The sequence below is a fragment of the Glycomyces lechevalierae genome, from assembly GCF_027622945.1.
GTDB lineage: Bacteria > Actinomycetota > Actinomycetes > Mycobacteriales > Micromonosporaceae > Glycomyces > Glycomyces rutgersensis.
On sequence record NZ_JAPZVQ010000010.1, the window covers coordinates 24,799 to 81,675 of the forward strand.

The 56,877-nt window shown below is 71.0% G+C and carries 49 protein-coding genes and 1 riboswitch (1 of these 50 only partly in view); of the genes, 23 read left to right on the forward strand and 26 right to left on the reverse strand.

All coding sequences use genetic code 11. The features are described 5' to 3' along the window. Positions 1-148 precede the first annotated feature (148 nt). Positions 149-346 carry a YtxH domain-containing protein gene (locus O2L01_RS16185; protein WP_270123011.1) on the reverse strand — a complete coding sequence of 66 codons (198 nt, stop codon included), beginning with the start codon at positions 344-346 and terminating at the stop codon, positions 149-151. 141 nt (positions 347-487) lie between these two features. On the opposite strand from O2L01_RS16185, the gene O2L01_RS16190 reads away from it, so the two are divergent. After that, positions 488-2,344 (forward strand): FAD-dependent oxidoreductase, encoded by a 1,857-nt coding sequence (locus tag O2L01_RS16190; protein WP_270123012.1) that lies wholly within the window; start codon positions 488-490, stop codon positions 2,342-2,344. 15 nt (positions 2,345-2,359) lie between these two features. On the opposite strand, the gene O2L01_RS16195 is transcribed toward O2L01_RS16190, so the two are convergent. The 4 genes from O2L01_RS16195 to O2L01_RS16210 form a co-directional block, all read right to left on the reverse strand. Continuing rightward, positions 2,360-2,842, reverse strand: coding sequence for a hypothetical protein (locus O2L01_RS16195; RefSeq protein ID WP_270123013.1), 483 nt, complete (start codon positions 2,840-2,842; stop codon positions 2,360-2,362). 66 nt (positions 2,843-2,908) lie between these two features. After that, positions 2,909-5,257 (reverse strand): RelA/SpoT family protein, encoded by a 2,349-nt coding sequence (locus tag O2L01_RS16200; protein ID WP_270123014.1) that lies wholly within the window; start codon positions 5,255-5,257, stop codon positions 2,909-2,911. Positions 5,258-5,394: 137 nt separating this feature from the next. Then, entirely contained in the window at positions 5,395-6,315 is a 921-nt protein-coding gene (locus tag O2L01_RS16205) for a peptidylprolyl isomerase (RefSeq protein WP_270123015.1), read from the reverse strand. Between the two features lie 33 nt (positions 6,316-6,348). After that, positions 6,349-6,663 carry a hypothetical protein gene (locus O2L01_RS16210; RefSeq protein ID WP_270123016.1) on the reverse strand — a complete coding sequence of 105 codons (315 nt, stop codon included), beginning with the start codon at positions 6,661-6,663 and terminating at the stop codon, positions 6,349-6,351. Between the two features lie 163 nt (positions 6,664-6,826). Here O2L01_RS16210 and O2L01_RS16215 point away from each other — a divergent pair, with 163 nt between their 5' ends. After that, complete coding sequence (locus tag O2L01_RS16215; RefSeq protein ID WP_270123017.1) at positions 6,827-7,501, forward strand: MBL fold metallo-hydrolase; 675 nt, start codon at positions 6,827-6,829, stop codon at positions 7,499-7,501. Positions 7,502-7,568: 67 nt separating this feature from the next. Continuing rightward, positions 7,569-8,894, forward strand: coding sequence for a histidine--tRNA ligase (hisS, locus tag O2L01_RS16220; RefSeq protein ID WP_270123018.1), 1,326 nt, complete (start codon positions 7,569-7,571; stop codon positions 8,892-8,894). 90 nt (positions 8,895-8,984) lie between these two features. On the opposite strand, the gene O2L01_RS16225 is transcribed toward hisS, so the two are convergent. The 6 genes from O2L01_RS16225 to O2L01_RS16250 form a co-directional block, all read right to left on the reverse strand. Continuing rightward, positions 8,985-9,473, reverse strand: coding sequence for a hypothetical protein (locus tag O2L01_RS16225; RefSeq protein ID WP_270123019.1), 489 nt, complete (start codon positions 9,471-9,473; stop codon positions 8,985-8,987). 123 nt (positions 9,474-9,596) lie between these two features. Continuing rightward, a complete protein-coding gene (locus O2L01_RS16230) occupies positions 9,597-9,866 on the reverse strand; it encodes a hypothetical protein (RefSeq protein WP_270123020.1) in 270 nt (89 codons plus the stop codon). 121 nt (positions 9,867-9,987) lie between these two features. Further along, positions 9,988-11,181: an NAD(P)/FAD-dependent oxidoreductase gene (locus O2L01_RS16235; RefSeq protein ID WP_270123021.1), complete on the reverse strand. Its 1,194-nt coding sequence runs from the start codon at positions 11,179-11,181 to the stop codon at positions 9,988-9,990. Between the two features lie 91 nt (positions 11,182-11,272). After that, positions 11,273-12,220 carry an RNA polymerase sigma factor SigJ gene (gene sigJ / locus O2L01_RS16240; protein ID WP_270123022.1) on the reverse strand — a complete coding sequence of 316 codons (948 nt, stop codon included), beginning with the start codon at positions 12,218-12,220 and terminating at the stop codon, positions 11,273-11,275. Between the two features lie 59 nt (positions 12,221-12,279). Continuing rightward, a complete protein-coding gene (locus O2L01_RS16245) occupies positions 12,280-13,068 on the reverse strand; it encodes a hypothetical protein (protein ID WP_270123023.1) in 789 nt (262 codons plus the stop codon). Positions 13,069-13,341: 273 nt separating this feature from the next. Then, positions 13,342-14,295 (reverse strand): hypothetical protein, encoded by a 954-nt coding sequence (locus tag O2L01_RS16250; protein WP_270123024.1) that lies wholly within the window; start codon positions 14,293-14,295, stop codon positions 13,342-13,344. 359 nt (positions 14,296-14,654) lie between these two features. Here O2L01_RS16250 and gltB point away from each other — a divergent pair, with 359 nt between their 5' ends. The 6 genes from gltB to O2L01_RS16280 all read left to right on the forward strand — a co-directional run bounded on the left by gltB (position 14,655) and on the right by O2L01_RS16280 (position 26,940). Further along, positions 14,655-19,166 carry a glutamate synthase large subunit gene (gene gltB, locus O2L01_RS16255; protein ID WP_270123025.1) on the forward strand — a complete coding sequence of 1,504 codons (4,512 nt, stop codon included), beginning with the start codon at positions 14,655-14,657 and terminating at the stop codon, positions 19,164-19,166. Next, positions 19,159-20,628: a glutamate synthase subunit beta gene (locus O2L01_RS16260; protein ID WP_270123026.1), complete on the forward strand. Its 1,470-nt coding sequence runs from the start codon at positions 19,159-19,161 to the stop codon at positions 20,626-20,628. Before gltB ends, O2L01_RS16260 begins: the two co-directional genes overlap by 8 nt. A 146-nt stretch (positions 20,629-20,774) precedes the next feature. Next, positions 20,775-22,184, forward strand: coding sequence for a pyruvate kinase (gene pyk, locus O2L01_RS16265; RefSeq protein ID WP_270123027.1), 1,410 nt, complete (start codon positions 20,775-20,777; stop codon positions 22,182-22,184). Between the two features lie 4 nt (positions 22,185-22,188). Next, a complete protein-coding gene (locus O2L01_RS16270) occupies positions 22,189-23,097 on the forward strand; it encodes an acyl-CoA thioesterase (RefSeq protein ID WP_270123028.1) in 909 nt (302 codons plus the stop codon). 344 nt (positions 23,098-23,441) lie between these two features. Continuing rightward, positions 23,442-25,598 carry an acyltransferase family protein gene (locus O2L01_RS16275; protein WP_270123029.1) on the forward strand — a complete coding sequence of 719 codons (2,157 nt, stop codon included), beginning with the start codon at positions 23,442-23,444 and terminating at the stop codon, positions 25,596-25,598. Between the two features lie 163 nt (positions 25,599-25,761). Beyond that, positions 25,762-26,940, forward strand: coding sequence for a sulfotransferase family protein (locus O2L01_RS16280; RefSeq protein ID WP_270123030.1), 1,179 nt, complete (start codon positions 25,762-25,764; stop codon positions 26,938-26,940). Here O2L01_RS16280 and O2L01_RS16285 read toward each other — a convergent pair. Continuing rightward, the gene (locus O2L01_RS16285; protein ID WP_270123031.1) at positions 26,937-27,446 is read right to left on the reverse strand and encodes a GNAT family N-acetyltransferase; all 510 of its coding nucleotides are present in this window, start codon (positions 27,444-27,446) and stop codon (positions 26,937-26,939) included. The genes O2L01_RS16280 and O2L01_RS16285 overlap by 4 nt on opposite strands. A gap of 82 nt (positions 27,447-27,528) precedes the next feature. Here O2L01_RS16285 and O2L01_RS16290 point away from each other — a divergent pair, with 82 nt between their 5' ends. Continuing rightward, a complete protein-coding gene (locus O2L01_RS16290; protein WP_270123032.1) occupies positions 27,529-29,121 on the forward strand; it encodes a glycoside hydrolase family 43 protein in 1,593 nt (530 codons plus the stop codon). Between the two features lie 255 nt (positions 29,122-29,376). Continuing rightward, positions 29,377-29,601, forward strand: a complete 225-nt coding sequence (locus O2L01_RS16295; RefSeq protein ID WP_270123033.1) for a CsbD family protein — start codon at positions 29,377-29,379, stop codon at positions 29,599-29,601. A gap of 77 nt (positions 29,602-29,678) precedes the next feature. Here O2L01_RS16295 and O2L01_RS16300 read toward each other — a convergent pair whose 3' ends face one another. Together O2L01_RS16300 and O2L01_RS16305 are read right to left on the reverse strand one after the other, a co-directional pair. After that, the gene (locus O2L01_RS16300; RefSeq protein WP_270123034.1) at positions 29,679-30,740 is read right to left on the reverse strand and encodes a LacI family DNA-binding transcriptional regulator; all 1,062 of its coding nucleotides are present in this window, start codon (positions 30,738-30,740) and stop codon (positions 29,679-29,681) included. A 113-nt stretch (positions 30,741-30,853) separates the two neighbouring features. Then, a complete protein-coding gene (locus O2L01_RS16305) occupies positions 30,854-33,781 on the reverse strand; it encodes a glycoside hydrolase family 2 TIM barrel-domain containing protein (protein ID WP_270123035.1) in 2,928 nt (975 codons plus the stop codon). 20 nt (positions 33,782-33,801) lie between these two features. Between O2L01_RS16305 and O2L01_RS16310 the strand changes: the two genes are divergently transcribed. After that, positions 33,802-33,984, forward strand: coding sequence for a hypothetical protein (locus O2L01_RS16310; RefSeq protein WP_270123036.1), 183 nt, complete (start codon positions 33,802-33,804; stop codon positions 33,982-33,984). 185 nt (positions 33,985-34,169) lie between these two features. Here O2L01_RS16310 and O2L01_RS16315 read toward each other — a convergent pair whose 3' ends face one another. Next, positions 34,170-34,820 (reverse strand): hypothetical protein, encoded by a 651-nt coding sequence (locus O2L01_RS16315; protein ID WP_270123037.1) that lies wholly within the window; start codon positions 34,818-34,820, stop codon positions 34,170-34,172. Between the two features lie 216 nt (positions 34,821-35,036). Here O2L01_RS16315 and O2L01_RS16320 point away from each other — a divergent pair, with 216 nt between their 5' ends. The 4 genes from O2L01_RS16320 (at position 35,037) to O2L01_RS16335 (ending at position 38,487) form a co-directional block, all read left to right on the forward strand. Continuing rightward, complete coding sequence (locus tag O2L01_RS16320) at positions 35,037-35,981, forward strand: DMT family transporter (RefSeq protein ID WP_374727687.1); 945 nt, start codon at positions 35,037-35,039, stop codon at positions 35,979-35,981. Positions 35,982-36,063: 82 nt separating this feature from the next. Beyond that, positions 36,064-36,552: a hypothetical protein gene (locus tag O2L01_RS16325; protein ID WP_270123039.1), complete on the forward strand. Its 489-nt coding sequence runs from the start codon at positions 36,064-36,066 to the stop codon at positions 36,550-36,552. Between the two features lie 167 nt (positions 36,553-36,719). Further along, on the forward strand, positions 36,720-37,511 hold the full coding sequence (locus O2L01_RS16330; protein WP_270123040.1) for an SGNH/GDSL hydrolase family protein: 792 nt from the start codon (positions 36,720-36,722) through the stop codon (positions 37,509-37,511). Positions 37,512-37,707: 196 nt separating this feature from the next. Continuing rightward, a complete protein-coding gene (locus O2L01_RS16335) occupies positions 37,708-38,487 on the forward strand; it encodes an SGNH/GDSL hydrolase family protein (protein ID WP_270123041.1) in 780 nt (259 codons plus the stop codon). Positions 38,488-38,541: 54 nt separating this feature from the next. Here O2L01_RS16335 and O2L01_RS16340 read toward each other — a convergent pair whose 3' ends face one another. The 3 genes from O2L01_RS16340 to O2L01_RS16350 all read right to left on the reverse strand — a co-directional run bounded on the left by O2L01_RS16340 (position 38,542) and on the right by O2L01_RS16350 (position 41,658). Beyond that, positions 38,542-39,132: a hypothetical protein gene (locus tag O2L01_RS16340; protein WP_270123042.1), complete on the reverse strand. Its 591-nt coding sequence runs from the start codon at positions 39,130-39,132 to the stop codon at positions 38,542-38,544. Positions 39,133-39,187: 55 nt separating this feature from the next. Further along, complete coding sequence (locus O2L01_RS16345; RefSeq protein WP_270123043.1) at positions 39,188-39,418, reverse strand: hypothetical protein; 231 nt, start codon at positions 39,416-39,418, stop codon at positions 39,188-39,190. Positions 39,419-39,522: 104 nt separating this feature from the next. Next, a complete protein-coding gene (locus O2L01_RS16350; RefSeq protein ID WP_270123044.1) occupies positions 39,523-41,658 on the reverse strand; it encodes a RecQ family ATP-dependent DNA helicase in 2,136 nt (711 codons plus the stop codon). A gap of 56 nt (positions 41,659-41,714) precedes the next feature. Between O2L01_RS16350 and O2L01_RS16355 the strand changes: the two genes are divergently transcribed. After that, positions 41,715-42,311 carry a DUF1349 domain-containing protein gene (locus O2L01_RS16355; protein ID WP_270123045.1) on the forward strand — a complete coding sequence of 199 codons (597 nt, stop codon included), beginning with the start codon at positions 41,715-41,717 and terminating at the stop codon, positions 42,309-42,311. Positions 42,312-42,449: 138 nt separating this feature from the next. On the opposite strand, the gene O2L01_RS16360 is transcribed toward O2L01_RS16355, so the two are convergent. Beyond that, positions 42,450-42,842 (reverse strand): MGMT family protein, encoded by a 393-nt coding sequence (locus O2L01_RS16360; RefSeq protein ID WP_270123046.1) that lies wholly within the window; start codon positions 42,840-42,842, stop codon positions 42,450-42,452. A gap of 120 nt (positions 42,843-42,962) precedes the next feature. Then, positions 42,963-43,065, forward strand: a riboswitch (TPP riboswitch). Positions 43,066-43,097: 32 nt separating this feature from the next. On the opposite strand from O2L01_RS16360, the gene O2L01_RS16365 reads away from it, so the two are divergent. Genes O2L01_RS16365 through O2L01_RS16375 form a run of 3 tightly spaced genes read left to right on the forward strand, consistent with a single transcriptional unit; the run spans position 43,098 to position 45,953 of the window. Next, a complete protein-coding gene (locus O2L01_RS16365; RefSeq protein ID WP_270123047.1) occupies positions 43,098-43,712 on the forward strand; it encodes an ECF transporter S component in 615 nt (204 codons plus the stop codon). A 7-nt stretch (positions 43,713-43,719) separates the two neighbouring features. Further along, a complete protein-coding gene (locus O2L01_RS16370) occupies positions 43,720-45,159 on the forward strand; it encodes an ABC transporter ATP-binding protein (RefSeq protein WP_270123048.1) in 1,440 nt (479 codons plus the stop codon). Then, the gene (locus O2L01_RS16375) at positions 45,156-45,953 is read left to right on the forward strand and encodes an energy-coupling factor transporter transmembrane component T family protein (protein ID WP_270123049.1); all 798 of its coding nucleotides are present in this window, start codon (positions 45,156-45,158) and stop codon (positions 45,951-45,953) included. Before O2L01_RS16370 ends, O2L01_RS16375 begins: the two co-directional genes overlap by 4 nt. Positions 45,954-46,147: 194 nt before the next feature. Here O2L01_RS16375 and O2L01_RS16380 read toward each other — a convergent pair whose 3' ends face one another. The 3 genes from O2L01_RS16380 to O2L01_RS16390 all read right to left on the reverse strand — a co-directional run bounded on the left by O2L01_RS16380 (position 46,148) and on the right by O2L01_RS16390 (position 50,800). Next, entirely contained in the window at positions 46,148-46,768 is a 621-nt protein-coding gene (locus O2L01_RS16380; RefSeq protein WP_270123050.1) for an MBL fold metallo-hydrolase, read from the reverse strand. Between the two features lie 397 nt (positions 46,769-47,165). Next, the gene (locus O2L01_RS16385) at positions 47,166-48,989 is read right to left on the reverse strand and encodes an ABC transporter ATP-binding protein (protein ID WP_270123159.1); all 1,824 of its coding nucleotides are present in this window, start codon (positions 48,987-48,989) and stop codon (positions 47,166-47,168) included. Positions 48,990-48,991: 2 nt separating this feature from the next. Further along, positions 48,992-50,800: an ABC transporter ATP-binding protein gene (locus O2L01_RS16390; RefSeq protein ID WP_270123051.1), complete on the reverse strand. Its 1,809-nt coding sequence runs from the start codon at positions 50,798-50,800 to the stop codon at positions 48,992-48,994. A gap of 93 nt (positions 50,801-50,893) precedes the next feature. Here O2L01_RS16390 and O2L01_RS16395 point away from each other — a divergent pair, with 93 nt between their 5' ends. Then, positions 50,894-51,685, forward strand: a complete 792-nt coding sequence (locus O2L01_RS16395) for a TetR/AcrR family transcriptional regulator (RefSeq protein WP_270123052.1) — start codon at positions 50,894-50,896, stop codon at positions 51,683-51,685. A gap of 63 nt (positions 51,686-51,748) precedes the next feature. Next, positions 51,749-52,369 (forward strand): VOC family protein, encoded by a 621-nt coding sequence (locus O2L01_RS16400; protein WP_270123053.1) that lies wholly within the window; start codon positions 51,749-51,751, stop codon positions 52,367-52,369. Between the two features lie 46 nt (positions 52,370-52,415). Here the strand turns inward: O2L01_RS16400 and O2L01_RS16405 are convergent, their stop codons facing one another. The 3 genes from O2L01_RS16405 to O2L01_RS16415 form a co-directional block, all read right to left on the reverse strand. After that, positions 52,416-53,363, reverse strand: coding sequence for an intradiol ring-cleavage dioxygenase (locus O2L01_RS16405; RefSeq protein WP_270123054.1), 948 nt, complete (start codon positions 53,361-53,363; stop codon positions 52,416-52,418). A gap of 107 nt (positions 53,364-53,470) precedes the next feature. Continuing rightward, complete coding sequence (locus tag O2L01_RS16410; RefSeq protein WP_270123055.1) at positions 53,471-54,301, reverse strand: class I SAM-dependent methyltransferase; 831 nt, start codon at positions 54,299-54,301, stop codon at positions 53,471-53,473. 45 nt (positions 54,302-54,346) lie between these two features. Further along, complete coding sequence (locus O2L01_RS16415; RefSeq protein WP_270123056.1) at positions 54,347-55,000, reverse strand: GNAT family N-acetyltransferase; 654 nt, start codon at positions 54,998-55,000, stop codon at positions 54,347-54,349. Positions 55,001-55,168: 168 nt separating this feature from the next. Here O2L01_RS16415 and O2L01_RS16420 point away from each other — a divergent pair, with 168 nt between their 5' ends. Then, complete coding sequence (locus tag O2L01_RS16420) at positions 55,169-55,750, forward strand: DNA-3-methyladenine glycosylase I (RefSeq protein WP_374727688.1); 582 nt, start codon at positions 55,169-55,171, stop codon at positions 55,748-55,750. A 39-nt stretch (positions 55,751-55,789) separates the two neighbouring features. Here the strand turns inward: O2L01_RS16420 and O2L01_RS16425 are convergent, their stop codons facing one another. Continuing rightward, positions 55,790-56,877 carry the 3' end of a phosphodiester glycosidase family protein gene (locus O2L01_RS16425; protein WP_270123058.1) on the reverse strand. Its footprint extends 2,167 nt past the window's final position, so 1,088 of the gene's 3,255 nt are visible here — the last part of the coding sequence; the start codon falls outside the window, past its right edge — the gene reads right to left on this strand; its stop codon occupies positions 55,790-55,792.

The window sequence follows — 56,877 nt, forward strand, 5'->3', positions numbered from 1 at the left end:
CCGGGGCGGCCCCCCCCCCCCCCCCCCCCCCCCCGCCGCCCGCCCCCCCCCCCGGGGGGGCCCCCCGGGGGGGGCCCCCCCCCCGCTTCGCGCTGGTTGGCTCGTCGTGAGCCGGCGGCGCGGGGCCGCTGCGACATGTGTCGCCGAACTACCGGGCTCGGTCGCCCTTGATCTTGCCCATGGCGTCCTGCGCCATGTCCTTCGCCTTGTCGGCGTATTCGTCCACCTTATCGCCCATGGGCGATTCCTTGGCCTTGTTGACCAGATCCTCGGCCTTGTCCTTCATGCCGCTCGCGTTCTCCGAGAGCTTGTCCTTGGCCTCGTTGAACTTGTCCTGCATCCCCACGATGAACCCCTCCCTGTGAGTCGGTTTCACTATAGGGGCGGCTCCGGGACCCCGCCCGGATTTCACGTACATCCCCGGTCGAATCCCGAACGCTACCGGAGGATGACGCGGACCGGGCCGGTTGCGGCCTACGGTCGCCCCATGAACGACTTGCGAACCATCGAGCGGGCCCGCACCGCGATCGTCATCGGCGGCGGCGTGGCGGGCCCCGTGGCCGCCCTGGCCCTCCAGAAGGCCGGCATCGAGGCCACCGTGTTCGAGGCCTACAAGCCCGGCACCGGCTCCCGCGGCGGGCCGCTCGGCCTCGCCTCGAACGGCCTGAACGCCCTCGGCGTGGTCGGCGCGGACCGGGTCCTCGCGGACGCGGGCATCGCGACGCCGCGCATGATCATCCACTCCGGCTCCGGCAAGGTCCTGGGCACCGTCGAGTCCTCTGCGGGCCTGCCGACGAACACGACCCTCCCGCGCGGCCGCCTCACCGAACTCCTTCAGGCGCACGCGGAGTCGTCCGGGATCCGATTCGTCTACGGCAGGCGCTTCGTGGACGCGGTCGACACCGGCCGCAGCGTCATCGCCCAGTTCGACGACCACACCACCGCCGAGGCGGACGTGCTCATCGGCTGCGACGGCATCCGCTCCGCGGTGCGGGCCAGCCTCGACCCGGCCAGTCCGAAGCCGCGCTACACGGGCCTCATCGGTTTGGGCGGCTTCAGCACGGCCGACCCGCTCGGGGCCACCGACACCGGTGGGTCCTTCCACATGGTCTTCGGCCGCCGGGCCTTCTTCGGGCACGTCTCGGACGGCACGCGGACCGGCTGGTTCGCGAACCTGCCGTTCAAGACCTTCACCCGCGAGCAGTTGCGCGAGACGAGCTTCGACGGGTGGATCGCGTTGATGCGCAAGCTCTTCGCGGACGACAACAGTGCCGCGCTCACGATCCTCGACCACGTGACGCCCGAGACCTTCATCCCGCCGTCCCCGCTCGAGGACCTGCCGCACGTCCCGGTCTGGTCCAAGGGCCGCATCGCGCTCATCGGCGACGCCGCGCACGCCACCTCGCCCTCCTCGGGCCAGGGCGCGAGCCTCGCCGCCGAATCGGCGGTCGAGCTCGCCCGCTGCCTGCGCGATCTGCCTGTGGCCCAGGCCTTCCAGGCCTACGAGGACCGCCGCCGCGACCGCGTCGAACGCGTCATCGCCACGGCCGCCCGCACCAACCAGTCCAAGGCCGCCGGCCCGGTCGCCGCCCGCTTCCGCGACGCACTGATGCCGTTCTTCATGGAGCGCTTCACGACTCCCGAGAAGATGGCGTGGCAGTACGCCCACACCATCGACTGGGACGAGCCGGCGCGCGCCGCCCGCTCGTTATGCACCGCTTCGAGACTCCCGCGCGATCGGCCTGACCGTTCGCCGGAGTCCCGTGGCCGCTCGACGATGGCGGGCGACCCTCCAAAGTGCCACACTCCGAAGATGGACAGCCCTTCCGCGCCCGCAGCATCGGCTGCCGCCGATCCGCAACCGAGCCTCGGTTCCGGGTCGGCGGTGCCGCCCCTCGCGCCAGTTCCCCCGCAAGGACCGCCGCCTGCCAAACCCGGGAGGAGCGCACGTCTCGTTGTGGGGACCGTGGCCGGCGCAGCGCTGTTCCTCGCAGGACTCGGGGTCGGCATCGCGATCGGCGACGACCCGGGGGGCGACGACGGCAGCTCGGACCTCGAAGCCGTGAAGGAGGAGTGCGCCGCCGGTTCGTCGGACATCCGGGTCGGCGACGGCGGCGAGACCCTGACCATCGACCGGATGGGAGCGGCGGAGTCGCCCGGCGCCACCTTCACCCAGTTCGACTGCATAGTCGAAGAACTCGGCATTCCCGACTCGGTCCTTGACCGGATCGAGAACACCCGCGCGCTCGACGGTTATCAGGACGCGAGCTTCGCCGAGTACGCGGCATCGTGGACGTACCACCCCGACGACGGCCTCAACATGACCATCACCGTGGCTGGATAAGGCCGAAGTGAGCCGCTAGCGGCCGAGGGCGCGGGCGAGCTGGTCGAGGAAGACGCGTTCGCCCGCGGTGACGGCGACCTTCCTGCTGAAGAAGCCGGCCTCTTTGGTCTTGACGGATTCGGCGATGACCGTGGCGATCTGGAGGAGCCAGGCGCTGTAGGCGTCGGCGTCCGCGGCGTCGGCGCGCTCCCGCAGGAGCGCGGCGGCCGCCTCGGCCTGCTTGAGCGCCTGGGTCATCGCCTCGTCGGTGAAGGGGAGCTCGCGGTCGTCGGACTCGGGGTCGGTGCCGCGCTCACGAAGCTTGGTGGCGACGGCCTTGACGAAGGCGTTCTCGTGGCGCTGGGCGGCGCGGAACTCCTTGGCGCCGGCGGTCACTTCTTTGAGGAACGCGAGGGCGTTCTTGTGGCCGTCGGCGACGATCGCGCCCTTCATGACCACGCCGGGGGTGTCGAGGATCAGGTCGAGGTCGTCGCCGGTGAGGGCCGAAAGCTCGGTCATGTCAACGCTTTCCGTCAGATCGGTGGGTGGGATGCGCCCAACCTACCGGGCGGTGCCGAGCGGCCTTCAGGAACGCTCGGCGCCGGTGAGGCGGTACGCGTCGTAGACGCCGTCGACCTTGCGGATGACCTTGATGATGTGGTCCAGGTGCTCCGGGTTCGCCATCTCGAACGTGAAGCGCGAGAGGGCGACGCGGTCGCGGGTCGTGGTCACCGTCGCCGAGAGGATCGAGACCCGCTCGCCCGAGAGGACCTGCGTGACGTCCGCGAGCAGCCGGTGCCGGTCGAGGGCCTCGACTTGCACCGTGGCGACGAACGTGGCCTGGTCGTCCTCGTGGGACCAGTGGACCTCGAGCACGCGGTCGGGCTGCAGCTCGATGCGCTCCTCGGCGTTCTCGCAGTCCCTGCGGTGCACCGAGATCACGTGGTAGCGGGTGGCGAAGCCGATGATCGCGTCGCCCGGGATCGGGTTGCAGCAGTGGGCGAGGCGCACCGGCATCTCGCCCTCCTCCATGCCCGCCACGGTGACGGCGGCGTGGATGTCGCCGTGCGCCTCGGGCACGATCCGGGCCGGCTGGGTGGGCGCGGTGGCCTCGGCCATGTCCTCGGCGGCGCCCTCGGCCCCGCCCTGGACGTCCAGGAGCCGCTGCACGACCTGCGTGGGCGACACGTGGTGCTCGCCGAGGGCCGCGTACAGGGCCTCGACGTCCTTGAGGTTCAAGTCCTTCGCGAGCGACGTGAGGTTGTCGTGGGTGAGCATGCGCTGCAGCGGGAGCCGCCGCTTGCGCATGGCCCGCGTCAGCTCGTCCTTGCCCAGCTCGATCGCCTCTTCGCGGCGCTCGCGCTTGAAGTGCTGCTTGATCTTGGTGCGGGCGCGCGGGCTCTTGACGAAGCCGAGCCAGTCCTCGCTGGGGGAGGCGTTCTCGGAGTTCGAGGTGAAGACCTCGACGACGTCGCCGTTCGACAGCGTCGACTCCAGCGGCACGATCTTGCCGTTGACCTGCGCGCCGATGCAGCGGTTGCCGACCTCGGTGTGCACGGCGTACGCGAAGTCGACCGGGGTCGAGCCCGCCGGGAGGGCGACGACGTCGCCCTTCGGCGTGAACACGTACGCCTCCGAAGAAGCGAGGTCGAAGCGGAGCGCGTCGAGGAACTCCGACGGGTCGGCCGCCTCGCGCTGCCAGTCGAGCAGCTGGCGCAGCCACGCCATGTCGTCGATGTGCGCCGGGGGACCGGCCACGGTGGAGTTCTTGGTCTCCTTGTACTTCCAGTGCGCGGCGATGCCGTACTCGGCGGTGCGGTGCATCGCCCACGTACGGATCTGGATCTCGACGGGCTTGCCGTTCGGTCCGATCACCGTGGTGTGCAGCGACTGGTACATGTTGAACTTCGGCATCGCGATGTAGTCCTTGAAGCGCCCCGGCACCGGCTGCCAGTTCGCGTGGATCACACCGAGGGCCGCGTAGCAGTCCCGTTCGCTCTCGACGAGGATGCGCAGGCCCACCAGGTCGTAGATGTCGTTGAAGTCGCGGCCGCGCACGATCATCTTCTGGTAGATCGAGTACAGGTGCTTCGGCCGCCCGGAGACCTCGGCCTTGATGCGCGAGTTCTTCAGGTGGTCCTTGACCTGCGCGATGACCTGCTGCAGGAGCATCTCCCGCTGCGGAGAGTGCTCCGAGACCAGGCGCGCGATCTCCGAGTACCGCTTCTTGTAGAGGGTCGCGAAGGACAGGTCCTCGAGCTCCCACTTGATGGTGTTCATGCCCAGGCGGTGGGCGAGCGGGGCCAGGATCTCCAGGGTCTCGCGGGCCTTCTGCTCCTGCTTCTCGGGCGGCAGGAACGTCAGGGTGCGCATGTTGTGGAGGCGGTCGGCGAGCTTGATGACGAGCACGCGCGGGTCCTTGGCCATGGCCACGACCATCTTGCGGATCGTCTCGGCCTTCGCCGCGTCGCCGAGCTTGACCTTGTCGAGCTTGGTGACGCCGTCGACGAGCAGGGCGACCTCGCCGCCGAACTCCTCGGAGAGCTCCTCGAGCTTGTAGTCGGTGTCCTCGACCGTGTCGTGCAGGAGCGCGGCCACGAGCGTGTTCGTGTCCATGCCGAGCTCGGCCAGGATCGACGCGACCGCGAGCGGGTGCGTGATGTACGGGTCGCCGGACTTGCGGAACTGCCCGTTGTGCAGCTCCTCGGCGCGCGTGTAGGCGGACTGCAGCAGGCGCACGTCGGCGCGCGGGTGCGCGGCCCGGTGGGCGGCCACCAGCGGCTCGAGGACCTCGGGGAGCTGGGAGGACTGCCAGGGCGCGTTGAAGCGCGCCAGGCGCGCCCGCATGCGCCGCCCGGTCGGTGGCCCGATGGGGCCGCCCGAGGTCGGCGCGGCGTCAGCGGACTTGCCGGACGCGGCTCGCTCGGTCACCACGACGCCTCCTCGGTGTCAGCACGGAACGGCTTCGTCAATGTTCTACGTCAATGTTCAACAAAGCCTCGACTTCCATCCTAGCCGCGCAGGGGGGTGTGATCCGCCACCGATGCCGGGAGGCGGATCGACCCGTCGTGCTACATGCCCGGGACGGCCACTTCCATGGCGCCGGCCGCGGCCACCTGCTCGACGATGTCGAGCCCGGCGGTCACCTGGCCGAGGATGGTGTAGTCCGCGGGGAGCTGCGTGTCCTTGTACACGATGAAGAACTGGCTGCCCGTGGTGCCCGGTCCGGCGTTCGCCATCGCGATGGTCCCGGCGGGGTAGTTGCCCGCGGCCTCGACCGGCAGGTTCTCCTCGCCGTACGAGTAGCCCGGGGAGCCCTGGCCGGCCATCTCGGGGGTGCCGGCCTCGATCGCGGCGCGCGCGTCGGGGTCGCCGCACTGGAGCACCCAGATGCCCTCGGTGACCAGACGGTGGCACTGCTGGTCGTCGAAGTAGCCGTCCTTGGCGAGGTGCGTGAAGGACCCGGCGGTGCACGGGGCGCCCGCGGTGTCGATGTCGGCGGTGATCGTGCCCAGGTTGGTCGCGATCGTCATCTCCTGCGTGCCCGCGGCCGGCTCGGTCGCCGGCGGGGTCGGGCTGGTGCCGTCCGCCGAGGTGTACATGCAGTCCTCGGTCGCCGAGGCGTCCGGCGTGCTCATCTGCACGCATTCGAGGTACACGTCCTGGGCGGGCTGGCCGTCCGTGACGCCCTCGGTGGCGGTGCCCACGTTGCCCTCACCGCTCGGCTCGATGCCGTCGCAGCGGGTCGAGGCGGCCTTGGCGTCCTCCACGAGCGCGGCCATGTCGCCGTCGAGCGCGGAGCCGCCCTCGGAGTCGTCACCGCCGAACACATTGACGGCGACGATGGCGATCACCACCAGGGCGACGAGGCCGGCCACGCCGCCGACGCTCCACGCGACGGTGCGCCTGCGGGCCTCTTCCTCGGCCTTGGCGGACATGCGCTGCTGCAACTGCTGCCGGGCGGCCAGGCGCTGGGCTTGTTTCGACGCCACCGTCGATCTCCTTCGTCGCGCGTTCGGGGGTACTTACTCGGTCGTTTCGGAGGGGGTCTCGGAAGGGGCCTCGGAGGCGGTCGCGCTGGGGTCGACCGTGGCACTGGGATCGAGGGGCACGGTCTCGGTGACCTCGGCGGTGGGGGTCTCCTCGGCCGCCGGCTCCTCGTCCTTGAAGAACCCGGACTGCCACAGGTAGCCGAGGGTCAGCACCGCGGCGATCGCGAGGAGTCCGCCCAGCGCCTGCAGCTGCCGGCGGCGGCGCAGCTTGGCCGCGAGTCGCGCGTTCTTCTTCGCGTTCGCGATGCGCTGCTTGCGCTGCTCCATGTGCTTGGACTTGGCGGGCACCTGGCCTCCTACGTATGACCGGTCTCGGCGATGCCTGCGAACCGTTAAGTGCGCACACCGCCCGTTTCAGGGGTTACGAGTTCCGCAGTTTAGCCGGGACAAGTCAGACGCGTCACCGCAGGATGCCCGGTGTATCCTGACCCGGCGAAGGGAGGGGGAGCGGTTGCTCATCGAGACGCTGGTGGCGGATGCGTTCGGCACGAACTGCTATGTGCTGTCGGCCGGTCCCGGATCCGAGTGCGTGGTCGTGGACCCCGGCATCGGCATCGCGCCCCGCCTCGACGAGCTCGTGAGCGAGCGCGGCCTCAAGCCCGTCGCGGTGGTCCTCACCCACGGGCACCTCGACCACACCTTCTCCGTGACCCCGGTGTGCGGCGCGAGCGACATCCCCGCCTACATCCACACCGACGACCGGCACCTCCTCGCCGATCCCGCCAAGGGCTTCAGCGCGAACATGATGTCCCTCGTCGGCACCGGCCTCGAGTGGACCGAGCCCGACGACGTGCAGTCCCTCACCGACGGCGGCACGTTCGACCTCGCCGGGATGCGCTTCACCGTCGACCACGCCCCCGGCCACACCGCCGGCTCGGCCATGTTCCACACCGCCGACGCCGAAGGCCTCTACACGCTCACCGGCGACGTCCTCTTCCGCGGCGCGATCGGCCGCACCGACCTGCCCGGCGGCAGCGACGCGGCCATGCAGGACACCTTGCGCGACAAGGTCCTCCCGCTCGACGACGCCACCGTCGTCCTCCCCGGGCACGGCCCGAGCACCACCATCGCGGTCGAACGCGTCCGCAACCCGTACCTCAAGCGCGCCGCGCAGTCCGGCCATTAGCCGCGCCCCGCCGCGCCGCCTTTCTCTCACCGAACAACGCTGTATCGAACAACGCTAGGAGACCGCCATGTCACGACCCCAGCCGCTCTCGGGGTTCCCCGAACTGCTGCCCCGGCAGCGGATCGTCGAGCTGCAGGTCGTCGACCACCTCCGCCGCGCCTTCGAACTCCACGGCTTCGCGAACCTCCAGACCCGCGCCGTCGAGCCCATGGACCAGCTGCTGCGCAAGGGCGAGACGTCCAAGGAGGTCTACGTCCTGCGCCGCCTCCAGGCCGACGACCGCGACACCAGCGACGCCGAACTGGGCCTGCACTTCGACCTCACGGTGCCGTTCGCGCGGTACGTGCTCGAGAACGCCGGGAAGCTCAACTTCCCGTTCCGCCGCTACCAGATCCAGCCGGTCTGGCGCGGCGAGCGCCCCCAGAGCGGGCGCTACCGCGAGTTCTGGCAGGCCGACATCGACATCATCGACCAGGGCGAGCTGCCCGCGCACTACGAGGTCGAGGTGGCGCTGGTCGTCGCGGACGCCCTGCGCGACCTGCCGATCCCGGCGGTGCGCATGCACGTCAACAACCGCAAGCTCTCCCAGGGCTTCTACCAGGGCCTCGGCATCGCCGACACCGAAGAGGCCCTGCGGATCATCGACAAGCTCGACAAGATCGGGGCCGACGCGGTCGCGAAGCTCCTCATCGACACCGTCGACGCGACCCCGGAGCAGGCCGAGGCCTGCCTCAAGCTCGCCTCGATCAGCGCCGCGGACACCTCGTTCGTGGACGAGATCCGCGCGCTGGGCGTCACCGACCCGCTCCTGGAGGAGGGCCTGAACGAGCTCGCGGCCGTGGTCGACGCCGCCGCGAAGGCCGCCCCCGGTTTCGTCGTCGCGGACATGAAGATCGCCCGCGGCCTCGACTACTACACCGGCACGGTCTACGAGGTGTTCATCGAGGGCCAGGAGCACCTGGGCTCGATCTGCTCGGGCGGCCGCTACGACGAGCTCGCCTCCGACGGCAAGCACACCTATCCCGGTGTGGGCCTTTCGATCGGCGTCTCGCGCCTCCTGGTGCCGCTGCTCCAGTCCGGCGCGCTCGACGCCACCCGCGAGGTGCCCACCTGCGTGCTCGTCGCCCTCGCGAACGACGACGACCGCGCCGCCGCGACCGGCCTCGCCCAGCGCCTGCGCGGACGGGGCATCCCCACCCAGGTCTCGCCCTCGGCCGCGAAGTTCGGCAAGCAGATCAAGTTCGCCGACAAGCGCGGGATCCCCTTCGTGCTCTTCGTGAACGACGAGGGCACCCAGATCAAGGACATCCGCTCCGGCGACCAGGTCACGATCGACGTCGACGCCTGGAACCCCCCGGCCGAGGACCTCCACCCCACGATCGTCACCGCGTAGCGAAACGGCGGGCGCCCGAACGGGCGCCCGCCGTCGTGCGGTGGCTAGGACCAACGCGTTGAGGGTTGCTTCATCGCCGTCACTCATGTGTCACCCGAAGATATCGGCGGCAGATCGGGCGGTCACCGACAGTTTCATCCAGGCTCGAAGTTGCGCCAGGTCGCCACATCGCTCGATGCGGCGGCGCTCGTTCTCGGTGATCCTCAGTCCGCGAGTCTCGATGAGGTCGAGGAGCATTTCGGAAGCTTCCTCGAGTCTCCCCTTGGCTTCTCCGCGGGCTTCTCCGCGAGCTTCGCGTTCGGCGAGGAGCTTGCTCTGGTACGGGTACGTCTCTTGCTGCATCAGGGCCTCCAGGATCGTGCGGGCGTGCTCGCCGAGCTGCCCCAACATGTACTGAGTGTATCGTTTGGCGGTTTCCTCCGGGAGCAGCGCGAGCTCCGCTTCGGCGGCGATGAGCAGACGTTCGATGTCGTCTGAACGCTCGTGAATGAGTGTTCCCAGCACCATTTGATCTTTGCGTTCCCCGTTCTCCGAGTTCTCGAAGAGCTTCGGGTAGTTGGCGGGGCTGAGCACCTGCATTCGGAAGGCGCTCCCGGGCTGGCCGGTGTCGATCGGTTCGGCAGCCCAAGCCGCCACCGCGGGGTTCGAGCAGATCACGATGAGGACGACCGGCGCTTTGATCCGATGGCGGCAGTTCACTTGCTAAGCGGGCCAGGAGAACCGCTTGCGCTTGTCCTTCTCGCGCTGGATTTCGAGGATGATGCCGAGCTGGTTGTCGTCTCCTGCGCGGCAGAGGACCACGTTGTCGGCGTTGAGGTCGTGAACACTCTTGTCGGTGCACGATTCCGAATACGGGAGAACTTCGTCGTGCGGGGGAATCGGGAGGTTGAGGATCTCGCCGGCGAGTTCGACCACGAAGCTCGGTCGATCTCTGGACAGCTTCAGCGGATTGTCGTGTGCTTGTGTAGTCACGCGATCGAGGCTACGAACCACCCGAACGACGGCAAAACGCGTAACCTTTGTCATTTTCTCGTTAGAGACGGGCTTCACCTCCGCCGCAGCAAGGCGGCGGAGGCGAAGCCGCTTGGGGGACTTAGGCGACGGCCTCTGCGTTCGAGCCTTGGATCGCGGCGGGGGCCGCGACGTGCTTGCGGCGCGTCGGCATGCCCATGGTCGGGTTCGAGGCCGCCCAGGCGGCGCTCTTGCAGATGAGCTCCTTGTAGACCGCGGCGGTCCGGCCGCCGAGCCAGCCGGTCTTGACCTGGTCGTCGGGGGTCACGAACTGGATCAGGCCTTCGTTGCGGCCCAGCGAGATGCACTGCTGGAAGTAGGCGAGCCCGGTCTTGCCGCGCTTGCCGCCGGTCAGCTCGGCCGCGATGGTGTCGGCGGCGATCCAGGCCATCGGGGTGCCGCTCGCGCACGACATGCGCAGCGGCTTGCCGACGTCGCTCATCGCGTAGGCCGCGTCGCCGGCGGCGAACACGTCCGGGTGCGAGACCGACCGCATGTCGCGGTCCACGACGATCTGGCCCCGGTCGGTGACCTCCACGGTGGTCGCGGCGGCGATCGGGTGGACCGCGAAACCGGCGGTCCAGATCGTGAGCGCGGCCGGGATCGTGCCGGTCCCGGTCTCGACCGCGTCGGCGCGGACCGCCGTGACGGCGGCGTGCTCGTGGACGGTGATGCCGAGTTTCGCGGCGACCTTGCGCAGGTGCGCCTGGGCCTTCGGGGTGAGCCAGTCGCCGAAGCCGCCGCGGACGGCGATCGCGACGTCCAGGTCCGGGCGGGCCTCGGCGATCTCGGTGACCGCCTCGACGCCGGTGAGGCCGCCGCCGACGACCACGACGGTCTGCCCGGCGTCCATGCGCGCCAAGCGCTCCCGGACCTTCAGCGCGCCGGGCCGGCTCGCGAGTTCGTGGGCGTGCTCGGCGGTGCCCGGGACGCCCATGTCGTTCCAGCGGCTGCCGAGGGCGTAGACGAGCGTGTCGTACTCGAGCTCCGCCGCGCCGTCCGCGTCGATGACGGCGACGGTCTTGCGGTCGGCGTCCACCGCGGTGACCTGGGCGAGCCGCAGTTCGACGCCGGTGCCCGCCAGCATCTCCGCGAGCGGGCGGACCTTGAGGTCCTGGCCGGCGGCGACCTGGTGCATGCGGACGCGTTCGACGAAGTCGGGTTCGGCGTTGACGAGGGTGATGCGGACGTCCTCGGGGCTCAGCTTCCGCGCGAGGCGGCCGGCGGCGTTGGCACCGGCGTAGCCGGCGCCGAGGACGATGATGCGGTGCTGCATGGTCTTGCTCCTGTCTGGCTTGGGTTCGCCACTTGAACCGGGCAGCCCCCGGATCCCTGACAGGAACATAGAGTGAAGCGCGTCACATGCCTTAAAAAGCGGCGGTGACCAGCGGTTCGCCGTGGTCGACCGTGTTCCACTGGGCGGTCGCGCGCTCGAGCTTGTCCGGGTTGATCTGGTTGCGGAACGCGGTGAGGCCGTCCTCGCCGACCTCCAGGACCATCACGCCGACGACGCGGCCGTCCAGGACCGCGACCGCCGCCGGCTCCCCGTTGGCGGTCCACGCGTAGACCTGCGGCGAGCCGCCCATGATGGCGCGCTTGGACTTCGCGGGCCGGAACAGGCCCCACAGGAACTTCGCGACCGCCGTCGCGCCCTCGAACGGCTTGGTGCGGGCGGGAAGCTTCCCGCCGCCGTCGCCGACCGCGGAGGCGTTCTCGGTGAGGAGCTGGACCAGCGGCTCGAGCGAGCCGCCCGTCGCGGCGGCAAGGAACTCCTCGACGATGCGCCGCGCGTCGGCCTCGTCGATCTCCTTGCGCGGCTTGCCGTCAGCGAGGTGCTTCTTGGCGCGGTGGTAGATCTGCGCGCTCGCCGCCTCGGTGAGGTCGAGGAACCCGGCGATCTCGCGATGCGGGTACTCGAAGGCCTCCCGCAGCACGTACACGCCGCGCTCCACCGGCGTCAGCCGCTCCATCAGCGTGAGCATCGCGAACGACACCGACTCGCGCTGCTCGGCGGTGTCCGCCGGGCCGAGCATCGGGTCGCCCGGGAACAGCGGCTCGGGCAGCCACTCGCCCACATAGGTCTCGCGCCGGGCCCGCGCCGACGTGAGCTGGTTGAGGCACAGATTGGTGAGCACCTTCGTCAGCCACGCCTCGGGCACGTCGATCCGGTCGCGGTCGGCCGCCTGCCAGCGCAGGAAGACCTCCTGGACGGCGTCCTCGGCTTCGCCCGCCGAGCCGAGGAGGCGGTAGGCGATGGCCTCCAGGCGGGGCCTGGAGGCCTCGAACCGGTCGAGTTCGGTCATGGTCACGGGCATGGTCCGATCGTAGCCCGCGAACCGGCCCGCTCGTCGAGTCCGGATGCGCCCCTGCGCTTCTAGACCTCCTTGACGCAGTAGACCGCGGTGATCGAGTCGAGATCGGGGTCCCAGTCGCGGCCGGCCGCGATCGCGGTGTCCGTGTAGTAGTAGTTCGTGTTGCCGGTGCCCTCGCAGGCGTCCGCGGCCGCGACCGAGTGGGCCGGGTCGGTCGGCTCCGGGTCGGCCGGGCTCTGCACGACCTTCAGGACCTCCCAGTACGCGGCGTCCGAGGAGCAGTCGACCACGTAGAAGCCCGCGGGGTTGTTCTCGATGCACTCGCCTTCGGCCGGCACCCGGTAGACCGACTCGCCCTCGGTGGTCGCCTCCTCCTCCGAAGGCTCCTCGGCCTCGGTGGTCTCCTCGGCTGCCTCGGAGGTCGCCGCCTCCGAGGTGGACTCCTGCGGATCGGGGTCCTCGTCGCCGCCGCCCATGTTGAGCGCCAGGACGATCCCGCCGCCGATCACGGCCACCACGACCACGATCAAGGTGATGATCAGCGGCGTGTTCGAGGACCCGCCGCCGGGCGGCGGGGGCGCGGCCTGGCCGGGCTGGAACGCGCCGCCGGGCGGGCCCACCGGGGGCTGCTGGTAGCCGCCGGTCTGCGGGTACGCGGGCCCGGGGGAGTACGGCTGCCCGGGCGGGGCGCTGGCGGGGTGGTTCGGCGCAGACGGGTAGCCGACGCCGGGGCCGTACGGGTCGGGGCGGGAGTACGGGTCGGCGTCGGTCGTGTAGTGCTGAGGGGCGGAGGGCTGGCCGTATCCCGGCGACTGATTGGGGTCGTAGGGGTTCGGCGGGGGATAGGTCATGGGGTTCTCCGTCGCGTGGCCGGGCTCAAGGGGCGTTGTGGATGCGCTTGGCCTCCATTCTATGGCTCCACTGCGACGTCCCGCTCACTTCAGTCGCCGCGAACGCTCGAACGCCACACTGGTCACACCGCTCCGGGAACGCCGAAGGGCCGCTCCCGAAAGCGGCGCGCCTCGGGGTGTTCGACGGCCTGGATCGCCCCGCGCATTCGAAGGCATGAAAAAGGGCCGCCGCCGGACTCCGGCGGCGGCCCCAATGGCCGAAAGGCTTGCAGGTCAGACGTTGTCGCTGCTGCAGTAGGCGAGGTACACGAGCCCGTCGCCACCCGTCACCGGAGTGGCGTAATAGTCCGAGTTCGGGCAGCCGCCGAGGGCGGTGGTCGAGTCGAACGAGGCCTCGTCGACCGGCGGGTCGTAGGTCTCGACCTCGTCGACCAGGTAGAGCGCCAGCGTGTTCGAGCAGTCGAAGGTCCGCAGGCTGTCGTCGGTGCAGGAGCCGGTGTCGGGCGTGACCGGGCGGCCGCCGTCGGCGTCCTCCTTGTCGATCGCCTCGACGCAGTAGAGGTAGTCGACCGGGCCGCCCGTGCCCGAGATCTCCTCGGTGTAGACGTACTGGTACGACTTCCACAGCGCGCCCGGGGTCCAGCCCATGTACTCCGCGCCGCAGACCGTGCCCGCGATCGACGGGTCGGTTAGGGCGCCGCTGTAGTCGACCTCGGCGCCCGAGTCGTCGGAGACCTGGGTGATCGTCCAGTACGCGGCCGGGTCGTCGCAGGGGACGACCAGGTCCGCGCCCGCGGTGGCGGTCGCGTCGGACATGCAGTCGCCGACCTCGGCCGCCTCTGCGGCGTCCATCTCCTCGTCGGAGAGGGTGGTGTCGGTGCTGTCCGAGTCGCTGCCGCCCGAGTCGCCGGCGAAGGCCCGCACGATGACGATGATGATGCCGATGACGAGCACGCCGACACCGCCGAGGATCTTGGCGACGAGTCCGCCGCCACCGCCCCCCGAGGTCGGCGGCATGGGCGGCGGGCCGTACGGGTTGCCGGGCTGCTGCGGCGGCGGGAAGCCGGGCTGCTGGGGCGCGCCGTAGCCGGGCTGCTGCGGGGCGCTGAAACCGGGCTGGGACGGCTGGCCGTAAGGCTGCTGCTGGGGGGCGTACCCGCCCTGCTGCGGCGGGTAGCCCGGCTGCTGCGGCTGCTGTCCGTAGCCAGGGGGCGGGGGATAGGTCATTGGTGCATTGCTCCTTGCGAACGTACTGTGGTTGGGGGTACCTGCACGGGGGATGGGCACCGCGCGAGAAATGTGGGTTCACTCTAACCACCGGCCGCCACCGGCTCGCGTCGCCCGCCCCACCCGCACGGATCCGTTACGCGGCCATTACGAAGCGGTTGCGCCGTTTCCGTCGCACACGTGAGAAAAACCGCGCTACCTGCTCGGATCGTAGGACGATGGTGTCCATCAGATGAGCGATGCATTACACTCGTCTGACACTTTGCATTCTCTCGGGCCGACGTCGTCCCGTATGAAACACCGTAGTGCTCCGCGCCCCCACCTGCTGCTGGAGCCCTCGACGACGAAGGAGGCCACGGTTGCGTTCTGCCCTGAACTCAGAGCCCGGTCTTTACCGCCCCGCTTGGGAACACGACGCCTGCGGTGTCGCGTTCGTCGCCGACATGCAAGGCCGGGCGGCCCATAGCGTCATCGAGCACGGGCTCTCCGCGCTCGTGCGCATGGAGCACCGCGGCGCCACCGCCCCCGACCCCGACTCGGGCGACGGCGCCGGCATCATGCTGCAGATCCCCGACGCCTACTACCGCGACACGGTCGAATTCAGCCTCCCCGAGGCCGGCCACTACGCCGCCGGCCTGGTCTTCACCCCCGAAGACGACGACGCCACCTCGCGCGCCCGCGCGATCCTCGAGAAGTACGCCGTCGCCGAAGGATGCATCGTCCTCGGCTGGCGCGACGTGCCCACCGACCCGTCCGGCCTCGGCGCCGCCGCGCTGGCCTCCAAGCCGCGCGTCTCCCAGGTCTTCCTCGCCTCCGAGGACGGCGCCGCCGCCGGCCTCGAGCTCGACCGCCTCGCCTACGCCGTGCGCAAGCAGGCCGAGCGCGAGATGCGCGAGCGCCACCTCGACGGCTCCGCGATCGTGGGCCTCTCGGCCCGCACCATCGTGTACAAGGGCATGCTCACCCCCGCGCAGGTCCCGCAGTTCTACCCGGAGCTGGCCGACCCGCGCTTCATGAGCGCCATCGCCCTCGTCCACTCCCGGTTCTCGACCAACACGTTCCCGTCGTGGCCGCTCGCCCACCCGTTCCGGATGGTCGCGCACAACGGCGAGATCAACACCATCCGCGGCAACCGCAACTGGATGACCGCGCGCCAGGCCGAGCTCGCGACCGAGGCCCTGCCCGGCCGCCTGCGCCGCCTCTTCCCGATCAACACCCCGGGCGGCTCGGACTCCCTGAACTTCGACGAGGTCGTCGAGCTGCTGCACCTGGGCGGGCGCAGCCTGCCCCACGCGATGCTCATGATGATGCCGGAGGCCTGGGAGCACAACGCGACCATGGACCCGAAGCGCCGCGACTTCTACCGCTACCACGCCTCGATCATGGAGCCCTGGGACGGCCCCGCCGCCGTCTGCTTCACCGACGGCGTCCAGATCGGCGCGGTCCTCGACCGCAACGGCCTGCGCCCCGCCCGCTGGTGGCGCACCACCGACGACCTCGTCGTGCTCGCCTCCGAGTCCGGCGTGGTCGACATCGAGCCCTCCAAGGTCGCCCAGAAGGGCCGCCTCGAGCCGGGCCGCATGTTCCTGGTGGACACCGGGGCCGGCCGCATCCTCGACGACGAAGAGGTGAAGGACGCCCTCGCGAAGGAGCACCCGTACGGGGACTGGCTCCACGCCGGGCTCATCCGCCTCGAGGAGCTGCCCGAGCGCGAGCCGGTCGGCTGGGACGCCGAGTCCCTGCGCCGCCGCCAGCTCACCTTCGGCTACACCGACGAGGAGCTGCGGCTCATCTTGGCGCCCATGGCCGGCAAGGGCGAGGAGCCGCTCGTCTCGATGGGCTCGGACACGCCCATCGCGGGCCTCTCCAAGCGCCCGAAGCTGCTCTTCGACTACTTCACGCAGCTGTTCGCGCAGGTCACCAACCCGCCGCTCGACGCGATCCGCGAGAAGCTCGTCACCGCGCTCGGGACCACCGTCGGCCCCGAGGGCAACCTGCTCGAGCCCGGCCCGCACTCGTGCCGCCAGATCGAGCTCGCCCGCCCGATCCTGTCGGACGAGGAGCTCGCGAAGATCCTCCACATCGACGACGACGGCGACATGCCCGGCTTCAAGGCCGTGCGCGTCTCCGGCGTCTACAAGGCCCGCCACGGCTCGCGCGGCCTCAAGGACCGCCTGGTCGAGATCTGCCGCCACGTCTCCGAGGCCATCGAGGACGGCGTGCGCATCCTCGTGCTCTCCGACCGCGACTCCACGGCCGACCTCGCGCCGATCCCGTCGCTCCTGCTCACCGCCGCGGTGCACCAGCACCTCGTGCGCGAGCAGACCCGCACGAAGGTGGCGCTCCTGGTCGAGTCCGGCGACTGCCGCACCGTGCACCACGCCGCGGTCCTCCTCGGCTACGGCGCGGCCGCGATCAACCCGTACCTCGCCTTCGACTCCATCGAAGAGCTGTGCGAGCAGGGCGTCGTCGACGCCGAGCCCGCGCAGGCCGTCGAGAACTACATCAAGGGCCTGTGCAGCGGCGTGCTCAAGGTGATGTCGAAGATCGGCATCTCCACGGTCGCCTCCTACACCGGCGCGCAGATCTTCGAGGCCGTGGGCCTCGACGCGGACTTCGTCGACCGGTACTTCACCGGCACGGACTCCTCGATCGGCGGCATCGGCCTGCAGACCCTCGCCAAAGAGGTCGCCGAGCGCCACCGCGCCGCCTACGAGCGGAAGATCGAGACGAGCGAGCCGCTGCCCCCGGGCGGCGACTTCCAGTGGCGCCGCGAAGGCGAGGTGCACCTGTTCAACCCCGAGACGGTGTTCCTGCTGCAGCACGCCACCCGCTCGGGCCAGTACGGCGTGTTCAAGCGCTACACCGACAAGGTCAACGCCATCGCCGCGGACTCCGGTCTGCTGCGCGGGATGCTCGGCTTCGACGACAGCCGCGAGGCCGTCCCGCTCGACGAGGTCGAGCCGGTCGAGTCGATCGTCAAGCGGTTCCACACCGGCGCGATGTCCTACGGCGCGCTCTCCGCGGAGTCGCACGAGACCCTCGCGATCGCCATGAACCGCCTCGGCGGCCGCTCCAACTCCGGCGAGGGCGGCGAAGCCGTCGACCGCCTGTACGACCCGCTGCGCCGCAGCGCGATCAAGCAGGTCGCCTCGGGCCGCTTCGGCGTCACCTCCGAGTACCTGGCCACCGCCGACGCCATCCAGATCAAGATGGCCCAGGGCGCCAAGCCCGGCGAGGGCGGCCAGCTCCCGGGCTACAAGGTGTACCCGTGGATCGCGGACACCCGGAACGCCACGCCCGGCGTGGGCCTCATCAGCCCGCCCCCGCACCACGACATCTACTCGATCGAGGACCTGGCGCAGCTCATCCACGACCTCAAGCACGCCGGCGGCGGCGACGCCGAGGTCCACGTGAAGCTCGTCTCGGAGACCGGCGTCGGCACCGTGGCCGCGGGCGTCTCCAAGGCCAAGGCCGACACGATCCTCATCTCCGGCTACGACGGCGGCACGGGCGCGTCCCCGGCCAACTCGATCAAGCACGCGGGCACCCCGTGGGAGATCGGGCTCGCCGAGGCCCAGCAGACCCTCATCCGCAACGGGCTGCGCGACCGCGTGAAGCTCGAAGTGGACGGCGCCATGAAGACCGGCCGCGACGTCGTCGTCGCCGCGCTCCTCGGCGCCGAGGGCTTCGGCTTCGCCACCGCGCCGCTGGTCGTCACCGGCTGCGTCATGATGCGCGTCTGCCACCTCGACACGTGTCCGGTCGGCGTCGCCACCCAGGACCCGCGCCTGCGCGAGCGCTACACCGGCAAGCCCGAGTTCGTGGAGAACTTCTTCCGCTACATCGCCGAAGAGGTCCGCGAGCTGCTGGCCGGGCTCGGCTACCGCTCGCTCGACGAGGCGATCGGCTCGGTCGAGCGCCTCAAGCAGATCCCCGGACCCGGCCGCAAGGCCGCCCGCGTGGACCTCTCGAACGTCATCGCCGTCCCGGTCGCGGGCCCGCGCACGCAGGCCGCCGTCCAGGACCACGGCGTCGAGTCGACGCTCGGGGCCCGCATCGTCGAGCTCGCCCGCCCCGCCATCGAGCAGGGCGAGCGCGTCACGGCCGAGCTCGAGATCCGCAACACCGACCGCTCCGTCGGGGCGCTCCTCGGCGCCGCGGTCTCCCGCGCGCACCGCGAAGGCCTCACCGAGGACACCGTGAACCTCACGTTCCGCGGCACGGCCGGGCAGTCCTTCGGCGCCTTCCTCACCCGGGGCGCGAGCTTCAAGCTCGTGGGCGACGCGAACGACTACGTCGGCAAGGGCCTCTCGGGCGGACGCCTCGTGCTCACGCCCGACGCCGGGGCCCCGTTCAAGGCCGAGGAGAACGTCATCGCCGGGAACACGCTCCTGTACGGGGCGACCTCCGGCGAGGTCTACATCCGCGGCAAGGTCGGCGAGCGCTTCGCCGTCCGCAACTCCGGCGCGGTCGCCGTCGTCGAAGGCGTGGGCGACCACGGCTGCGAGTACATGACCGGCGGCACCGTCCTCGTCCTCGGCCCCACCGGCCGCAACTTCGCGGCCGGCATGTCCGGCGGCACCGCCTACGTGTGGCGCCTGGACGAGTCGCGCACCAACACCGCGCTCGCGGACCTCGACCCGCTGTCGGCCTCCGACATCGACCTGGTCCACTCGCTGCTGCTGCGCCACGGCCGGGCCACCGGCTCGACGGTCGCGGCGGACCTGCTGGCCGACTGGCCGCGGGCCGCGAGCGGCTTCACGAAGGTCATCCCACGCGAGTACAAGGCCGTCCTCGCCCGTCAAGCCATTGACACGATCACGACCCGCACGCTCGTCCTGACCGAGAAGGAGGCCGCCAATGCCTGATCCGAGCGGATTCCTCGAGCACGGCCGCGAGGTGCCGAAGAAGCGCCCCGTGCCGGTGCGCATCCTCGACAACCGCGAGGTCTACACCCGCACGTCCAAGGCGATCGTGACGGCCCAGGCCTCGCGCTGCATGGACTGCGGCATCCCGTTCTGCCACAACGGCTGTCCCCTCGGGAACCGGATTCCCGAGTGGAACGACCTGGCCCGCACGGGCCGGTGGGGCGCGGCGATCGAGCAGCTGCACGCGACGAACAACTTCCCGGAGTTCACCGGGCGGCTGTGCCCGGCGCCGTGCGAGGCGGCCTGCGTGCTGGGCATCGGGGACGACCCGGTGACCATCAAGAACATCGAGGTCGAGATCATCGACCGCGCGTTCGACGACGCGAACGTCCGGCCGCAGCCGGCCGAGCTCGCCAGCGGCAAGTCCGTCGCGGTGGTCGGCTCGGGCCCGGCGGGCCTGGCGGCCGCCCAGCAGCTGGCCCGCGCGGGCCACGCGGTCACGGTGTACGAGCGCGACGACGCCCCCGGCGGCCTGCTGCGCTACGGCATCCCGGACTTCAAGCTGGAGAAGCACCAGATCGACCGCCGCATCGAGCAGATGCACGCCGAAGGCGTCGAGTTCGAGTGCGACGTCAACGTGGGCGTCGACATCACCGCCGAGGACCTGCGGGAACGCCACGACGCGGTGATCCTGGCCGTGGGCGCGCTCGAAGGGCGCGAGACGGAGCAGCCGGGCCGCGAGCTCGCCGGCATCCACCAGGCCATGGAGCACCTCGTGGGCGCCAACCAGGTCGTGGCGGGCAAGGCCCCGTTCGCGCCGATCGACGCCAAGGGCAAGCACGTCGTCATCATCGGCGGCGGCGACACCGGCGCGGACTGCCTGGGCGTGGCCCACCGGCAGGGCGCGGCCTCGGTGCGCCAGCTCGACCTGTACCCGACCCCGCCGGAGCTCCGCGACGCGGGGAAGGACCCGTGGCCGACCTGGCCGGTCATCGTCCGCAACTACCCGGCGCACGAGGAGGGCGGCGAGCGCAACTACGCGTCGGCCGCCGCCGAGTTCATCGGGGACGAGCACGGGCACGTCCGCCAGATGCGCTTCAGCGAGGTCCGGGTCGACAAGTCCCAGGGCCGCCGCGACATCATCCCGGTCGAGGGCACCGAGCAGATCGTGCCGGCCGACCTCGTCCTACTCGCGATCGGCTTCGCGGGCACCGAGGACCAGCCGCTGCTGCGGCAGTTCGGGATCGAGCGCAGCCGCCGCAACGTGATCGAATGCGGCGACGACTGGCAGACGGACGCGCCCGGCGTGTTCGTCGCGGGCGACGCCCACCGTGGAGCGTCGCTCATCGTGTGGGCCATCGCGGAAGGACGCGCGGCCGCCGCCGCGGCGCACAAGTTCCTCGGCGGTCAGACGGCGCTTCCGGCGCCGGTCGAATCGAACGCACAGGCACTCGTCGCGTAAGTGCAATAGGCGGAATTGAGCCCAGTAAATATTTGCTCGGGCTCAATTCCGCCTATCTTCGATTTGCATTCCAGCACCGGTGAATTCCACCTCTCAACTGCGGAGACCCTGCGAGTGCGAGTAGGCGTCCGATATAAGCTCGCAGGGTGACTCGTAGAGCAAAAATCGTCTGCACCATCGGGCCTGCCACGGCCACGCCCGAGCGTATGGCCGGCCTGATCGACGCCGGCATGAACGTCGCCCGCATGAACTTCTCCCACGGCGCCCAGTCCGACCACGAGGCCGTCTACCAGATGGTCCGGGAGGCCGCCGAGGCCGCCGGGAAACCCGTCGCCATCCTGGCCGACATGCAGGGCCCCAAGATCCGCCTGGGCACCTTCGCGAACGGCGTCGAGCAGTGGGACGCGGGCGACCGCATCAAGATCACCTCCGACGACGTGGACGGCACCCACGACCGCGTCTCCTGCACCTACAAGAAGCTCCCGGCGGAGGTCACCAAGGGCGACCGCCTCCTGGTCGACGACGGCAAGCTGGCGCTCGAAGTGCTCGGCGCCGACGACACCGACGTCGAGTGCCTCGTGGTCGAGGGCGGCCCGGTCTCGAACAACAAGGGCCTCTCGCTGCCGAACGTGAACATCTCCGTGCCGGCGCTGTCCGAGAAGGACATCTCCGACATGAAGTTCGCGCTGAACCTCGGCGTGGACCTCATCGCGATGTCGTTCGTGCGCAGCCCCGACGACGCCCGCTTGGGCCACAAGGTGATGGACGAGGTCGGCGTGCGCCGCCCGATCATCGCGAAGGTCGAGAAGCCCGAGGCCGTCGCGCGCCTCGAGGAGATCGTCCGGGCCTTCGACGGCGTCATGGTCGCCCGCGGCGACCTGGGCGTCGAGATGCCCCTCGACGAGGTCCCGATCGTGCAGAAGGAGATCGTGCGCCTCTGCCGCGAGAACGCGAAGCCCGTCATCGTGGCCACCCAGATGCTCGACTCGATGATCGAGAACGCCCGGCCCACCCGCGCCGAGGTCTCCGACGTCGCCAACGCCGTCCTCGACGGCACCGACGCCGTGATGCTCTCCGGCGAGACCTCGGTCGGCAAGTACCCGATCGGGACCGTGCGCACCATGGCCAAGATCGTGGAGACCACCGAGACCGGCCCGATCGCGCTGCGCGAGCTGCTGCACGACCCGAAGACGAAGTCCGGCGCGGTGACCCACGCGGCCGCCGACATCGCCGACGCGATCGGCGCGAAGGCCCTCGTCGCGTTCACCCAGACCGGTGACACCGTCAAGCGCCTCGCCCGCCTCAAGCCGAACCGCCCGATCTACGGCCTCACCCCGATCGAGAGCGTCCGCAACCAGATGGCGCTCTCCTGGGGCACCGACTCGTACCTGGTCGAGCACGTGGACCACACCGACGCGATGTTCAAGCTGGTCGACCAGACCCTGCAGGAGCACCACCTGGCGCAGCCGGGCGACCTCGTCGTGATCGTGGCCGGCACCCCGGCCGGCACCCCCGGCTCGACGAACACCGTCCGGGTCCACCAGATCGGCTCCTGAACCGTTGAGCAGCACTGGGCGTGAAGTCCTCGTAGGCCAGGACGCCGTGGACTCGCTCCTCGGCGTCCTCGACCTGGAGGAGATCGACAAGGGCCTCTTCCGGGGACCGCGCGCCGAAGGGGCCCACCAGCGGGTCTTCGGCGGCCAGGTCGCCGGCCAGGCGCTGGTGGCGGCCGGGCGCACCGTCCCGGCCGACCGGCGGGTGCACTCGCTGCACGGCTACTTCGTGCGCCCCGGCGACTCGACGAAGCCGATCGTCTACCAGGTCGAGAACATCCGCGACGGCCGCTCCTTCTCCGTACGCCGTACGGTGGCGCTGCAGAACGGGCAGACGATCTTCTTCATGTCCGCCTCGTTCCACACCGGCGAGCGCGGCCTGGAGCACGCCGACCCGGCCCCCGACGGCCTGGCCCGGCCCGAGGACATCCCGCCGCTGAGCGAGCAGCTCAAGGCCCACCCGGACCGGCTCGGCATCTGGGCGCGCGTGCCGCGCCCGATCGACGTGCGCTACGCGGGCGGCGGCTCGGGCTTCTCGGCCTCGGGCGAGCGCCCCGCGCAGGAGCGCCAGCGGGTGTGGATGAAGGCGGACGGGCGCCTGCCCGACGACCCGCTCATCCACGTGTGCGTGCTCACCTACGCCTCGGACCTGACGCTGCTGGACTCGGTCCTGTCGCGCCACGGCGAGGTGTGGGGCCCCGGCGGCTACCTCGGCACGAGCCTGGACCACGCCCTGTGGTTCCACCGGCCGTTCCGCTTCGACGACTGGATCCTCTACGACTCGATGTCGCCGACCGCCGCCGACGGCCGCGGCCTGGCCCAGGGCCGGTTCTTCGACGCGCACGGGGTGCACCTCGCCTCGGCCACGCAGGAGGGCCTGCTCCGCCAGACCCCGGAACCCCCGGGCGTCCCCTAAGGCGTTCCTTAGAAAGCTCCAATGCGCACGGCGGGGGCGCGTCCGGAAGCGGGCGCGCCCCCGCCGCTTCGCGTAGCGGAACGACCCCGATACGCTGCGGCTGAGGGCAATATCACCGCTTTAGAGGGGGTAGATCCCATGCAGCGGGCAGTGTTAAGGTCGGCTCTCGTCCCCCGGTAAGACCCCCGATCCCCAGTCAGCCCAGCCCTGCCCGGCTGGGAGTCCGATGCCCGGTGAAACCGTTCGGAGACCGATCACTTATGCGTCTGACCAACGCACCAGAACCGGCGAAGACGTCCGCGGACGCCGCCGCCCGCATAGACCGAGAGCGGGACCCTGAGACCGTGCAGATCCAGCGGATCGCCCGAGACGGGGAGACCGAGAGCCGGACCAGTGCGCGCCCCAGCCACTGGCGGCCCGACATCGAAGGCCTCAGGGCGATCGCCGTGGGCGTCGTCATCGCCGCCCACATCGGCTTCCCGTACATGGCGGGCGGATTCGTCGGCGTCGACGTGTTCTTTGTCATCTCCGGCTTCCTCATCACCTCGCTGCTCCTGCGCGAGATCGACAAGACCGGCACCATCTCGATCGCCGGCTTCTACGCCCGCCGCGCCGTGCGGCTCCTGCCCGCCGCCGCCACGGTCCTGCTCGCAACGCTCTGGGCCGCCTGGGTGTGGCTGCCCCGCACCAGACTCGGCGAGATCGCCGCGGACGCGGCCACGGCCGCGCTCAACGTCATCAACATCCGCCTCGCCCAAGAGGGCACGGACTACCTCAACGCCGACGCCGCCCCCTCGCCGCTGCAGCACTTCTGGTCGCTCGCGGTCGAGGAGCAGTTCTACATCGTCTGGCCCCTGGTGCTCCTCGCCATCGCGCTCCTCGGCGCCAAGTTCGGCGGCCACGGCCAGTTCACGGCCGCGCGCCACCGCCACCGCGGCCCCGGCCGCACCGTCGCCATCACGGCGTTCCTCGTGATCACCGCGGGCGTCTCGTTCTGGATGAGCGCCACCTGGACCACCGCCGATCCAGTGTGGTCGTACTTCGGGATCCACACGCGCGCATGGGAGCTCGCCACCGGCGCGCTCATCGCCGTCGCAGCCGGCCAGATCCGCGCACACGCACCGAAGTGGGCCGCCGCGCTCGCCTCCTGGGCCGGGCTCGCGCTCATCACCGCTTCGGTGTTCGTCATCGACGAGCACACCGCGTTCCCCGGCACGGCCGCGCTGCTGCCCGTCGCCGGGACCGCGCTCGTCATCGCCGCCGGCTGCGCCCCGCACCGCTTCGGCGCCACGATGCTCCTGGACATCAGGCCCGCCCAGTTCGTCGGCAAGATCTCGTACGGCCTCTACCTCTGGCACTGGCCGCTCGTCATGATCGGCCCGGTCGCGTGGGGCCTCGACGACGTGCGGGTGCGCCACTACCTGGTGCTCATGGGCATCGCGTTCCTGCTCACCGTCGCCACCTTCTACCTCATCGAGAACCCGATCCGCACCCGCCGCCCGCTCGTGCAGGTGCCCTCCCGGGCGCTCGCCATGGGCGGCGGCCTCATCGCCACGGCCCTGGCCGCGTCCCTGTTCATGGCCGCGCAGCCGCTGCCGGAGCGGTCGAACGAAGAGGCCGTCGAGATCACCGGGAACGACACGACCGTCTGGGAACTGCTCGGCCAGTCCTCCGATGTGGACACCGTCCCGGCGAACCTCACGCCCACTCTCGACGGCGCCGTCGAGGACGTGCCCGCCCTCTACGGCGACGGCTGCCAGATCGACCGCGACGACCCGAAGATCAACAAGGACTGCTGGTACGGCGACCCCGATGGGGAGAAGACCATCGTCCTCTACGGCGACTCCCATGCGGGCCAGTGGTTCCCGGCGCTCCGCCAGAACGCCGAGGCCTCCGGCTGGCGCCTGCTCGTGATGTCGAAGTCCAACTGCTCGGTCGCCGACGTCCGCGAGAACGACCCCAAGCTCGGCCGCGAGTACACCGAGTGCGAGGAGTGGAAGGCCGACGCGCTCGACTACTTCGCCGAGATCAAGCCGGACGCGATCCTCGCGACCTCCTACGACAAGAAGGACGTCATCGCCGACGACCCCGACCAGGCCTGGATCGACGGCTGGGCCGACACCGTGCACGACCTCGACGAGGTCGCCGGCGAGGTCTACTACATGGCCGACAACCCGGACATCGGCGAGAACGTGCCCGAATGCCTCGCGGAGAACCCCGAGGACGCCAGCGTCTGCGTGGGCGACCTCGACAAGTCGGTGATCAAACCCGAACGGCGCGCGGCCCTCATCGAGGCCGTGACCGACGCGGGCGCCCACGTCGTCGACCCGATCCCGTGGCTCTGCGACGTCGACAAGGGCACCTGCCCCGTCGTCATCGGCAACCTCCTCGTCTACCGCGACGCGAACCACCTCTCCGCGAGCTTCATCGCCGAACTCGCCCCGCAGGTCGCCGCCGCGATCCCGCTCGAGGCCTCGTTCCAGGCCAGCGGCGACTCCTAGGCAACCGGTGTAGCTCCACGACACAGTCCGTCCCATGAGGTGGGCCCGCATTCGCACGCGAATGTAGGCTCACCTCATTCTCGTAGCGGCACAATCCAAGTGGCACAGCGCCAACGGCGCCGTCCAACCGTGCCGTGCAACCGGCACACAAGGAGTGGTACGGATGGAACGCGTCTCACCCTGGCTCAAAGCCGTCAACACCGTGCTCACCCCCGCGATCTCGGGGCGCCGCAAGAAGATCGACCGGCTCCTCGACCGGGCCGTGCGCGAAGCGGAGGACCGCACCGGCTCCACCGCCCACGGCGAAGAGGCCTTCGTCGCCGACATGCGCGCCCTCCTCGCCGGCTACGCCGACATCCACGGCCTCACCCTCACCGGCTGGGTCGGCGTCCAGCAGGAGGTCACCGACCGCCTCGAGAACCGCCTGCGCGTCCGCAAGCTCCACGCCCTCAACCCCGAGATCGCCGACGAGCCCGTCAGCCGCCCCATCGTCGTCACCGGCGTCCCCCGCACCGGCACGACCATGCTCCAGCGCCTCCTCGCCGTCCCCGCCACCCACCGCTCCCCGCTCATGCACGAGCTCATGCACGCCGACCTCGAGTCCGCCGACCACGTGCGCCGCGCCGAACGCGCCACCGACTTCCTCAACAAGGCCGTCCCCACCTTCGGCGCCGTCTACGACATGCACCCGCAGAAGCCCGACGCCGACGTCTGGGTCCTCCCGCACGGCATCGGCCACCTCGTGCGCGCCCAGCCGCCCGGCTACGTCCAGTGGATGCTCGAACGCGACTACGCCCCCGACTACCGCTACCTCAAGCAGACCCTCCAGGTGCTCCAGCACGGCCGCCCCCGCCGCCGCTGGGTCCTGCGGGCCCCCGCGCACCTGTGGAACCTCGGCGCGCTCGTGAAGGCCTTCCCGGACGCCCAGATCGTGTGGACCCACCGCGACCCCGCCGCCGCCCTCGCCTCGCTCTGCTCCATGACCGAGACGGCCACCGCCATGAACACCGGCGAGATCGACCCCCACGAGCTCGGCCGCACCTGGCTCGGCCTCTTCGCCACCGGCATCGACCGCGCCCGCGCCGCCCGCGCCCGCCTCCCCGAGTACGCCGTGGTCGACGTGCCCTACCGCGACCTCACCCGCGACGCCCGCGAACGCCTCCCGCAGCTCTTCGACCACCTCGGCGCGCCCTGGGGCCGCACCGAGGCCGACGCCCTCGAGGCCGCGCTCGCGGCCCGCCCCACCGACCACAAGTACGACCTGGCCCGGTACGGCCTCACCGAAGGCGAGGTCGACCAGGCGCTCGGCGACTACAAGCGCGCCTTCGGGGCCCTCCTCTAGAGGCTGAGCACGAAACCCCAGAGTTGGACGTCCGGCAGCGGATACCAGTCCAGCTCGGGGGCCCGCTCGAACCCCAGCCGCCGGTACAGGCGGTGCGCGGTCGTCATCGTCTGCTGCGAGCACAGCACGATCCGCTTCGTCCCGGACTCGGCCCGTGCCCGCTCGACGCACGCGGCCGCCAGCGCCGACCCCACGCCGCGCCCGTGCGCGGCCGGATCGACGGCGAGCATCCGGATCTCGGCGTCCCCGGGGCCGCCGAGCTCGCACATCGGGCTGCCGTGGAACGCGAGCGTCACGCCGCCGAGCAGGCCGCCCTCGCCTACGGCGACGAGCACCTGGGCACTGGCGGCGCGGTGGGCGACGTCGCGCAGGTGCGGCGCATAGGGGTCGTCGAGCCCGCCGATGAGGAACCCGCCGTCGAGGTACGAGGCGACGGTCAAGTCCCCAAGGGCCGCATGCTCTTCGGCATGGACGGGACGGATCTGGAAGTCGGGCTTCGCGGTCACTCGGACATTCTGCCTCGAGAAGTCCGAGAATCCACGGGATAGCGCTTGCAAACCGTGTCGCGGACCGGTTGAATCGAACCCTGTGACCGACGTGATCCGCAACCCGATCCTGCCCGGCTTCCACCCCGACCCTTCGATCCTCAGGGTGGACGAGGACTACTACGTGGCGACCTCGACCTTCGAATGGTGCCCCGGCGTCCGCCTGCACCACTCGCGCGACCTGCGGCACTGGCGGCCGATCGGCGGTGCGCTCGACGACGTGCGCCTGCTCGACCTCACCGGCGTCCCCGACTCGGGCGGCGTGTGGGCGCCCGACCTCACCTACGCGAACGGCCGCTTCCACCTCGTCTTCTCCGTGCTCGACAACTACGCCTACGGCTACAAGGACTGCGCGAACTACCTCACCACCGCCGAGTCGATCGACGGGCCCTGGACCGATCCGGTCCGCCTGCCGGGGCGCGGTTTCGACGCGGCGCTCTTCCACGAGGACGACGGCTCCACCTGGCTGCTCAACATGATCACGGGCTTCCAGGGCATCGAGATCCAGCGGCTCGACGACGGCAAGGCCGTCGGCGATCCGGTGCTGCTCCTCGAATCGAGCCCCGCGGGCGTCACCGAAGGCCCGCACCTCTACAAGCGCGACGGCTGGTACTACCTGCTCTGCGCCGAGGGCGGCACCGGCTTCAACCACGGGGCGATCGTCGCCCGGTCCCGAAACCTCTTGGGCCCCTACGAGCTCGACCCGAACGGCCCGCTGCTCACGACCCGCGACAAGCTCGACCTGCCGCTCCAGAAGGCCGGCCACGGCAGCCTCGTCGAGACGCCGGCCGGCGAATGGTTCATGACGTACCTGGCCTCGCGGCCCTACACCGAGGTCGAGGACGGCCTTCCGGACGACGCCCGCGGCCGCGACGCGACCGGCCGGTGCGTCCTCGGCCGAGAGACCGCCCTCGCCGCCGTCTCCTGGATCGACGGCTGGCCCCGGATCGACGGCGCCGCACCGGCTCTGGAGGTCCCCGCCCCGCACCTGCCCGCCCACCCCTGGCCCGAAGCCCCGGCCCGCGACGACTTCGACGCCCCGGTCCTCGACCACCGCTGGGCCACGCTCCGCCGCCACGCCGGCCCGGACTGGCTCAGCCTCACCGACCGGCCCTCGCACCTGCGCGTCCTCGGCGGCCAGTCCCCGCACGGGAAGCGCACGCCGAGCCTGCTCGCGCAACGCGTCACCGCGAAGCGCGGCGTCTTCGAAGCGGGCGTCGAATTCGACCCGCGGACCGCCGACCAGTGGGCCGGGATCACCGCCTACTACAACGCCTTCAACTGGCACAGCCTGCACATCGGCCTCGACCAGGGCCGCCGCGCGCTCACCCTCGAGACTTCCGACCGAGGCCGCCGCACCGCCACGCCGATCGCCGCAGTCGGCCCCCGGCTCGACCTGCGCATCGTCTTCGACGGCCCGGTCCTGCGCTTCGCCTACCGCGACGGCGGCGCGTGGAAACCGGCAGCGGCCCAAGCGGACGCGACGATCCTCGCCGACGAGCACGCCACCTGGATCGACCCCGGCCTCGTCCACGCCTTCGGTTTCACCGGCGCCTTCGTCGGCCTCTGGGTCCAAGACCGCGCGGCCGAAGGCGGCTTCGCCGATTTCGACTACGCCGCTTACACCATCGGATGATCCGACCAGCCGTCACGGTTTCGGGACGGGACGCGACTCCCCGCCGCACTCCAGGCCGCCTCCGAAGGGCGGCCGGGACGCGGAGCTTCGTGAGCAGCCGAGGCGGGGATCCGGAATGGGACCCGCGGGACCCGGCCGGGAGCGTCCGTCACGCCCGCCGAATGAGGCCCCCGACCTCCCTGACCTGCGGAGGTGTGCGAAGAATCGGATCGGGTATCCATGGCGCAATCACCGTTCGAGAAAGGACGGAAGACCATGGGTGGAATCGACAAGGCGAAGGACAAGACCGAGCAGCTCATCGGGCGCGCCAAGGAGAAACTCGGCGACGCGACCGACGACGAGAGCATGGCGAACGAAGGCCGTGCGCAGGAGCTGAAGGGCAGGGCGAAGGAGGAGTGGCACGACCTGAAAGAGAAGGGCGATGACAAGCTCCACGACGCCAAGGAACACCTCACCGACAAGGACGAGGGCCGGCGCTGACCGGACGCCCACTCGGCGGATCGCAAACCAACGGGGCCGGGCCGCTTTCGAGCGGCCCGGCCCCGAAACGCTGTCTTCTAGCGGCGCGGCGGGGGCGCGACGGTCTCGCGCACCACGATGTGGGTGCCGAGCACGACCTGGTCGGAGCCGGTCGCCTCGCGGCGCAGCCCGAGCCGCACGGCCTCGCGGCCGAGCTCCTCGTGCGGGACGTGCACGGTGGTGAGCGCCGGGGTGAGGTCGGAGGCGAGCGGGATGTCGTCGAAGCCGACGACGGACATGTCCTTGGGGACGTCGATGCCGGCCTCGCGCAGAGCCTTGAGGACGCCGGCGGCGACCATGTCGGTCGCGCCGAACACGGCCGTGACGTCGTCCCGCTTGGCGATGAGCTCGCGGGTGAGCTCGTAGCCGCTCTGCTTGGAGAAGTCGCCGGGGATGATGAGCGCGTCGTCGATCGGGACGCCGTAGTCGTCGTGCGCGCGGCGGAAGCCCCGCACGCGTTCGTCCGTAGTGGACAGTCCGACGCCGATGCCCATGTACGCGATGGTCTTGTGCCCGGCCGAGAGCAGGTGCGAGGTCATGGCGTACGCGCCGCCCTCGTTGTCGTAGTGCACGACCGTGGCCGGGACGTCCTCGCCGAGCGAGGGCCGCCCGCACAGCACCAGCCGCGAGCCCGAGCGGTCGAGCGCGGAGGCGAAGTAGCGCATCCGCTCGTTGTAGTTCCCGTCGTCCCAGGCCCCGCCGACGACGATCACGGCCTCGGCGTGCTGCTCGCGCATGAGCTCCACGACCGCGAGCTCGCGCTCCGGGTCGCCGTGGGTGGTGCACAGCAGGCACAGCCGCCCTTCGGAGGCGGCCTGCTGCTCGACGCCGCGCGCGATGTACGCGTAGAAGGGCCCCGTCACGTCGTCGACCACGAACGCCACGGTCTTCGTCGTCGCCCCGGCCAGCGCGCGGGCGTGCGCGTTGACCACGTAGTCGAGTTCCCGCATGGCGCGCAGCACCTTCGCGCGGGTCGCGGGGGCCACCGGGTAGTTCCCGGCGAGGACCCGCGAGACCGTCGGCACCGACACGCCGGCCCGCGCGGCCACGTCCCTGATGGTGGGGCGCTTGCCGGTATCGGCATTCGACTTCTTGGGCACTGGGGGCCTTCTCTCACCGTTCTCGGGGTTGCGACGGGTTCGCACCCAGGGTAGTGCACGTTCGCGTATTCCTTTGTGTGCACGTCATGGTGCGCGAACCCGTCGCATGGCGCTTACTCGGTCACTTCGAAGCCCAGCGTGAAGGCCGCGGCCTCCGGCAGCAGGCGGTGCTGGGGGAGGACCCCGGGGCCGCACGCGGCCGAGCCCACGCCCTGCAGGCCGGCGTCGAGGTTGACGTAGAGGCGGTCGCGCTCGACGAGGTCGTGCGGGTGCCTGGCCGCGTCGAGGTCCTCGCTCGTCCACGGGCGCACCGTGAACGCGAACTCGGGCGCGCCGAACACCTTGAGGGTCCTGCCCTCGCCGCTGAGGCTGGCCCAGCGCACGTCGATGCGGGAGCCGTTCTCCTGCGGGAACACGTACGGGGTCTGCATCCCGGCCACGGTGGACCGGAACCGGCCGACGCGGGCGGCCGCGCGGGTGTCCGCGTAGGCCTCGCCGGGGCCGCCGCCGAACCACTCGACCTCGTTGAGGCCCTTCGGGACGGAGGCGCGCACGCCCAGGCGCGGCAGCGGGAAGTCCCACTTGCCCTCCGGGGCGACCTCGACGGTGAGCCAGAGGCGGCCGCCTTCGCGCCGCCACCGGTAGACCGCGCCCATGGCGATCGCGGCGCCGCCGGCGCCGACGCGGGTCGCCACCGTGAGACCGTCCTCAGTGGACTTGATGCCGAGGACCTTGTGCTCCAGGCGGTACAGGGCCGCGTTGCGGTCCCGCCACTCGTTCACCAGCGGCACGCCCCAGCCGAGGAGGTCGTTGTCCGTGGGGGCCCGCCACAGGTCGAGGCGGGGGCCTTCGACCTCCAGCCCGCCGATGGCGGTGAGGCGGCCGAGCGCGTCGAACGCGGCGTTCCCGAGGCGGTAGCCGCGGTCCTCGGCGACGGCCGGGGTGCGCTCACCGGCCGCGACGGGTGCTGCGGCCGCGAGCTGCCCTTGGCCCCAGGCGATCTCGTGCCCGGCGTCAGCCCAGGACTCGTCCTTGGCGAGGACCGCTCGGACGGTGAGCCAGCGCTCGCCGCCCGCCGCGCCGAGTGCGGCGACGGCGGCGGGGAACTCGACGATCGCGGATTCGCCTGCGGCGACGGCGCGGATCTCGAGCTCGCCCTCGGCGACGGTGACGCCCTCGTCCTCGACGGCCCAGGTGTACTTGAGGTCCCCGGTGTCGGCGAAGTCGCGGAGGTTCGCGACGGTGACGGCGCGCGAGCCGGGCTGGACGGTGATGCGGACGGGCTCGACGACCTTCTTGAACTCGACGAGGCCGGGGGAGGGCTCGCGGTTCGGGAAGATGAGGCCGTCGATGACGAAGTTGCCGTCGTGGATCGGCTCGTCGAAGTCGCCGCCGTAGGCGAACCACTCGCGGCCGTCCGCGGTGTGCAGGCGCACGCCGTGGTCGATCCACTCCCAGATGAACCCGCCCTGGCAGCGCTCGTGCTGCTCGAACAGGCGCTGGTACTCGCTCATGCCGCCGGGGCCGTTGCCCATGGCGTGCGCGTACTCGCACAGCACGAACGGGATCTCGTGGCGGCGGTGGTGGTCGAGCGCGGGGTCGTTCGTGGGGGCCTCGCTCTTGAGGCCGATGCGGTCGGTCTCGGCGTGGTCGGCGTACATGCGGCTGTACATGTCGGTGTAGCCGGAGTCCCAGTCGCCCTCGTAGTGGATGGGGCGGCCGGGGTCGCGCTCCTTGGCCCACTGGGACATCGCGGCGAGGTTGGCGCCGGTGTGGCTCTCGTTGCCGAGGGACCAGATTATGACCGAGGCGTGGTTCTTGTCGCGTTCGACCATGCGCGCCATGCGGTCGAGGTAGGCCTCTTTCCACATGGGGACGTCGCTGGGGTTGTCGCGCCACTCGTGGTGGACGAAGCCGTGGGTCTCGAGGTCGCACTCGTCGATGACCCAGACGCCGATCTCGTCGCAGAGGTCGAGGAAGCGGCGGTCCGGCGGGTAGTGGCTGGTGCGCACGGCGTTGACGTTGTGCCGCTTCATGATCTCGAGGTCGCGGCGCATGGTCTCGACGGTGAGGGTGCGGCCGGTGTCGGGGTCCCATTCGTGGCGGTTGACGCCGCGCAGCAGGATCCGCTTGCCGTTGACCTTGAGCAGGCCGTCCTCGATCTTGACGGTGCGGAAGCCGATCCGCAGGGACACGCGCTCGGTGTCCGTGGCGACGACCGCGTCGTACAGGCGCGGGGTCTCGGCGGTCCACGGCTCGACGGCGACGCTGGCGGTCTCGCCCGCGGCGATGTCGATGCCCAGTTCGGGGACGGTGACGCGGGCGTTCGCGGCGATCTCGGACGCTACTTCAACCCTGAGGGTGCCGAGGCCGGTGGCGTGGTCGTAGTCGGCGTGCGCGAAGACGTCCTCGATGCCCTGCTCGGGGCGGTGGACGAGGGCGACGGGGCGGAAGATGCCCGAGAGCCACCACATGTCCTGGTCCTCCAGATAGGACGCGGCGGACCACTGGTGGACGCGGACGGCGATCGTGTTCTCGCCCGCCGCAAGGTGATCGGTGGCGTCGAACTCGGTGGGGAGGCGGCTGCCCTTGCCGTCGCCGAGGAGGGTCCCGTTGACCCACACGGCGAACGCGGAGTCGACGCCCTCGAAGCGGAGGACGGTGCGGCCGGTGGCCGGCCACTCGGCGGGGAGGGTGAAGGTGCGGCGGTACTCGCCGGTGGGGTTCGCGTCGGGGACCCGGGGCGGGTCGACGGGGAAGGGGTAGTAGGTGTTGGTGTACTGCGGCTTGCCGTAGGGCGCCGCGCCGTCGAGGTCGGTCATCTGCCACATCGACGGGACGGCGAGGGTGTCCCACGCCGCGGCGTCGAACCCGGGGGCCTCGAAGCCCTCGGTGGTGTCGTGGAGGCCGGCGGCCAGGTTGAAGCGCCACTCGCCGTCGAGGCTGAGCGCGGCGGCGTCGGAGGCCAGCGCCGCCCGCGGATCGCGCCGCCCGCTGCCTGGGCTAACGCTTTCCACGTACGTGAAATCGGTTCGGCTCATCGCCAGGTTCCCTTTCCAGTATGCGATCGGTCCGGCCGGCACTGGGCCAGCCGGACTTCCAGCCCGCGACCGCCGAGCTGCCGCGCGACTGCGCGGCCGCCTCGTCTCGGTTCGGCGATGCGGACCTGCTCATTGTCCGCCATGGCGCGGACGCGTCTACCGCGCCCGGTCCCGCCGTCTCGAATGGCAGGCCGATCGTGTAGATACCGGTTTCTATCTTAGGGGTGGCAGGTGAGGTGTCAATACCCGGGAGTCATTCATGTTCTGAGAGTGAACAGCGATGTCGGACCCCCGCGCTGTTTTTGTGCTCCGCTGACTTACGGCTCGCAAGCTTCGCCGAGGCCGGGTCCCTTAAGAGGGATTTATCGAGATAAAGCGGTATACATCCCTATTCCACGGGCTTGAGCATCGAAGAGAACACCACCGTGTCCTCCGGATAATGCTCCGCCGCGTACGCCTCCAGCTCCGGGGTGACCAACAGCGCGTCGATCAGCGCCACACCGTTCTGGTCGTCCGCGTAACCGCCGGACACGTACCGCGGGAACTCCGCCGTGATCTCGTCCGCGATCGCCTGCAGCTCTTCGGTGCTCAGGTCCTCGGCCGGGTCGCCGATCTCCGGGTCCTGGTACTGCAGCTCCGGGTAGTCGGCCATGTCGATGTCCGCCGTCGGTACCGGGTCCTCGGTGAGCACGAACGACTTCCCGTCGAACGTCCCCGTCACCAGGTACGAGCCCCACCGGACCCCCTCCGCCTCATCGTGCTCGACCGAATCCCAGTCCCAGCCCGACACCGGCAGCCCCCCGCACTGCGGCGGATACGACTCCGCCACAACGCCGCACAGCTCCGCCGCGTCGCGCTCGACCCCCTGGAGCACCGTCAGCGCCCCCTGGTAGACCACCGCGTCCGCCGGCGCCGTCGTCTCACCCGTTTGCGAGTCCGCGGCCGTGTCCGCGTCGCCCCCGGACGAGCCCGCGTCGTTCGCACCCTGCCCGCACGCCGCCAGCATCAGCACCGCGGCGACCGGGATGAACCGTTGCATCGTCTTGTGTCCCATCATGTCCCTTCGACGCCGCGCACCCGGATCCGGTTCCCGCCCCAGTCGGGATCCCCCGGGATCACCGCCCAACAACACCGTCGAATAACGGATAACCCGCGACCCCCGCCCGATGCTAGGTTTGGCCGGGCGCCACCAGCGCCCGAGCCCCGGAGCCGCCCGCCCACCCAAGGCGCTCCGCCGCGCCATCGTGAGGAGCCACTGCCCGTGAGCGACAAGTTCAACCCCCGCGCCGCCATCGCCATCGGCATCACCGTCCTGTGCTGGGCCTCGGCCTTCGTGTCCATCCGCGACGCCGGCCGCCACCTCGACCCCGGCCCGCTCACCCTCGGCCGCGCCGGCACCGCCGCCGTCGTCCTCCTCGCCGTCTGGGCGATCCGCCGCGAAGGCCTCCCCAAACGTGCCGCCTGGCCCGGCATCATCACCGCCGGCATCCTCTGGTTCGGCGTCTACATGGTCGCCCTCAACTGGGGCGAGCAGCTCGTCGACGCCGGCACCGCCGCCCTCATCGTCAACATCGGACCCATCCTCATCGCCCTCCTCGGCGGCTGGCTCCTCAAGGAGGGCTTCCCGCCCCGCCTCTTCCTCGGCATCACCGTCTCCTTCGCCGGCGTCGCCGTCGTCAGCCTCTCGATGTCCCGCGACGGCGCCTCGTCCGTCATCGGCGTCCTGCTCTGCCTCGTCTCGGCCATCACCTACGCCATCAGCGTCGTCGTCCAGAAGCCGACCCTGAAGCACTGCTCCTCGCTCCAGTTCACCGCCTTCGGCAACGCCATCGCCGCGGTCCTCTGCCTGCCGTTCGCGCCGCTCCTGTTCTCCCAGTTGGAGTCCGCCCCGGTCTCGGCGACGCTGCACGTGCTCTACCTCGGCCTCTTCCCGACCGCGCTGGCATTCCTCACCTGGGGTTACGCCCTGCGGTTCACCACCACCGGGAAGCTCGGCGCGACGACCTACGTGGTCCCGGCGATCGTGGTCGCCCTGTCGTGGCTGCTCCTCGGCGAGGTCCCGACCTGGCTGACGCTCGCGGGCGGCGCGCTGGCGCTCGTCGGCGTGGCGATCTCGCGCTCGCGGGGCCGCAAGCGGGTCGACGCCCCGAAGCCGCCCGTGGAGGCCACGGACGCGGCCGCTCCGGCGGCGAAACCCTAAGCCCGCCAAGCGCTCGGCGAGGCGTTCGAGCCGGGTCTTCCAGTCCGCCTTCGCGGCGGCGACCTCCTCGGCCGAGCCGAGCTTGGCGATCTCGATCTGCACGGCGGTCTTGTCCTCGCCCTTCGCGGTGAGGTTCGCGAGCACACGCGTGCCGTCGGAGGCGTCGAACCGCACGGACTTCGGCGGGGCGGCGCTGCGCTGGGTCAGTTCGAGGTCGCCGAGCCATCCGGCCTGCGCGGCCGGGTCGGCGAGCTGCTCGAACGCGGCGTTGATCGAGCCGGGCACGGTCTTGGAGGCGTTGGCGCTGAACGTGCCGTCGGGCCGCTGCCCGGGTTCACGCAGGCCGCGCTCCTGCTCGTACCCGACGGTGATCGACTGGGCCCACCAGCCGTCGACCTCGAACTCGCTCACCAGCATCCGCGCGATCGCGGTGTGGTCGAGCCCGGCCGCGTCCCGTTCGTCGAGGAGCGCGAGCCAGGTCTTCCAGTCCGCGCCGGTGCCCTCGATGAGGGCCTGGTCGGACATGGTCAGGCGGCGCGGTGACGTCGATGCACCCATGGATCCAGCGTAGGGGAGGAGCGGGCCGCAGGAGTCCGGTCTCGAAACCGCGCCGGGCCGGGCGGAACGGCCGCCGCGTCGGGTCTCCGACAGTTTTGACCATATATGGCGATTTCCTCCGTGATCGTCACCGTTCGGGCATTAACGTTCCTCCACGAACCCGATCGGAACGGAGCCCGCATGAACCCTGCCCGCCTCGCGGCCGCGGCCCTCGCCGCCACCGCCGCACTCGTCCTCGCGCCCGCCGCGGTCCAGGCGCTGCCCGAACCGATGCACTATGTCGCCCTGGGGGACTCGTACTCCTCCGGGACCGGCACCGGCGAGTACTTCGACGAGGAGTGCCTGCGCTCGGCCAAGGCCTACCCGCGGCTCCTCGCGACCGGCCTCGACGCCGACCTCGACTTCGCGGCCTGCTCGGGGGCGACCACGAACGATCTCCTCACCAAGCAGCTCGGCTCGCTCGACGCCGAGACGGACCTCGTCACACTCACCATCGGCGGCAACGACATCGGCTGGGCGGAGGCCGTCAAGGCCTGCCTGACACCGCTCACGAACTGCATCGACGAGATCGAGGACTCCGAGGCGATCGTGCGGGACGAGCTGCCCGGGCTCCTCGACGGCGCGTACGGCGCGATCGAGAACCGCGCCCCGAACGCGGACGTGTACGTGCTGGGCTACCCGCGCCTGTTCAACGGCGAGCGCGCCTGCGGGGCGCTCAAGCAGCCCAACGTGGTCGAGCAGACCCGTATGAACGAGGCCGCCGACGGGCTCGCCGAGGTCGTCCGGGACAAGGCCGAGGAGCACGGCTTCACCTTCGTGGACGTGCGCGACGCCTTTGCGGGGCACGCGATCTGCGACGACGTCGCCTACCTCAACGGCTTGGCCTACCCGACCGTCGAGTCCTACCACCCGAACGCGATGGGCCACCGCAACGGCTACTACCCGGCGGTCGCCCGCGCGCTGGACTACTAGCGGCTCCACAACTGACCGATCGGCGGGGCGGCGACGCCGCCCCGCCGATCGCCTGCGGCGCAACGTCCGCTAGGCCGCAAATAGAATGAGATATGTAAAGTTCCCGATTTGTGACGGTGCAGGGGTTCCCCGCAAGTTACTCGCGAGTTCACAATATGTGGCAAGTCAACGACGACTCGCGAAGGAACTTCCCCCCATGCATCGACTTCCCCGGGCGGCCATCGTCGCCGCCGCCACCCTCGCCCTCCTCGCCGCCCCCGTCGCGGCCCACGCGCAGGACACCATCCACTATGTCGCCCTAGGCGACTCCTACTCCTCGGGCTCCGGCGCCGGCCCGTACCAGGACGCGGCCTGCCAGCGCTCCACCAAGGCCCACCCGTCGCTCCTCGCCGCGGAGCTGGGCGCCGAGTTCACCTTCGTCGCGTGCGGCGGCGCGACCACGGACGACGTGCTCGCCGAGCAGGTCCAGGCCCTTACCGCGGAGACCGATCTCGTCACGATCGGCATCGGCGGCAACGACATCGGCTGGACCGAGGCGATCACCGCGTGCATCACCCCGTTCAAGAACTGCTATCCGGCGATCCAGGAGGCCGAGCGCAAGGCCGCCGAGGAGCTGCCGGCGAAGCTCGACGCGGTCTACACCGAGATCGAGACGCGCGCCCCGGACGCCGAGGTCGTCGTGACCGGCTATCCGCGGCTGTTCGCGGCGCGGAACACCTGCGACGCGCTCGGGTCGATCAGCATCGCCGAGCAGCAGCGCATGAACACCGGCGCGGACCTGCTCTCGGCGGTGATCGAGGAGGCCGCGGCGGCGCACGGCTTCGCCTATGTGGACGTGCGGGACGAGTTCACCGGCCACGAGGTCTGCTCGGCGCAGCCGTGGCTGCACGGCTTCACCCTCACTGACGTGCCGTACCACCCGAAGGCCTCCGGACATCTCGCCGGATACCTCCCGGCCGTGCTGGGCGCCCTGTAGCGCATGGGGGAACGGGCCCGGCGGTGGTCCGCCGGGCCCGTTCTCGCGTGCCGATCAGGCGTTCCAGTTGTCCGGGATCGCGGCGAAGGCCGGGTCGACGGTGGCGTAGCGCCCCACGTTCCAGGTGAAGGCGCGGGCGCGCGAGAGCGGGTGGTCGGGGAACTGGGCGTCGAAGGCCGGGTCGTCGCCGCGGTGGAACGGCAGGCGCGACTGGAGCTGCGGGTCGAACGGGTGGGGCAGCGTCCAGTTCTCGAAGCCGAACTGCGGCATGAGGGTCGCCTCGCGCATGCCGGTCATGCCCTGCTCCTTGGCGAGGTACATGAGCTGCGCGTACTGGGGCGCCTTCGCGAGCGTGAACATGGCCATGAAGAGCTGCCCGGCCGGCGCGTTCGGGAGCGGCAGTTTGATGAGCTGCCGCACGGCGGTCACGCCGCCGAGGTTGACGAGCTCGACCTCGATGAGGCAGCCCTGCTCGGCGTACATGCCGGCGAAGCCGCGCTGGAGGGCGTAGGGGTCGCGCAGCCATTCGCCGGGGAACGGGGTGCCTTGGGCGACTTGCACTTTCGCGACGTCGCCGGTGCGGGGGTCGGTCCAGGTCGTCGCATCCTGTTGCTGGAGACCATTGGTGTTGAAGGAGATGACCATTGGGCGACCCTAGCTCGCCCCGCCCACCGGGAGGCCCGGCGGACGGGGCGTGCGGTCAGACCCAGTAGGTGAGGTAGAGGTCCCAGCCGGCGTCCTGCTGCTCGCAGTAGTAGCCGTCGGCGTTCCCGCTGCCCACGGTCGTCTTCCCGACCGAGACGCACTCGGACTGCGTCGCATAGGTGTCGTGGTAGACCGGGAAGCCGTCCGCCGCCTGGGCGGCGGAGGCCGTGCCCGCGGCGAGCGCGAGTCCGGCGAACGCGGCCGCCGTGATGGTGCGAATCTTCATGTGCGCCTGCTCTCCTGAGTGGATTTTTTCAGTGCTGCAACGATGTTCGCCCATCACGGCCCGCTTGTCCAGATCCCTTGCGGCGCTGCGGACCCGTGTCGAGGTCAGGCCTGCAATGCGAGCGCCAGCGGGTACACCGCCGCCGCCCCGGCTTCGCGCAACCGCATGGCGGCCACGGTCATCGACCAGCCGCTGTCGCGCACGTCGTCGACGAGGAGCACGCTCGGCCGTGCCTCCGACATCGGGACCGGGAAGTCCACGGTGAACGCGTGCAGCACCTGCTGGAGCCGCTGGGCGCTGTTGGCGCGGTGCCCGCCGCCGGTGTCGGAGGCGCGCCCGAGGGCGCCGAGGTAGTCCATGCGGCCGAGGCGCGCAAGGCGTTCGGCGAGCCCGTTGACGAGCTGCGGCCGCGAGAGCGAGCCCATGGAGACGACCGTCGAGGGCCGCTGCGCCCAGTCCCAGGACGCGAGGACCTGCACGACCGCTTTGAACACGTCCTCGGGGACCTCCCGGTCCGCGCCGTCGGAGAGGAGCTCGCGCAGCGGGCCGCCCCAGCCGATGTCCGAGAGGCGCGCCAGCGCCCGGCCCGTCTCGGCGCTCGCCTCGACCGGGATCTTCCCTTTCAGGTCGATGCCGATGGCCTGCAACCCGGTGGGCCACATGCGCTTCGGCTCGAACGGCACGCCCGGCTTCGACAGGGCCGCCGCAGCGCCCGCGGCCGCCTCCTCCGAGACGCCGGCCTCGGTGCGGGTGCCGGTGCAGTTGTCGCAGCGCCCGCACGGCGCGGCCTCGGCGTCGTCGAGCTCCTTGCGCAGGAACTCGAGCCGGCATGCGGTGGTCGACTCGTAGGCGAGCATCCGCCGCTGCTCGTGCTTGCGGGCGGCGTCCACTTTGGCGTACCGCTCGGCGTCGTAGGTCCACGGCTGGCCGGTGGCCTCCCAGCCGCCCTTGACGCGGCGCACCGCGCCGTCCACGTCGAGGACCTTGAGCATCATTTCGAGCCTGGTGCGGCGCAGGTCGACCCGCGTCTCCAGTGCCGCCGTGGAGAGCGCGCGGCCCTCGGCGTCGAGCACGTCGAGGGTGCGGCGGACCGCGTCCTCGGCGGGGAACGAGAGGGATCCGAAGTAGTCCCAGATCGCGCGGTCCTCGCTGCCGGGCAGGAGCACGACCTCGGCGCGGTCGCGGGCGCGGCCGGCGCGGCCGATCTGCTGGTAGTACGCGACCGGCGAGGACGGCGCTCCCAAGTGGACGACGAAGCCGAGGTCGGGCTTGTCGAAGCCCATGCCGAGGGCGCTGGTGGCGACGAGCGCCTTGATGCGGTTGCCGAGCAGTTCCTCTTCGCGCGCAAGGCGTTCGGCGTTGTCGGTGCGGCCGGTGTAGGAGGCGACGGTGTGGCCGCGCGAGGCGAGGTAGTCGCTGACCTCCTCGGCGGCGGCCACGGTGGGCGTGTAGATGATCCCCGATCCGTCCATGCGCGGGAGCCGCTCGTCGAGCCAGGCGAGTCGGTGCGCGTTGTCGGGCAGGTCCACTACGGACAGTCGCAGCGACTCGCGGTCGAGGCTGCCGCGGAGGACGAGCGTGGCGGCCCCGTCTGCCGTGTCGTCATGAGTTCTGTCGAGCTGCTCGGCGATGTCGTCCGAGACGCGGGCGTTCGCGGTGGCGGTGGTCGCCAGGACCGGGACGCTGCCGGGCAGGTCCTCGATGAAGGTGGCGATGCGGCGGTAGTCGGGCCGGAAGTCGTGGCCCCAGTCGGAGATGCAGTGGGCCTCGTCGACGACGAGCATGCCGCAGCCGGCGGCGAGCTTCGGCAGCTGGTAGTCGCGGAAGGCCGGGTTGTTGAGGCGCTCGGGGCTGATGAGCAGCACGTCGACGGCGTCCTCGGCGATGGCCTCGGCGATCGCGTCCCAGTCCTCGGGGTTGGCCGAGTTGATGGTGCGGGCGCGCACGTCGGCGCGCTCGGCGGCCTCGATCTGGTTGCGCATGAGCGCGAGCAGGGGCGAGACGATCACGGTGGGGCCGGCGCCGCGGCGGCGCAGCAGCGAGGTGGCCGTGAAGTACACGGCGGACTTGCCGAACCCGGTGCGCTGCACCAGGAGTACGCGGCGGCCGCTGCCGCCCGGTTCCTTCTCGCAGAGCGCCTCGATCGCCCGCCATTGGTCTTCGCGGAGCCGCGCGTGCTCGCCCGCGAGGGCGCGCAGCAGTGTCTCGGCTTCGTCTCTGAGCGTCGTAGTTCCTGCCATAGGGACCGTTCTACCGCACTGGTGTGACGGCCCGTGACGACAGTAGGCTCGGGGCGATGGACAACTTGGCACCGATCGAGATCCCTTGGAAGTCCGGCGCCTGGACGGCGCTGCCGGTCGCGGCGGAGGAGGAGTCAGACGGGCGGCTGCTCGTCACCGCCGCCGAGGGCAGCGACGCGTGGCGGCACACCGGTTACGGCTTCGTCCACGAGGACGAGCACGCGCTCCTGGAGGAGTGGGACGGCGAGCGGGCGGTCGAAGTGAGCTTCATCGCGGCATTCGAGGCGCAGTTCGACCAGGCGGGGCTCATGATCCGCGTCGACGCCGGGCGCTGGATCAAGGCCGGGGTCGAGTTCGCCGACGGCGCACCGCAAGTGGGCGCCGTGGTCACCGCCGGGAAGTCCGACTGGTCGGTCGCGCCCGTGCCCGACTGGGCCGGCCGCGAGGTGACCATCCGCGCCAGCCGCTTCGAGGACGCGGTCGTCATCCGCGCCCGGGTGGAGGACGAGCCGTGGCGCCTCGTGCGCCTCGCCCCGCTCGAACCCGGCGTCGAAGCGAAGGCCGGGCCCTACTGCTGCGCGCCGAGCCGAGCCGGCCTCACGGTCGCCTTCACGTCATGGCGCCGCACCGACCCGGACGAAGCGCTGCACTGATCCGCGGGCCCGGGCCTCGTCCGTGCCCCAGTGCGCGATCGAGGATTCCTCGGATCTTGTTCGAGGAACCGATGTCGCACCGGGGGAGTACTTTTACGCCAGGGGTCCCTAAGACCGGAAATATCATGATTTAGCGGGTTATTTCCAGTCGTCGCTGTCGTCTGGTGCCGGGTCGTCTGGTGCCGGTTCATCCTCGTCGAGCTCGGCCGCGAGGAGCTTCAGGTCGTAGACCGACATGCGCTGGGCGCGGTCGGCGCGGCCCTTGGCGCTCACCGTCACGCCGTCGGCGCGCAGGAGCTCGGGCACATCGCGCCCCGTGCGGCCGTCGGCCCAGCGGAACCCCTCCGAGACCGTGCCGCCCGCGGTGAGGACCCGGTACGCCCGCGCCACATTGCCGTCCCGCATGTACGCCCCGACCTGCCGCGGGCCCGTGCCGATCAGCTCCGCGAGGTCCCCGTACGACGTCCAGGTGCCCTCCGGCAGCGCCTCCACGACCCGCCGCACCCGCTCCCAATCCCGTTCAGTCGCCATCACGGCAATCTATCCGGCCCCGGCGACCGCGCCGCCATCGATCTCGCGCACGCCCGCCGAGCGTCCGAGGCCACCCGCTGGGATCGCTGGAGGTAACCACCCGCCTCCTGGTGTTAACGTCGAAACTGACAGGGGAGCCGATTGGCTGAGAGTGCGGAACCGACCGCAGACCCTCACACCTGATCCGGGTAATACCGGCGTAGGAAGTCGTCACCGCTGTCGCGCAATGCCCGCACACCTTTGAAAGGCAAGCCCATGCCCGACAGCCCCGCCCTCAACAGAGCCTCCTTGAACCCCAGCCGCTGGCGCACGGTCGACATCCTCACCTGCGCCGTGCTCGCCGTCGCCTTCAGCGTCGTCTTCTGGGCCTGGAACTTCGTCTGGGCCGCCCTCAGCCCGGCCCTCTCCTTCTACCCGCCGCTCGCCGCGGTCGTCTACGGCCTCTGGCTCATCCCCGCCGTCCTCGCCCCGCTCATCGTCCGCAAGGCCGGCGCCGGCATCTTCACCGAAGGCCTCGCCGCCCTCATGTCGCTGCTCCTCGGCTCCCCCTACGGCATGACCGTCATCTACCAGGGCCTCCTCCAAGGACTCGGCGGCGAACTGCCCTTCGCCGCGGGCCGCTACCGCCGCTTCGGCAACGCCACCGCCCTCGCCGCCGGCGCGCTCGCCGGCGTCGCCGGCACCCTGTGGGACGTCTTCTACTGGTACCCCGACGCCGACCTCTGGGCCTTCAAGGTCCCGTACGTCGCCATCGCCGCCGCCTCCAGCGCCATCGTCGCCGGACTCGGCTCCAAGGGCCTCGTCAAGGCCATGCTCCCCACCGGCGTCCTCGACCGGTTCCCCGCCGGCCGCGAACGGCAGCGGATCTGACGACGCCATGATCCCGGTCGAGTTCCGCGGCTTCGCCTGGCGCCACGCCGGACGCCGCGCCCAGGCGGTCACGGGCGTCGACCTCCGCGTCGAACCCGGCGAGCGGGTGCTCCTGCTCGGGCCCTCCGGGTCCGGCAAGTCCACCCTGCTCGCCGCGCTCGCCGGACTCCTCACCGAGGACTCCGGCGAGCAGGACGGCGACGTCCTCATCGACGGCAAGCCCGCCGCCGAGCAGCAGGACCGCGTCGGCATCCTCTTCCAGGACCCCGAGACGCAGCTCGTCATGGCCCGCAGCGGCGACGACGTCGCCTTCGGCCTCGAGAACCAGGCCGTGCCCCGCGACCGGATCTGGCCCCGCGTCCGCGAAGCCCTCGCCGCCGTCGGCTTCCCCTACGGCGTCGACCGCCCCACGCACGCCCTCTCCGGCGGCGAGCAGCAGCGACTCGCCCTCGCCGGCGTCCTCGCCCGCCGCCCCGACCTCATCCTCCTCGACGAACCCACCGCGAACCTCGACCCCGAAGGCGCCCGAGACGTCCGCGCGGCCCTGCGCACCGCGCTGGCCGACACCGAGGCCACCCTCATCGTCGTCGAGCACCGCGTCGCCGAGATCCTCGACCTGGTCGACCGCGTCATCGCCCTCGGCCCCGGCGGCACCCTCCTCGCCGACGGCCCCGCCGAGGCCGTCCTCGCCGAGCACGGCGACCACCTTGCCGCCCAAGGCGTCTGGGTCCCCGGCGTGCCGCTCCCCACCCGTCCGGCCCTTGCCGCGGGCGACGTCGCCCTGCACGGCGAATCCCTCACCCTCCTCCACCCCGGCACCGACCACCCCGCCCTCGACGACGTCTCCTTCCAACTGCGCCAAGGCGAACTGCTCGCCGTCACCGGACCCAACGGCTCCGGCAAGTCCACCCTCGCGCTCCTCGCCGGCGGCCTCGCCAAACCCACCCGCGGCCGCTCCACCGTCCCCGGCGAGACCCGGCCCCTCCACCGGCTCCCCGCCCGGCGCCTCGCCACGCGGATCGGCTCCGTCTTCCAAGACCCCGAGCACCAGTTCGTCACCGCGACCGTGCAGGACGAACTCGCCTTCGGGCCACGTCAAGCCGGCTGGCCCAAGGACCGCATCGACGCCCGCGTCTCGGAACTCCTCGAACGCCTTCGCCTGGCGCCCTTGGCGAACGCCAACCCGCACACGCTCTCCGGCGGCGAAGCCCGCCGCCTCTCCGTCGCAGGCGCACTCGCCGCCGCGCCCGGCGTGCTCCTCCTCGACGAACCCACCTTCGGCCAGGACCGGCGCACCTGGGGCGAACTCGTCGACCTCACCGCCGACATCCGCGACGAAGGCACCGCGCTCCTCGCCGTCACCCACGACCGCGACTTCGCCGCCGCCCTCGCCGGACGCGAACTCGTCCTCAACGCCGGCCGCATCGCCGAGGAACGCCGCCGATGACCATCAGCCTCGCCCCCGTCTGCGACGCCCGCGCCCCCATCGCCCGCGCCAACCCCGTCGCGAAACTCACCGCCGCCGTCGCCGTCTCCACCACCGCGCTCATCGCCTCCGACTGGCTCACCCCGCTGCTCCTACTCGCCGCGCTCCTCGCCGTGGTCCCCTTCAGCGGCATACGGATCGGCGCACTCGCCCGACGCCTGCGCTGGCTGTGGTCCGCGGCCCTCATCGTGGTGGTCGTGAACGCCGTCTTCGCCGCCGAGCAGACCGGCCGCATCCTCATCGCCCTTGGCCCCTTGGAGATCAGCACCGGCGCACTCCTCGACGCCACCGCCATCGGCCTCCGCGTCCTCGTCGCCGCCACCGCGGGCGTCCTCGGCTTCGCCACCACCGACCCGACCGACCTGGCCGACGCCCTCACCCAGCAACTCCGCGCCCCCGCCCGCTTCACCCTCGGCGCGCTGGCCGCCCTGCGCCTGCTGCCCCTGATGGGCGCGGAATGGCGCCAGATCACCAGCGCCCGCCGCGCACGCGGCCTCGAAGGCGGCTGGAACCCGGCGCGGCGCGTGCGGCTGTTCGTCTCGACCATGTTCGCCCTGCTCGTCGGCGCGATCCGCCGCGCAGGCCGCCTCGCGGCGGCCATGGACGCCCGCGGATTCGACTCGGAGATCCCGCGGACCTACGCGCGCGAGCAGCGGATGTACGCAGCGGACTGGGCCGTTATCGCGGGAGCACTGCTGGTGTGCGCCACGGCGGTCGCAGTGAGCGCCGCCTACGGCGTCTTCACGGCCTTCTGAGCCGGTCGCGGTCGGCCCGCACCGCTGATCGGTGTCGGCCTTGGGTTTGCGTCGGCCTTGGGTTTGCCACGGAACGCGGGCACGCCACAGATCGAGTCGAGGCGGTATTTCGCGCCCCCGATCACAAGGGTGGCTTGGGGGTACGACGTTTTCAGGCTTCGAGCGGGGCTCTGGAAGCCATTGTGGGCGGTGTCTCAGATGGTGGTGGGATTCCCGTCGGCGATGCGCTGGTACGGCTCGCCGATGAGGTTGGCGAGGTTGCGGTCGACGATGGTGATGCCGTCCTTGCTGAGGATCGCGTCGTGGATCGGGTGCACGACCGGGGCGTCGATCTCGCGGATGAAGTCGACGGCCTCGGCGAGCTTCATCCACGGAGCCGAGACCGGTGCGAGCAGGACCCGCACAGGCTCGTCGGGGACCGTGAACGAGTCGCCCGGGTGGAAGACGCCGTCCACGAGGTAGCCGACGTTGGACACCGCCGGGATGTCCGGGTGGACCACGGCGTGCTGCCGACCGATGACCTTGACCTCGGTGCCCGCCACGGGGATCGCGTCGCCCGCGCTGACCGCCGTGAACGGGAGGTGCCCCAGGACGTTCGAGAGCGATTCCGGCCCGTAGATCCGCGTCTCGGGCTCGTCCTCGAGGAGCCGCCGCAGCTCCGGGTCGTTGCAGTGGTCGGCGTGCTGGTGGGTGATGAACACGGCGTCGACCCCGTCGAGCGCGGCGGGGTCGGAGAAGACGCCTGGGTCGATCACGAAAGAGCCGCCGTCGAGGTCGAACCGGACGCAGGAGTGGCCGAACTTGGTGAGTCGCATGCCCTCACCGTAGAACGCCTCCCGGCTCGGGAGTCCGACCTCTCGGAAAAAGCGCGATGCTGCTCGTGGGCGTGGGCGTGGGCGTGGGCGTGGGCGTGGGCGTGGGCGTGGGTGGCGGACCATGGCCGGCGGATTTATCGTGGGCCGTGGGCCGTGGGCCGTGGGCCGTGGGCCGTGGGCCGTGGGCCGTGGGCCGTGGGCCGTGGGCCGTGGGCCGTGGGCCGTGACGGCGGGCCGTGGGGCGCGCTCCGTTGTGACACGCGGTCAGACGCACGCTGGCGGCCCCATGCGCCGCCTCGGATACGGCCGGTGGGCCAGGGCGAATACGCCTTGGCCCACCGGTTTGCGGGTCCTGGTTTCCTGGCCTTGCCCGCTGCGGTTTCGGTCCGCCTCGCCCTCAGGCTCCGGCGGGTTCCTCCTCTACCGCGGGTTGTGCGAACTGGGCCTCGTACAGGCGGGCGTAGGCGCCGCCGGAGGCGAGGAGTTCGTCGTGGTCGCCCTGTTCGACGACGCGGCCGTGCTCCATCACCACGATCACGTCGGCGTCGCGGATCGTCGAGAGGCGGTGGGCGATCACGAAACTCGTGCGGCCCTGCCGCAGCGCGATCATGCCCTGCTGCACGAGCATCTCGGTCCGGGTGTCGACCGAGCTCGTGGCCTCGTCGAGGATCAGGATCGACGGGTCGATGAGGAACGCCCGCGCGATCGTGATGAGCTGGCGCTCACCGGCGCTCAGGCTGCCCTCCTCGGCGCCGACCACCGTGTCGTAGCCGTCCGGGAGCGTCCGGATGAAGTGGTCCGCGTGCGCCGCCGAAGCGGCCTCGACCACCTCGTCGCGGGTGGCCTCCGGCCTGCCGTACGCGATGTTCTCGGCGATCGTCCCGTCGAACAGCCACGTGTCCTGCAGGACCATGCCGATGCGCCGCCGCATCCGCTCCCGCTCGACCGTCGAGACGTCCACGCCGTCCACGGTGATCCGCCCCGCGTCCAGGTCGTAGAAGCGCATGAGCAGGTTGACCAGCGTGGTCTTGCCCGCGCCCGTCGGGCCGACGATCGCCACCGTCTGGCCCGGCTCGGCCGAGAGCCAGAGGTTCTCGATGAGCGGCTCGTCCGGCAGGTACCGGAACGAGACGTCCTCGAACGCCACGCGGCCCTCCACCCGCGCCAGCGCGTCGTCGACGGCGACCGGGTCGGGGGACTGCTCATCGGCGTCGAGCAGCTCGAAGACCCGCTCGCCCGAGGCCACCGCGGACTGCACCTGGCCGAACAGGGCCGCCAGCATGTTCAGCGGGTTCTGGAACTGGCCCGTGTACTGGATGAACGCCTGGATCTGGCCGAAGGTGAGCGCCCCCGCCGCGACCTGGAGTCCGCCGGCGACGGCCACGAGCACGTACGTGAACCACCCGAGGAACATCATGGCCGGGCCCAGAAGCCCCGACACCCATTGCGCCCGCACGGTGTTCTCGTACAGCTCTTCGTTGTGGCGCTTGAACACCGCGGCGCCCTCGTCGCGCCGGCCGAAGAGGGTCACCAGCTGGTGCCCGGTGATCATCTCCTCGACGTGCCCGTTGAGCTTGCCCGTGGTCGCCCACTGCTTCACGAACCGCGGCTGGCTGCGCTTGCCGATCAGGCGCGTCGCGAGGAGCGTGAGCGGCAGCGTCACCACCACGATCACCGTGAGCACCGGCGAGATCGTGAGCATCATGATCGGCACGCCGACGATGAACAGGACGCCCTGCACGATCCGCTGCGTCACCTGTCCGACGGTCTGCGTCAGGTTGTCGATGTCGTTGGTGACCCGCGACAGCACTTCGCCGCGCGGCCGGGCGTCGAAGTACGACAACGGGAGGGACGCGATCTTCCGGTCGGCCTCCTCGCGGAGCTCGAAGGCCATGTGCTGCGCCATCTTCGCGATGGTGCGCCCGTTGTGGACCGTGATCACGAACGTCACCAGCGCGATCCCGAGCGCGATGCCGAGGGTCCTGGCGAGCGCGCCGAAGTCGACGCCGCCCGCGGCCGAGCCGCGGATCACGAGGTCGGTGGCGTCGCCGAGGATCGTGGGGATGGCGAGCATGCCGCACACCATGAGGGCGCCGAAGCCGAGCACCGAGGCCAGCCGGAACCGGTCGCGCTGGATGAGCGCGACGATGCGGCGCGAGGTGCCGCGGAAGTCGTCCGCCTTCTTCATGGCCGGGCCGCCGCCCATGCCGGGTCCGCGCATGGTCACAGCGCCTCCTGGAGGGTGAGTTGGGAGTTGACGATCTCGGCGTACACGGGGTTGGTCTCCAGCAGCTGGTCGTGGGTGCCGGTGCCGACGACGCGGCCGGCGTCGAGGACGACGATGCGGTCCGCGTCGCGGATCGTCGAGATCCGCTGGGCGACGATCACCTGCGCCGCGTCGGCGATCTCGGTCGCGAGCGCCGCCCGCAGGGCCGCGTCCGTCGCGGTGTCGAGCGCGGAGAAGGAGTCGTCGAACAGGTAGATCCGGGGGTTCGCGACGAGCGTGCGCGCGATGGCGAGGCGCTGGCGCTGGCCGCCCGAGACGGTGGTGCCGCCCTGGCCGATGACGGTGTCGAGGCCGTCGGACATGGCCCGGACGAAGTCGGCGGCCTGCGCGGTCTCGAGCGCGCGCCACAGGGTCTTGTCGTCGGCGTCCGGGTTGCCGTACCGCAGGTTCGAGGCGATGGTGCCCGAGAAGAGGTAGGCGCGCTGGGGGACGAGGCCGACGGTCCTCGCGATGAGGGCGCGGTCCATGTCGCGGACGTCGACGCCGTCGATGCGGATCGCGCCTTCGTCGACGTCGAACAGCCGCGGGATGAGGTTGAGGAGGGTGGTCTTGCCGGCGCCGGTGGAGCCGATGATCGCGGTGGTCTCGCCGGGCCGGGCAATGAGGTCGACGCCGCGCAGGACGGCGGCCTCGGCTCCTTGGTACCGGAAGGCGACGCCCTTGAGGTCGAGTTCGCCGCGGCCGGGCAGCTCGTGGACGGCGTTCTCGGGGTCCGTGATGGAGGGGGCGGTGTCGAGGACCTCGCGGATGCGCCCGGCGGCGACCTTCGCGCGCGGGGTCATCATGAAGACGCCCATGGACATCATGACCGAGCCGAGGATGAGCCCGGCGTAGGAGATGAACGCGATGAGGTCGCCGATCTGCATGGAGCCGTCCGCGATGAACTGGGCGCCGAACCACACGAGGGCGATCGAGGTGACGTTGCCGAAGATCATGGCGGTGGCGCCGAAGAACGCCTGGACGCGGCCGACGCGCAGGGCGGCGTCGGTGAGCTCGGCGTTGGCCTCGCTGAAGCGGTCCTGCTCGTGGTCGTCGCGCACGAACGCGCGGATGACGCGGATGCCGGTGATGTGCTCGCGCATGACCTGGTTGATCGAGTCGATGCGCCGCTGCATGACGCGGCTGGCGGGGACCATCGAGATGACGATGAAGTAGATCGCGATCGCCATGAACGGGATCGCGCCGAGGAGCACGCCCGTCATCGGCACGTCGAGGGTGAGCGCGAGCGAGAGGCCGACGACCGCGGTGATCGGGGCGGTGATGAACATCGTGAGCCCGAAGACCAGGAGGGTGACGACCTGGGTGACGTCGTTGGTGGTGCGGGTGATGAGCGAGGGCGCGCCGAAGTGGTCCATCTCGGCGGCGGAGAAGCGCTGCACCTGGGCGAAGAGGTCGGCGCGGAGGTCGCGGCCGAGTCCCATGGCGGCGCGGGCGCCGAAGTAGACCGCGAGGGCGGTGGCGGTGAGCTGGAGGACGGTGACGCCGAGCATGAAGCCGCCGTGGCGCATCACGTAGGCGGTGTCCCCGGTGGCGACGCCGTTGTTGATCAGGTCCGCGTTGAGGGTGGGGATGTAGAGCGAGGCGAGGGTCTGGGCGATCTGGAAGGCGATCGTGAGGAGGAGCAGAGTGCGATGGGGGCGCAGGTAATCGGCGAGGAGGCGGAGGATCGACGCCTCCGGTGAGGCCTCCTCGCCGGCGTGCGGCGCGGTCTTGCGCGGGGTGTGGGCGGGACGGTTTCCTGTCATGTCGACGAGGATAGCAGTGTATTTTGACCCGGTACAACTTTTTTCCGGGAACAAATTTTGGCCGGGTCAACTTCGCTTTGGTACAGTTGACGCATGGAACCACGCAGCGGCCTGCGCGAGCGCAAGAAGAACGCCATGTGGGGACGGTTGAAGGCGACCGCCCTCCAGATGTTCGAGGAGCGCGGCTACGAGAACGTGTCCGTGGCGGAGATCGCCGCCGCGGCGGACGTCTCGAAGGCGACGGTCTTCAACTACTTCCCGAGCAAGGAAGACCTCGTCATCGGGGGCATGAAGCACCACATCGGCGACGCCGCCCGCGTCGTTCGCGAGCGCGCCCGCGGCAAGACCCCGCACGCGGCCCTGCGCGACCGCTTCGTCGACCTCCTCGAGCACCGCGCCCCGCAGACCGGCCTCAGCGACAAGCCGCTGTTCCTCCAAGTGCAGCGCCTCATCCAGACCACGCCGTCCCTGCTGATCAGCGCCATGGACTACCGGCGGCAGTCCGCGGTGCTCCTGGCGCAGGAGCTCATGGAGGAGGGCAACGCCCCCCTGACCTCCCGCCTCGTCGCCTCCCAGGTCCTGCACACCCAGCACATCCTCGTCGAGGTCAACGTCCGAGAAATCCTGGAGGGCAAGCCCGTGCACGAGGTGTACCTGCGGGCCCTCTCGGCGGCGCACCACGCGTTCGGGCTGCTGGAGAACGGCATCGGCGACCTCATGCGCCGCGACACCGACCCGCCCGCCGCGGATGCGGGCTTCACGCCCGAAGGCTGCCGCATCGGCTACGAACCGGGCCGCGCCGAGGCCGAAGAGGCACTGGAGCGCGCGATCGAGGTCCAAGGGGACGAGATGGTGCGGGCCCTCACCGACCCCGGGCGTCGCTGATCCGACCCGGCCGCCGCGCGACACCCGTTACGCCAGTGGCGCACGGTGACTAAACTGCGGCCTATGTCCTCACTCGACCACCTCGTTCTCGCCACGCCCGACCTCGCCGCCACGGTCGCCGAGATCACCCGTCTGACCGGCACCCGGCCGGTCCCCGGCGGCGTGCACCCCGGCCTGGGCACGAGGAACTTCCTGCTCGGCCTCGGCGAGGGCGGCTATCTCGAGATCATCGGCCCCGACCCCGAGCAGGGCGACCCGGAGGCGCCGCGCCCCTTCGGGATCGACGGCCTCTCCGAGGCCCGCATCGCGACCTGGGCCGTCCGGGTCGACGGCATCGAGGCCGCCGTCGCGGCCTCCCGCGAGGCCGGCTACGACCCCGGCGAGCCGCACGCGATGTCGCGCCGGACCCCGAACGGGCAGCAGCTCTCCTGGCAGCTCACGCTCGACGTCGCGCGCGGCCAGACCGGGCTCGTCCCGTTCCTCATCGACTGGGGCGAGGCCGCGCACCCGTCCGTGAACCTGCCGGTCGTGCCGCTCGTCTCCCTCGAAGCCGTGCACCCGCACCCCGAGCGGATCGAGCCGCACCTCGCGGCCGTCGGCGCGAAACTCCCCGTCAAGGCCGGGAACCGGCCCTCCCTGGTGGCCACCGTCTTCGGCGCGACCGGACTCGTCGTCCTGCACTGAACGCAAAGCGAAGGCCGCTCCCTACTCGGGAGCGGCCTTTCGCGCTCTAGCCCTGATCCGACGGCGGCTCGCCCGACGGCATCTCGCCCGGGGCTCCGCCGCCGCCGGAAGGCGCGGCGCCCCCGCCGCCCGCCTCGGTCGACGTGTCCACACCCACCGGCAGGGACACGGTGAACCCGCTCGACACGTCCCCGGACACCGCCGGGAGCTGCGAGGCCCCGCCGTCGTCGCTGAACACGTTGTCCGTGTCCAGCGCGACCTTCCCCAGGTTCTCGACCGACTGCTCGTACCCCTCCTCGGCGTACACCAGCTCGCAGGTCTCCTGCGGCAGCGCCACCTGCGAGGTCGCGATCGCGTTGGCGGCGTCCGTGATCGACGCCTCGTCCGGGTACACCTCGAAGTGGATGTGCGGCCAGCGCCCGTCGTAGCAGGCCGGGAAGACGCTCGTGAACGTCACGACCCCGTCCGCGTCGGCGACCTGCACGCCCCGCAGGTAGTTCTCGTCCTCCAGGCCCTCGGAGTACATCGAGTACCCGCCGTCCCGGTTGCAGTGCCACACGTACACGGCGACGCCCTCGAAGCGGGCGTTGCCGTTCGCCATGTCGTAGACCGTGAGCTCGAGCGTCATCGGCACGCCCTCGGCGGTCGTGGTGCTCGAGCCGAAGCTCGACCGGATGTCGCTGCGCACCACGCCGCTCTGCTCGAGCACGTCCGCGCCGTTGGAGCCGTCGCCCGGGTACGGGCCCGCGGTCTCCTCGGGGATCTCGGTGAGATCCGTCGCGTCGGCGGCCGCGGTGCCGCCTGAATCGGTCGCCTCCGCTTCGCCCGTGCCGCACGCCGCGAGGCCCGCCACCGCGACGCCCGCCCCGGCGAACAGCACGCCGCGCCGGCTCAGGAGCGTCCCGATGTCGAATTGGAGGCCTTGGTCGACCAGTTCTTCGTCCTGCTTCGCGTACGGACGGCCTTCGTACGTCGGCGTCTGCTTCGTTCTCACCGTGTGCCCCTCTCTTGCGGTTCGTCCGCCGAATACTGCTGGCGAAACCACGGACGGGCCTGGGAGCAATGTCAGAGGAATGTCGGAGAAACGGGGCAGACCGGCCTCTAAGCGGGCCGGGACGCCTTCAGCGAGTACATGAGCGGCAGGCGCGGGCGCCCCGCCGGGTACCGGAAGTACCCGTCCTCGCCCCGGACGAGGTCCGGGAACTGCTGGAACACCGTCACCTCGTGCTCGTGCAGGAACTCGAGCCGCAGCCCGGCCGCGCAGATCGCGGAGACGATGTCGCCCAGCGTGTGGAGGCGGGCGAAGCTGAGGTTGTCGATCGTCTCGGCCTGCAGGTCGACGTACGAGCCCGGCTCGTCCGTCACCAGCGGGTCGGGGCGGAAGTAGTCCTCCCGGGCCTCGGTCGGCGCCTCCCATTTGAAGACGTTGAGGAACGGGTGGAACTCGGCGAGGTACAGGAACCCTCCCGGCGCGACCAGCGACGCGGCCGTCTCGGCCCAGCGCCGGATGTCCGGCAGCCAGTAGAGCGCCCCGATGCCCGTGTAGACGATGTCGTAGTCCGCGTCCGGGAGGGCCGCGGCGGCGTCGTACACGTCCGAGACCACGAACTCGGCGCGGTCGGCGAGCCCGATGTCCGCCGCCAGGCCCCGCGCCACGTCGATCGCGGGCTTGGAGAAGTCCAGGCCCACGACCTTCGCGGCGCCGCGCCGCGCCCACGAGAGCGTGTCCTGGCCCATGTGGCACTGCAGGTGCACGAGCCGCTTGCCGGTCACGTCGCCGACCTCGGCCGCCTCGAACGAGCGGATCTCGTCGCGCCCGGCGCGGAAACCGTTCTGGTCGTACAGCTCACTCTCGGCGTGCAGCGGGACGCGCTCGTCCCACATCGCGCGGTTGGCCTCGATCCACTCGGGCTGTGCTGATCCGTCCGTCATGGGCTTCAGCTTGGCAGCGGGACCCATGCGCGGCAATCGTTTTACTCAAACCCGCTTGCTGCGCGCGCCTGGGAAGTCCGAGACGAACGACCAGCCCAGGTGTTCGTAGAGCGCCCGGCCCTCGTCGCTCCCGACGAGGAGCCCGAACCGCATGCCCTGCGCGTAGGCGCTGGTCGAGAGCGCGCGCATCATGAGCGAGCCGAGGCCGCGGCGCTGGTGGAGCGGGGCGGTGACGACCTTGTCGAAGACGCCGAACTCGCCGTCGCGGCCGAGGCGGGCGGAGGCGGCGTGGTCGCCGTTGCGGTGGAAGACGCGGGCGACGGTGAGCGAGCCGTCGGTTTCGAGGAGCAGCCGGTAGTCCGCGGGCACCGCACAGGGCTCCTGGGCGAACGCGACGGTCATGAGGTGGCCGCCCTCGTCCATCGTCCAGGTCGACGGCACGATCGAGGCGAGGAGCGCGGAGGGCCCGGCGATCATGACCTGGTTGCCGGGTTCGTCGAGGCGCGCGGCGGTCGCGGCCAGGGACTCGGCGGTGTAGGTGTGGAAGACCTCGCGGACCTCGGCGCTGGGCGGGCCGACGGCGACCCGGAAGCCGCCTTCGACCGGCTCGGGCCGGGCGGTGATCCGGGAGTGGGCGCGGCCGCGGCCCCAGGCCATGACGAGGTCGGGGAGGGCGTGGCCGGTGGGGGCGAGGGACATCGGGGCTCCTTCGGTGGGGGACTCGCACGAGTCTATTGCAAGTATCTTGCAATAAGCGATCGGTCGCGCGGGAGCGGGGTCGGGGGAAGTGTCGGTGGCGGCGCGTACGCTCGGGGCGGTTCGCACGAGGGACGGGAGTGCACGGTGAGCGATGCGGGTGACGACGGCCTGAGTGGCGATGGCCCGGTTGACGACGGCCTGGTGCGGTGCCCCTGGGGCGTCGCGCCCCAGATCTACCGCGACTACCACGACCAGGAGTGGGGCCGCCCCGTGCACGGGGACGACGCCCTGTTCGAGCGGGTCAGCCTGGAGGCCTTCCAGTCCGGCCTGTCCTGGCTGGTGATCCTGCGCAAGCGCGAGGCCTTCCGGAAGGCCTTCGCGGGCTTCGCGATCGCGAAGGTCGCCGCGTTCACCGAGGCCGACGCCGAACGGCTCCTCGGCGACGAGGGCATCGTGCGCAACCGCATGAAGATCGACGCGACCATCGCGAACGCCAAGGCCGCCGCCGCGCTCGCCGACACCGCCGACGGCGGCCTCAGCGACCTCGTGTGGTCCTTCGCGCCCGAGCGGCGCGAGCGCCCGAAGCTCATCGACGACGTTCCCGCGGTGACCCCCGAGTCGACCGCGCTCTCCAAGGCGCTCAAGAAGCGCGGCTTCAAGTTCGTCGGTCCGACCACGGCCTACGCGATGATGCGGGCCGTCGGGATGGTCGACGACCACCTCGCCGACTGCCATGTGCCCCGACGCTGAAGGCCCGGACGGCACCGCCGCCCGGGCCCTTCGCCGTCCTCAACCGATGGCGGCCGTGTCCGTCGCCGCGACGTCGTTGACGGTGGCGGTCAGCTCCACGGTGCCGGCGCGCCAGGCCCGCAGCTCGCGGGTCTGCGGGTCGAACCAGGCGTCGTAGCGCCACCAGGCCAGCGGGCCGGGCGGCCGCTCGCCGATGTAGACGTTCGAGCCGGACCAGGCCACGCCCATCGGGTAGACCACCGGGATTCGCGAACCGCCTTGGGCCAGTGCGGCTTCGACGGTGACGACCTCGCCCGGGGCGAGGTCCGGCACGTCCACGGTCAACTCGTCCACCTGCGGGCGGACCTGCGCGGTGAGCCAGTCCCCACCGGAGGCGCCGAGACCGAACTCGGTCCAGCCGATGAAGCCGCCGTCCCTGGGCGTGCTCGACGGGGCCTTGCCGGAGTTGCCGTTCACCCAGTACGAGACGCCGTCCACTCGGGACGCGTCGAAGTACCCGGCGTGCGCGCCGATGTACACCGCCTCCTTGCCGCTGCCGGTCTCGAAGGCGGTGAGCCACTGCTCGACCACCTCGGCCTCGAGCCGGTCCCCGAGCTGGCTCGCCTGCTGCGGGCTCTTGTCGTTCGTGGGCACGTGCGCGACGACCGCGACCGAGTCGATGCCGGGGTCCGCGGCGGCCGCGTCGAGGGCGTCCCGCAGCATGCGGACCTGCTCCCAGCCGCCTTTCGCGATCGTCAGCCCCGAGGTGTCGAGGGTGACGAACCTGGTGCCGTTCCGGTCGAAGGTCCGGAACGCCGGCCCGAACACCGCCGACCAGTCCGACACCTTGCAGCCCATGGCCTCGTGGTTGCCCGGCACGTACACCCAGTCGAGTTCGCCGCCGAGCTCCTCGTCCAGGATCCGCTCGGCCAGCGCCAAGTCGTCGCTCTCGCATTCGTCGACGAGGTCGCCGTTGACGAGCAGGAGTTCCGCGCCGGAGTCCTTGATCTCACGGAGCGTGCGGCGGGCCGAGGCGACGATCGCGCTGTCGGGGTTCTCGGCGGTGAACTGCGCGTCCGACATGACCGCGAACGTCCAGTCGGCGCCGTCGAGGTCGCCGGCGACGAGCGGGTCGGCCGCGGGTTCGG

What these genes read in the sequence shown, in the direction of transcription:
- O2L01_RS16190 (WP_270123012.1), top strand. Translation starts at nt 488, where the DNA reads ATGAACGACTTGCGAACCATCGAGCGGGCCCGCACCGCGATCGTCATC.
- O2L01_RS16195 (WP_270123013.1), bottom strand. Translation starts at nt 2,842, where the DNA reads ATGACCGAGCTTTCGGCCCTCACCGGCGACGACCTCGACCTGATCCTC.
- hisS (WP_270123018.1), top strand. Translation starts at nt 7,569, where the DNA reads ATGTCACGACCCCAGCCGCTCTCGGGGTTCCCCGAACTGCTGCCCCGG.
- O2L01_RS16225 (WP_270123019.1), bottom strand. Translation starts at nt 9,473, where the DNA reads ATGCAGGTGCTCAGCCCCGCCAACTACCCGAAGCTCTTCGAGAACTCG.
- O2L01_RS16235 (WP_270123021.1), bottom strand. Translation starts at nt 11,181, where the DNA reads ATGCAGCACCGCATCATCGTCCTCGGCGCCGGCTACGCCGGTGCCAAC.
- sigJ (WP_270123022.1), bottom strand. Translation starts at nt 12,220, where the DNA reads ATGCCCGTGACCATGACCGAACTCGACCGGTTCGAGGCCTCCAGGCCC.
- O2L01_RS16245 (WP_270123023.1), bottom strand. Translation starts at nt 13,068, where the DNA reads ATGACCTATCCCCCGCCGAACCCCTACGACCCCAATCAGTCGCCGGGA.
- O2L01_RS16250 (WP_270123024.1), bottom strand. Translation starts at nt 14,295, where the DNA reads ATGACCTATCCCCCGCCCCCTGGCTACGGACAGCAGCCGCAGCAGCCG.
- O2L01_RS16260 (WP_270123026.1), top strand. Translation starts at nt 19,159, where the DNA reads ATGCCTGATCCGAGCGGATTCCTCGAGCACGGCCGCGAGGTGCCGAAG.
- O2L01_RS16280 (WP_270123030.1), top strand. Translation starts at nt 25,762, where the DNA reads ATGGAACGCGTCTCACCCTGGCTCAAAGCCGTCAACACCGTGCTCACC.
- O2L01_RS16295 (WP_270123033.1), top strand. Translation starts at nt 29,377, where the DNA reads ATGGGTGGAATCGACAAGGCGAAGGACAAGACCGAGCAGCTCATCGGG.
- O2L01_RS16305 (WP_270123035.1), bottom strand. Translation starts at nt 33,781, where the DNA reads ATGAGCCGAACCGATTTCACGTACGTGGAAAGCGTTAGCCCAGGCAGC.
- O2L01_RS16310 (WP_270123036.1), top strand. Translation starts at nt 33,802, where the DNA reads ATGCGATCGGTCCGGCCGGCACTGGGCCAGCCGGACTTCCAGCCCGCG.
- O2L01_RS16315 (WP_270123037.1), bottom strand. Translation starts at nt 34,820, where the DNA reads ATGCAACGGTTCATCCCGGTCGCCGCGGTGCTGATGCTGGCGGCGTGC.
- O2L01_RS16330 (WP_270123040.1), top strand. Translation starts at nt 36,720, where the DNA reads ATGAACCCTGCCCGCCTCGCGGCCGCGGCCCTCGCCGCCACCGCCGCA.
- O2L01_RS16335 (WP_270123041.1), top strand. Translation starts at nt 37,708, where the DNA reads ATGCATCGACTTCCCCGGGCGGCCATCGTCGCCGCCGCCACCCTCGCC.
- O2L01_RS16340 (WP_270123042.1), bottom strand. Translation starts at nt 39,132, where the DNA reads ATGGTCATCTCCTTCAACACCAATGGTCTCCAGCAACAGGATGCGACG.
- O2L01_RS16345 (WP_270123043.1), bottom strand. Translation starts at nt 39,418, where the DNA reads ATGAAGATTCGCACCATCACGGCGGCCGCGTTCGCCGGACTCGCGCTC.
- O2L01_RS16350 (WP_270123044.1), bottom strand. Translation starts at nt 41,658, where the DNA reads ATGGCAGGAACTACGACGCTCAGAGACGAAGCCGAGACACTGCTGCGC.
- O2L01_RS16355 (WP_270123045.1), top strand. Translation starts at nt 41,715, where the DNA reads ATGGACAACTTGGCACCGATCGAGATCCCTTGGAAGTCCGGCGCCTGG.
- O2L01_RS16360 (WP_270123046.1), bottom strand. Translation starts at nt 42,842, where the DNA reads ATGGCGACTGAACGGGATTGGGAGCGGGTGCGGCGGGTCGTGGAGGCG.
- O2L01_RS16365 (WP_270123047.1), top strand. Translation starts at nt 43,098, where the DNA reads ATGCCCGACAGCCCCGCCCTCAACAGAGCCTCCTTGAACCCCAGCCGC.
- O2L01_RS16370 (WP_270123048.1), top strand. Translation starts at nt 43,720, where the DNA reads ATGATCCCGGTCGAGTTCCGCGGCTTCGCCTGGCGCCACGCCGGACGC.
- O2L01_RS16375 (WP_270123049.1), top strand. Translation starts at nt 45,156, where the DNA reads ATGACCATCAGCCTCGCCCCCGTCTGCGACGCCCGCGCCCCCATCGCC.
- O2L01_RS16380 (WP_270123050.1), bottom strand. Translation starts at nt 46,768, where the DNA reads ATGCGACTCACCAAGTTCGGCCACTCCTGCGTCCGGTTCGACCTCGAC.
- O2L01_RS16385 (WP_270123159.1), bottom strand. Translation starts at nt 48,989, where the DNA reads ATGCGCGGACCCGGCATGGGCGGCGGCCCGGCCATGAAGAAGGCGGAC.
- O2L01_RS16390 (WP_270123051.1), bottom strand. Translation starts at nt 50,800, where the DNA reads ATGACAGGAAACCGTCCCGCCCACACCCCGCGCAAGACCGCGCCGCAC.
- O2L01_RS16395 (WP_270123052.1), top strand. Translation starts at nt 50,894, where the DNA reads ATGGAACCACGCAGCGGCCTGCGCGAGCGCAAGAAGAACGCCATGTGG.
- O2L01_RS16400 (WP_270123053.1), top strand. Translation starts at nt 51,749, where the DNA reads ATGTCCTCACTCGACCACCTCGTTCTCGCCACGCCCGACCTCGCCGCC.
- O2L01_RS16410 (WP_270123055.1), bottom strand. Translation starts at nt 54,301, where the DNA reads ATGACGGACGGATCAGCACAGCCCGAGTGGATCGAGGCCAACCGCGCG.
- O2L01_RS16415 (WP_270123056.1), bottom strand. Translation starts at nt 55,000, where the DNA reads ATGTCCCTCGCCCCCACCGGCCACGCCCTCCCCGACCTCGTCATGGCC.